Origin of the sequence: Wenzhouxiangella limi (assembly GCF_010499265.1) — a bacterium.
GTDB classification, from domain to species: domain Bacteria; phylum Pseudomonadota; class Gammaproteobacteria; order Xanthomonadales; family Wenzhouxiangellaceae; genus Wenzhouxiangella; species Wenzhouxiangella limi.
Genome location: NZ_JAAGSC010000044.1, coordinates 257999 through 314326 on the forward strand (window position 1 = coordinate 257999; position 56328 = coordinate 314326).

At 64.6% G+C, this 56328-nt stretch carries 55 protein-coding genes and 1 tRNA gene (2 of these 56 only partly in view); 32 read left to right on the plus strand and 24 right to left on the minus strand.

Annotated elements, in window-relative coordinates; genetic code table 11:
- A protein-coding gene (locus G3I74_RS14730) for a hypothetical protein (RefSeq protein ID WP_164212360.1) crosses the window boundary here: on the minus strand, window positions 1-306 show its 5' end (the start). It extends 351 nt beyond the left edge of the window; 306 of the gene's 657 nt are visible here — the first part of the coding sequence; its start codon is at window positions 304-306; its stop codon lies off the left edge, out of view.
- Window positions 303-1529 (minus strand): tyrosine-type recombinase/integrase, encoded by a 1227-nt coding sequence (locus G3I74_RS14735; RefSeq protein ID WP_164212361.1) that lies wholly within the window; start codon window positions 1527-1529, stop codon window positions 303-305. Before G3I74_RS14735 ends, G3I74_RS14730 begins: the two co-directional genes overlap by 4 nt.
- Before the next feature lie 208 nt (window positions 1530-1737).
- Between G3I74_RS14735 and G3I74_RS14740 the strand changes: the two genes are divergently transcribed.
- Window positions 1738-2313: an NnrU family protein gene (locus tag G3I74_RS14740; protein WP_164212362.1), complete on the plus strand. Its 576-nt coding sequence runs from the start codon at window positions 1738-1740 to the stop codon at window positions 2311-2313.
- Window positions 2314-2374: 61 nt separating this feature from the next.
- Window positions 2375-2464: transfer RNA gene (locus G3I74_RS14745), tRNA-Ser, on the plus strand.
- Window positions 2465-2514: 50 nt separating this feature from the next.
- Here the strand turns inward: G3I74_RS14745 and G3I74_RS14750 are convergent.
- The gene (locus G3I74_RS14750; protein ID WP_164212363.1) at window positions 2515-4461 is read right to left on the minus strand and encodes a sensor histidine kinase; all 1947 of its coding nucleotides are present in this window, start codon (window positions 4459-4461) and stop codon (window positions 2515-2517) included.
- A 20-nt stretch (window positions 4462-4481) separates the two neighbouring features.
- Between G3I74_RS14750 and G3I74_RS14755 the strand changes: the two genes are divergently transcribed.
- The 3 genes from G3I74_RS14755 (at window position 4482) to G3I74_RS14765 (ending at window position 7956) form a co-directional block, all read left to right on the plus strand.
- On the plus strand, window positions 4482-5147 hold the full coding sequence (locus G3I74_RS14755; RefSeq protein WP_164212364.1) for a response regulator transcription factor: 666 nt from the start codon (window positions 4482-4484) through the stop codon (window positions 5145-5147).
- A 363-nt stretch (window positions 5148-5510) separates the two neighbouring features.
- A complete protein-coding gene (locus G3I74_RS14760) occupies window positions 5511-7250 on the plus strand; it encodes a NosD domain-containing protein (RefSeq protein ID WP_164212365.1) in 1740 nt (579 codons plus the stop codon).
- 136 nt (window positions 7251-7386) lie between these two features.
- Window positions 7387-7956 (plus strand): lipid-binding SYLF domain-containing protein, encoded by a 570-nt coding sequence (locus G3I74_RS14765; protein WP_164212366.1) that lies wholly within the window; start codon window positions 7387-7389, stop codon window positions 7954-7956.
- 36 nt (window positions 7957-7992) lie between these two features.
- Here G3I74_RS14765 and G3I74_RS14770 read toward each other — a convergent pair whose 3' ends face one another.
- Window positions 7993-9876, minus strand: a complete 1884-nt coding sequence (locus G3I74_RS14770; RefSeq protein WP_164212367.1) for a sensor domain-containing diguanylate cyclase — start codon at window positions 9874-9876, stop codon at window positions 7993-7995.
- Between the two features lie 178 nt (window positions 9877-10054).
- Here G3I74_RS14770 and icd point away from each other — a divergent pair, with 178 nt between their 5' ends.
- The 3 genes from icd to G3I74_RS14785 are packed head-to-tail and all read left to right on the plus strand — an operon-like array spanning window position 10055 to window position 12896.
- Window positions 10055-11308 carry an isocitrate dehydrogenase (NADP(+)) gene (gene icd / locus G3I74_RS14775; RefSeq protein ID WP_164212368.1) on the plus strand — a complete coding sequence of 418 codons (1254 nt, stop codon included), beginning with the start codon at window positions 10055-10057 and terminating at the stop codon, window positions 11306-11308.
- Window positions 11305-12123 carry a ferritin-like domain-containing protein gene (locus G3I74_RS14780; RefSeq protein WP_164212369.1) on the plus strand — a complete coding sequence of 273 codons (819 nt, stop codon included), beginning with the start codon at window positions 11305-11307 and terminating at the stop codon, window positions 12121-12123. Before icd ends, G3I74_RS14780 begins: the two co-directional genes overlap by 4 nt.
- Entirely contained in the window at window positions 12120-12896 is a 777-nt protein-coding gene (locus tag G3I74_RS14785; RefSeq protein WP_164212370.1) for a nitrilase-related carbon-nitrogen hydrolase, read from the plus strand. Before G3I74_RS14780 ends, G3I74_RS14785 begins: the two co-directional genes overlap by 4 nt.
- A 17-nt stretch (window positions 12897-12913) precedes the next feature.
- Here G3I74_RS14785 and lexA read toward each other — a convergent pair whose 3' ends face one another.
- The 7 genes from lexA to phhA all read right to left on the minus strand — a co-directional run bounded on the left by lexA (window position 12914) and on the right by phhA (window position 19191).
- Window positions 12914-13525 (minus strand): transcriptional repressor LexA, encoded by a 612-nt coding sequence (gene lexA / locus G3I74_RS14790; protein WP_164212371.1) that lies wholly within the window; start codon window positions 13523-13525, stop codon window positions 12914-12916.
- A 33-nt stretch (window positions 13526-13558) separates the two neighbouring features.
- On the minus strand, window positions 13559-14074 hold the full coding sequence (locus tag G3I74_RS14795; protein WP_203594791.1) for a Slp family lipoprotein: 516 nt from the start codon (window positions 14072-14074) through the stop codon (window positions 13559-13561).
- Between the two features lie 62 nt (window positions 14075-14136).
- Window positions 14137-16083: a transglutaminase TgpA family protein gene (locus G3I74_RS14800; RefSeq protein ID WP_164212372.1), complete on the minus strand. Its 1947-nt coding sequence runs from the start codon at window positions 16081-16083 to the stop codon at window positions 14137-14139.
- A 31-nt stretch (window positions 16084-16114) separates the two neighbouring features.
- Entirely contained in the window at window positions 16115-17092 is a 978-nt protein-coding gene (locus tag G3I74_RS14805; protein ID WP_164212373.1) for a DUF58 domain-containing protein, read from the minus strand.
- On the minus strand, window positions 17092-18054 hold the full coding sequence (locus G3I74_RS14810; protein WP_164212374.1) for an AAA family ATPase: 963 nt from the start codon (window positions 18052-18054) through the stop codon (window positions 17092-17094). Before G3I74_RS14810 ends, G3I74_RS14805 begins: the two co-directional genes overlap by 1 nt.
- Entirely contained in the window at window positions 18047-18388 is a 342-nt protein-coding gene (locus G3I74_RS14815) for a 4a-hydroxytetrahydrobiopterin dehydratase (protein WP_164212375.1), read from the minus strand. The genes G3I74_RS14810 and G3I74_RS14815 overlap by 8 nt, the downstream gene beginning before the upstream one ends.
- 2 nt (window positions 18389-18390) lie before the next feature.
- Window positions 18391-19191, minus strand: coding sequence for a phenylalanine 4-monooxygenase (gene phhA / locus G3I74_RS14820; protein WP_164212376.1), 801 nt, complete (start codon window positions 19189-19191; stop codon window positions 18391-18393).
- Between the two features lie 330 nt (window positions 19192-19521).
- Between phhA and G3I74_RS14825 the strand changes: the two genes are divergently transcribed.
- A complete protein-coding gene (locus G3I74_RS14825) occupies window positions 19522-20442 on the plus strand; it encodes an SDR family oxidoreductase (protein WP_164212377.1) in 921 nt (306 codons plus the stop codon).
- 12 nt (window positions 20443-20454) lie between these two features.
- On the opposite strand, the gene G3I74_RS14830 is transcribed toward G3I74_RS14825, so the two are convergent.
- The 3 genes from G3I74_RS14830 to G3I74_RS14840 form a co-directional block, all read right to left on the minus strand.
- On the minus strand, window positions 20455-20907 hold the full coding sequence (locus G3I74_RS14830; RefSeq protein ID WP_164212378.1) for a universal stress protein: 453 nt from the start codon (window positions 20905-20907) through the stop codon (window positions 20455-20457).
- A 76-nt stretch (window positions 20908-20983) separates the two neighbouring features.
- Window positions 20984-21538, minus strand: a complete 555-nt coding sequence (locus G3I74_RS14835) for a chalcone isomerase family protein (RefSeq protein WP_164212379.1) — start codon at window positions 21536-21538, stop codon at window positions 20984-20986.
- On the minus strand, window positions 21535-22113 hold the full coding sequence (locus G3I74_RS14840; RefSeq protein ID WP_164212380.1) for a nuclear transport factor 2 family protein: 579 nt from the start codon (window positions 22111-22113) through the stop codon (window positions 21535-21537). The genes G3I74_RS14835 and G3I74_RS14840 overlap by 4 nt, the downstream gene beginning before the upstream one ends.
- Before the next feature lie 126 nt (window positions 22114-22239).
- On the opposite strand from G3I74_RS14840, the gene G3I74_RS14845 reads away from it, so the two are divergent.
- From G3I74_RS14845 to idi, 11 genes are all read left to right on the plus strand, one after another.
- Window positions 22240-23160: an acyl-CoA desaturase gene (locus tag G3I74_RS14845; RefSeq protein WP_164212381.1), complete on the plus strand. Its 921-nt coding sequence runs from the start codon at window positions 22240-22242 to the stop codon at window positions 23158-23160.
- Window positions 23157-24398: an FAD-dependent oxidoreductase gene (locus G3I74_RS14850; protein ID WP_164212382.1), complete on the plus strand. Its 1242-nt coding sequence runs from the start codon at window positions 23157-23159 to the stop codon at window positions 24396-24398. The genes G3I74_RS14845 and G3I74_RS14850 overlap by 4 nt, the downstream gene beginning before the upstream one ends.
- Window positions 24391-25146, plus strand: a complete 756-nt coding sequence (locus G3I74_RS14855; RefSeq protein ID WP_164212383.1) for a DUF1365 domain-containing protein — start codon at window positions 24391-24393, stop codon at window positions 25144-25146. Before G3I74_RS14850 ends, G3I74_RS14855 begins: the two co-directional genes overlap by 8 nt.
- The gene (locus tag G3I74_RS14860) at window positions 25143-26423 is read left to right on the plus strand and encodes an SAM-dependent methyltransferase (protein WP_164212384.1); all 1281 of its coding nucleotides are present in this window, start codon (window positions 25143-25145) and stop codon (window positions 26421-26423) included. The genes G3I74_RS14855 and G3I74_RS14860 overlap by 4 nt, the downstream gene beginning before the upstream one ends.
- A complete protein-coding gene (locus G3I74_RS14865) occupies window positions 26420-26983 on the plus strand; it encodes a DUF2878 family protein (RefSeq protein ID WP_164212385.1) in 564 nt (187 codons plus the stop codon). The genes G3I74_RS14860 and G3I74_RS14865 overlap by 4 nt, the downstream gene beginning before the upstream one ends.
- On the plus strand, window positions 26970-27995 hold the full coding sequence (locus G3I74_RS14870) for an SAM-dependent methyltransferase (protein ID WP_164212386.1): 1026 nt from the start codon (window positions 26970-26972) through the stop codon (window positions 27993-27995). Before G3I74_RS14865 ends, G3I74_RS14870 begins: the two co-directional genes overlap by 14 nt.
- 14 nt (window positions 27996-28009) lie before the next feature.
- A complete protein-coding gene (locus G3I74_RS14875) occupies window positions 28010-29341 on the plus strand; it encodes a sensor histidine kinase (protein ID WP_203594792.1) in 1332 nt (443 codons plus the stop codon).
- A 76-nt stretch (window positions 29342-29417) separates the two neighbouring features.
- Entirely contained in the window at window positions 29418-30386 is a 969-nt protein-coding gene (gene mvaD, locus G3I74_RS14880; RefSeq protein ID WP_164212387.1) for a diphosphomevalonate decarboxylase, read from the plus strand.
- Entirely contained in the window at window positions 30383-31456 is a 1074-nt protein-coding gene (locus G3I74_RS14885) for a mevalonate kinase family protein (protein WP_164212388.1), read from the plus strand. Before mvaD ends, G3I74_RS14885 begins: the two co-directional genes overlap by 4 nt.
- Window positions 31393-33744 (plus strand): hydroxymethylglutaryl-CoA reductase, degradative, encoded by a 2352-nt coding sequence (locus G3I74_RS14890; RefSeq protein WP_275401564.1) that lies wholly within the window; start codon window positions 31393-31395, stop codon window positions 33742-33744. The genes G3I74_RS14885 and G3I74_RS14890 overlap by 64 nt, the downstream gene beginning before the upstream one ends.
- The gene (idi, locus tag G3I74_RS14895; RefSeq protein ID WP_164212390.1) at window positions 33737-34318 is read left to right on the plus strand and encodes an isopentenyl-diphosphate Delta-isomerase; all 582 of its coding nucleotides are present in this window, start codon (window positions 33737-33739) and stop codon (window positions 34316-34318) included. The genes G3I74_RS14890 and idi overlap by 8 nt, the downstream gene beginning before the upstream one ends.
- A gap of 31 nt (window positions 34319-34349) precedes the next feature.
- On the opposite strand, the gene G3I74_RS14900 is transcribed toward idi, so the two are convergent.
- The 3 genes from G3I74_RS14900 to trxA form a co-directional block, all read right to left on the minus strand.
- The gene (locus tag G3I74_RS14900) at window positions 34350-35051 is read right to left on the minus strand and encodes a response regulator transcription factor (RefSeq protein WP_164212391.1); all 702 of its coding nucleotides are present in this window, start codon (window positions 35049-35051) and stop codon (window positions 34350-34352) included.
- 141 nt (window positions 35052-35192) lie between these two features.
- The gene (rho, locus tag G3I74_RS14905) at window positions 35193-36449 is read right to left on the minus strand and encodes a transcription termination factor Rho (RefSeq protein ID WP_164212392.1); all 1257 of its coding nucleotides are present in this window, start codon (window positions 36447-36449) and stop codon (window positions 35193-35195) included.
- A gap of 273 nt (window positions 36450-36722) precedes the next feature.
- Entirely contained in the window at window positions 36723-37049 is a 327-nt protein-coding gene (gene trxA / locus G3I74_RS14910; RefSeq protein ID WP_164212393.1) for a thioredoxin TrxA, read from the minus strand.
- A gap of 132 nt (window positions 37050-37181) precedes the next feature.
- Between trxA and G3I74_RS14915 the strand changes: the two genes are divergently transcribed.
- From G3I74_RS14915 to G3I74_RS14965, 11 genes are all read left to right on the plus strand, one after another.
- Window positions 37182-38459, plus strand: coding sequence for a DEAD/DEAH box helicase (locus G3I74_RS14915; RefSeq protein ID WP_338063121.1), 1278 nt, complete (start codon window positions 37182-37184; stop codon window positions 38457-38459).
- Between the two features lie 53 nt (window positions 38460-38512).
- Entirely contained in the window at window positions 38513-39382 is an 870-nt protein-coding gene (locus tag G3I74_RS14920; protein WP_164212394.1) for a type II secretion system protein N, read from the plus strand.
- A 29-nt stretch (window positions 39383-39411) separates the two neighbouring features.
- On the plus strand, window positions 39412-41334 hold the full coding sequence (gspD, locus tag G3I74_RS14925) for a type II secretion system secretin GspD (protein ID WP_164212395.1): 1923 nt from the start codon (window positions 39412-39414) through the stop codon (window positions 41332-41334).
- Window positions 41324-42799 carry a type II secretion system ATPase GspE gene (gene gspE, locus G3I74_RS14930; RefSeq protein WP_164212396.1) on the plus strand — a complete coding sequence of 492 codons (1476 nt, stop codon included), beginning with the start codon at window positions 41324-41326 and terminating at the stop codon, window positions 42797-42799. The genes gspD and gspE overlap by 11 nt, the downstream gene beginning before the upstream one ends.
- Window positions 42800-42805: 6 nt before the next feature.
- A complete protein-coding gene (gene gspF, locus G3I74_RS14935) occupies window positions 42806-44002 on the plus strand; it encodes a type II secretion system inner membrane protein GspF (RefSeq protein WP_164212397.1) in 1197 nt (398 codons plus the stop codon).
- Window positions 43999-44697 carry a cell division ATP-binding protein FtsE gene (gene ftsE / locus G3I74_RS14940; protein ID WP_164212398.1) on the plus strand — a complete coding sequence of 233 codons (699 nt, stop codon included), beginning with the start codon at window positions 43999-44001 and terminating at the stop codon, window positions 44695-44697. Before gspF ends, ftsE begins: the two co-directional genes overlap by 4 nt.
- Window positions 44690-45634 carry a permease-like cell division protein FtsX gene (gene ftsX, locus G3I74_RS14945; RefSeq protein WP_164212399.1) on the plus strand — a complete coding sequence of 315 codons (945 nt, stop codon included), beginning with the start codon at window positions 44690-44692 and terminating at the stop codon, window positions 45632-45634. Before ftsE ends, ftsX begins: the two co-directional genes overlap by 8 nt.
- A gap of 47 nt (window positions 45635-45681) precedes the next feature.
- Window positions 45682-46749, plus strand: coding sequence for an efflux RND transporter periplasmic adaptor subunit (locus tag G3I74_RS14950; RefSeq protein ID WP_164212400.1), 1068 nt, complete (start codon window positions 45682-45684; stop codon window positions 46747-46749).
- Window positions 46749-49907: an efflux RND transporter permease subunit gene (locus G3I74_RS14955; RefSeq protein ID WP_164212401.1), complete on the plus strand. Its 3159-nt coding sequence runs from the start codon at window positions 46749-46751 to the stop codon at window positions 49905-49907. Before G3I74_RS14950 ends, G3I74_RS14955 begins: the two co-directional genes overlap by 1 nt.
- Before the next feature lie 106 nt (window positions 49908-50013).
- Window positions 50014-51291 carry an ATP-binding protein gene (locus tag G3I74_RS14960; RefSeq protein WP_164212402.1) on the plus strand — a complete coding sequence of 426 codons (1278 nt, stop codon included), beginning with the start codon at window positions 50014-50016 and terminating at the stop codon, window positions 51289-51291.
- A gap of 119 nt (window positions 51292-51410) precedes the next feature.
- Window positions 51411-52574, plus strand: a complete 1164-nt coding sequence (locus G3I74_RS14965) for an ATP-grasp domain-containing protein (protein WP_164212403.1) — start codon at window positions 51411-51413, stop codon at window positions 52572-52574.
- A gap of 165 nt (window positions 52575-52739) precedes the next feature.
- Here G3I74_RS14965 and G3I74_RS14970 read toward each other — a convergent pair whose 3' ends face one another.
- The 3 genes from G3I74_RS14970 to G3I74_RS14980 all read right to left on the minus strand — a co-directional run bounded on the left by G3I74_RS14970 (window position 52740) and on the right by G3I74_RS14980 (window position 54029).
- Window positions 52740-53129 (minus strand): helix-turn-helix domain-containing protein, encoded by a 390-nt coding sequence (locus G3I74_RS14970; protein ID WP_164212404.1) that lies wholly within the window; start codon window positions 53127-53129, stop codon window positions 52740-52742.
- A 12-nt stretch (window positions 53130-53141) separates the two neighbouring features.
- Complete coding sequence (locus G3I74_RS14975; RefSeq protein ID WP_164212405.1) at window positions 53142-53444, minus strand: type II toxin-antitoxin system HigB family toxin; 303 nt, start codon at window positions 53442-53444, stop codon at window positions 53142-53144.
- A gap of 84 nt (window positions 53445-53528) precedes the next feature.
- Window positions 53529-54029 (minus strand): hypothetical protein, encoded by a 501-nt coding sequence (locus G3I74_RS14980; RefSeq protein WP_203594793.1) that lies wholly within the window; start codon window positions 54027-54029, stop codon window positions 53529-53531.
- 121 nt (window positions 54030-54150) lie between these two features.
- On the opposite strand from G3I74_RS14980, the gene G3I74_RS14985 reads away from it, so the two are divergent.
- Window positions 54151-54372, plus strand: coding sequence for a hypothetical protein (locus G3I74_RS14985; RefSeq protein WP_164212407.1), 222 nt, complete (start codon window positions 54151-54153; stop codon window positions 54370-54372).
- Between the two features lie 74 nt (window positions 54373-54446).
- On the opposite strand, the gene G3I74_RS14990 is transcribed toward G3I74_RS14985, so the two are convergent.
- The 4 genes in view from G3I74_RS14990 to G3I74_RS15005 are tightly spaced (at most 26 nt apart) and all read right to left on the minus strand, a layout consistent with a single transcriptional unit that may run on beyond the window.
- Window positions 54447-54782: a helix-turn-helix domain-containing protein gene (locus G3I74_RS14990; protein ID WP_164212408.1), complete on the minus strand. Its 336-nt coding sequence runs from the start codon at window positions 54780-54782 to the stop codon at window positions 54447-54449.
- 14 nt (window positions 54783-54796) lie between these two features.
- Window positions 54797-55090 (minus strand): hypothetical protein, encoded by a 294-nt coding sequence (locus tag G3I74_RS14995; protein ID WP_338063122.1) that lies wholly within the window; start codon window positions 55088-55090, stop codon window positions 54797-54799.
- A 26-nt stretch (window positions 55091-55116) separates the two neighbouring features.
- Complete coding sequence (locus G3I74_RS15000; RefSeq protein ID WP_239056933.1) at window positions 55117-56103, minus strand: HNH endonuclease; 987 nt, start codon at window positions 56101-56103, stop codon at window positions 55117-55119.
- Window positions 56063-56328, minus strand: partial view of a nucleotide pyrophosphohydrolase gene (locus G3I74_RS15005; protein ID WP_164212409.1) — the 3' portion only. 136 nt of this gene lie beyond the right edge of the window; only the last 266 of its 402 coding nucleotides appear in the window; its start codon lies off the right edge, out of view; its stop codon occupies window positions 56063-56065. Before G3I74_RS15005 ends, G3I74_RS15000 begins: the two co-directional genes overlap by 41 nt.

Genomic DNA, 56328 nt, shown 5'->3' on the forward strand with positions numbered 1-56328 from the left:
AAGTTCGATGGTCTGAGCCGCAAATTTGGCCGGGTCGTCACTGGTTGGGTCAAGTTCTGCGCTCAGGCCAGTGATAAGAAATGCACTTTCATCCTGCTGGAGCTTTGCGCAGACCGCGCCCAAGTCCCCGCGCAGTTGCTGCAGCCAAGCCAATAACTGGCGGTGAGTCGGGGCAGTATCCCGAGAGAAGAGGCGCCCATCTTCGTAGCAGTCCAGCCTGAGTTGAATCGAACTTCGAAGGTCGTCAGGCTCGATTTCAGGAAGGGTTGCGTATATCTCTGCCCACAAGTCATGGTTAGCGCTCATGCGAAGCGCTCCAGTTTGACAACCTCGCCAGCTGCTGGACTGCTGAACAAGAAGCGGTGCCAGTCGGCCATCAGGCGCGCCCGCTTGGCCAGCAGTGAACCGCGTCGATAGGCTTTCTCGGTCGCCGATGGGATCGTATGTGCCAACGCCTGCTCACAGACCTCGTGCGCGTAATTGGTCCTCTCGCTGGCCCAGTCTCGAAAAGTGGAGCGCAGACCGTGGATTGTCTCGTCACGACCGCAGACCCTTAAAACCTTGGTCAAAGCGGTCGAGGAAAGCACCTTGCCTCTGGGAGACGGGAATACCAGCCCCCTGCGCGCCGGCAAATCGTCCAGCAACGCCAAGGCGGCATCGCACAGCGGGACTGTATGCTCCTGCTCGGCTTTCATCCGTGAAGCGGGCACGGTCCATGTTCGCGCTTGGAGATCAATCTCGCTCCACTCCGCGCCACGCACCTCGCCCGACCGTGCGGCCGTGAGCATTAAGAACTCGACAGCCTTCGCCGCCACGCCCTTTCGCTTGCGTATCTGCGCGAACATCCCCGGCGCATCATCGATCGGCACTGCTGCGAAGTGCTCAACCGCCTTCAATTTGGTGGGCTTAGGCAGAATCGCGTCAAGGTTGCCCTTCCACGCAGCCGGATTCTGACCTGACCGATAGCCGGAAACGGTTGCCCAGTTAAGTACCGATTCCACGCGCCCACGGACACGGGTGGCGGTCTCGGTCTTCGATGTCCAAATTGGGTTCAACAACTCGACGATGTGTACAAGCTCGATCTTGTCTACCGGCAGATCACCGATGACCGGGTGTGCATAGGTTTCCAACGTCGACCGCCACTGAGCTGCATGCTTAGGGTTCCGGAACTCTTTTACCTTCTGCCGGAGCAACCGATCAGCAGCGTCTGCGAAAGTCAGGCGCTTTGCACGTGCGGCTTGCCGTGCGTCGCGTTGCGCTTGAGCGTGCTCTATCGGGTCGACGCCTTGCCGGACCAGTGCTCGGGCTTCGCGTGCGGCTTGCCGTGCGTCAGCCAGCGGCACATCCGGGTAGCCGCCCAGACCGAGGTGGCGGCGCATGCCGTCTAGGTGGTAGCGCAGCACCCACGACCGTGCTCCGGTGGGTTTCACATACAAGTGCAGGCCGGCAGGGTTGCCGACTGCGTGCGACCCGGGCCGGGTGAGTCTCTTGACCGCCAGCGCGTTTAATTCCTCCGCCTTCTTTGGCATTCTGCTTTCCGTTCTACCTTCCGAAGTGCAATTATACGCTAGGCTGTGCTAGTGCATGCAATTGTTCGCGAACAGGCCGAATCGGCTCGAGTGCCCTATATTGCTGGCCTCGTGCAGGTTTGTGTGCAGGATTGCGCGGGTGTGCTAGTATTCGCGATATCGTAAAAAGTCAGACCCCCTCTCCGCCATTTATCCTGGGAGTTTTGCAATGACGATTCTCATTCTTGGTTTGTTGCTGTTCCTGGGCATCCATTCGATTCGCATCGTCGCTGAGCCAGCGCGCACCGGGATGGTCGAGCGCATGGGTCTGTGGGGCTACAAGGGCGTCTATAGCGTCTTTGCGGTGGTTGGCCTGGTGCTGATCATCGTTGGCTACGGGCAGGCCCGGCTTGACCCGGTAATCCTTTATCAGCCGCCCCAGTTCCTGACCCACCTGAGCATGCTGCTGATGGTGTTTGTCTTCCCGGCGTTTCTGGCCGCCTACTTCCCCGGCCGGATCCACGATGCGCTCAAGCATCCCATGCTGGTGGCGGTGAAGGCCTGGGCGATTGCGCACTTGCTCGTCAACGGCACCCTGGCCGACGTGCTGCTGTTCGGCGGGTTTTTGGTGTGGGCGGTGTTTGACCGGATTTCGGTCAAGCGGCGCGCCGACGGCGGATCGGACCTGGCGCTGCCCCGCTGGGGCCTGAACGACGCGATCGTTGTCGTAGGCGGTCTGGGCATCTACGTCGCTTTTGCCTTCTGGCTGCACCCGATCCTGATCGGCGTCCCGGTTTTCGGCTGATCGCTGCAACAGGCGCACGCACCGCTCGAGCGCCTTTGGTATGATCAGGCCGCTGCTTTCCGGAGGGGTGGCAGAGTGGTTGAATGCACCGGTCTTGAAAACCGGCAAGGGTTAGCGCCCTTCGTGGGTTCAAATCCCACCCCCTCCGCCAATTCATTCAGCAAATACCCGACTTGCCGGCGCAAATGCCGGCCCAACGGATTACGCCGGGCGGGCAACGGGCACTTCGCAACGCAACTCACAGCCCTGATCGGGTGCGCTGCGCAGTTCCAGCCGGCCGCCGACGAGTTGCATGCGCCCGCGCATGTTGATCAGGCCGAGGCCAGGTGTCGCCGAGTCTGGATCGAAACCGTTGCCGTCGTCCTTGATGCGCATGACAACCCTGTCCTCCTCGCCTCGAAGATCCAGCATGATCTCGCTGGCTTGCGCGTGCCTGATTGCATTGCTGAGCGCTTCCTGGGCGACTCGGTACAGGGCAAGTTGCGCTTCATGTTCCAGGTTGTCGCCGCAGTTCTCGACGGAGCAGGAACCGCTGATGTCCGTAGAAGACAATGACCGGTCGATGATGGACTCCAGTGCCTTGGCGAGGCCCAGCCTTTCGAGCATGTGGGGGTGCAGTTCATGCGACAGGCTGCGGACCGTATTCAAGATCTCGACGCACTGGTCGGCCATCTCTTGATCTCTGGCAGCGCGCTGCCCGACATCGGATCGGGGATCGGTCCGGCCAGGGCCAACCAGGTGATTCTTGATGATGAGCAAACCGTGCCCGACGCTGTCGTGCAGCGCCCGGGAGATGATTGCACGTTCCCGTTCCTGGGTGCTGACCAGTTGGCGTGAGAAGGTGCGTTGCGCCTCCAGTGCCTGCTGCTCAAGGCGTCGATTTTTCGCGTTCAGCACGTTGATCCGATCGGCTAGCGCAAACGACAGCAAGGTCGCTTCGAGCAGGGCGCCGACTTCGGCAGCATGGACAGTGAACATCGTGCTGGGCACCAGATCCATGACGCGCAGCTGGTGGATCAGCAGGCCGATGAAGAAACTGATGAAGGCCAGCAGCAGGAAACGAGCTTCAGAAATACCTGATCGCCAGGCAGACAGGGCCAGCATCAGGTAGGTAAACAAGCCGGTGTAGGCAAGCACGGTGGTTGCCAGAATCAATTGTTCGTAGGGCGCACCGGCGATGGCAAGAACCATGAGCAAGACAGCGACAACCGACAGGCTGCCACCGAAACGCCGGACGAGCGGTCGGAATCGGGCCGCGCGGAGAAAGCCGAAGCAGAACGCCAGACCAAAAATCACCGAAAGGCAGGGCGCGATGATGATCATCGTATTCGACAGCCCATCCGAACTCGGCCACAAAAACCGCGCTGCATGGCCGGTGAATGCGGCTAGAAACAAGGCAATACAGGTCACGTATGCCGAGTAGTAGAGGAAGTTCCGATCGCGCAGACCCAGAAACACGAAGAAATTGAACAAGGCCATGATGGCCAGGCTGCCGAAAAACATCCCGTACCAGGCCGAGCGTGCCGCGAGGTCGCCGCGGTACTCAGCCGCGGTTGCCCACAGGATGCGGAAGTTCAGGTACCCGCCGGTGCGCACCCGCAGCAGGGCCGTCACCTTGTCGCCAAAAGGCACAGGGAAGCTGAAGCGAGCATCCGCCAGGGGTCGCACCTTGAAGGGACGGGCGTCGCCGGCGGCGTAGTGTTCCAGCAGCCGGTCGCCGCGATAGAGCCAGACGTCGACTTCATCGAAGGTCGTCATCGGCACCATGAGGACGCAGCCGCCCGGGTCATTGCAGGGTGGCAGCGTCAGTTGCTGCCAGTGGCTGGTATTCATGTCGGTCGCCACGACCGCTCGATCTTCGCTGTCGTCATGGCCGGCCAGGCGTTGCCGCGCCTGTTCTGGCGCCAGGGTCTCGGTGGTCGCCAGCCGATGCCCGCCTTGGGTGAGGTCGAAGGTCTCGCCGTTGCCAAATCGGCCTTCGCAACCGGTCAGCCAGAGGCAAATCAGTAACAGGACGAACCGGCCAGAACCATTGGGGCGATAGCCTTGGCGCGTGCCGGTTCGTGCAGCTTTCTGCTTCATCGAATTTGCTATGGCCTGCACTGCGACTTTGCCATAATTACAGCCGAAAACATGGCCGCAATGCAAACGGACGCAGAAGGCTTCAGATGAACGCCCCGCAAAAGACTCTAATGATCGCCGATGACCACCCGATCTTCCGCCAGGGACTGAGGAAAATCCTGCAGCGGCTTGACTGGCTTGAAGTGGTCGCCGAGGCCGAAAGCGGCGACTCGGCACTGGCGCAAATGCGCTACCTGCAACCGGATATGGCCATGCTGGACCTGGCCATGCCCGGCACGGATGGGCTCAAGGTACTGGAGAAGTGCCGCGAGTTGCACCCGCAGATGCAAGTCATCATTGTCACCAGCTACGATGATCCTGCCTACCTGGAGCGGGCCATGGAGCTGGGCGCCCGCGGCTACGTGGTCAAAGATAGCGCCGGCGAAGTCCTGGTCGAGTGTCTCACGACCGTCGCTGCCGGCAGCGTCTACATCAGCCCTTCCCTGAACAGCTGCGCACCGCAGCCACCGGCCCTGGCGGCCGGGGTCGCCGAGGAGCTTGACCTGCTGACCGATGCGGAACGCCGGGTGCTCAGTGGCGTGGCCGATTTCAAGACCAGCAAGGAAATCGCGCGCGAGCTCGATGTCAGCTACCGCACGGTGCAAAACCACCGCGCCAACATTGCCGAAAAACTGGGACTGACCGGCCGGCACGCGCTCATCCGTTTTGCGCGGACCCACCGCGAGGCACTGGAAGGGGCCGGTCCGACCTGAACTAATGAATCGCCATGATATGAGTATTGATACTCAGGCCATGGGGTTTTGTTCTTATTGCGCGGGCACTCTCATCTTCCTACGCTTGCTTCAAGTCGTGCTGGCGCTTTGGCGGTAACCCGCTCGCGTACCCCAATGAAATGCCAGGGTTGTGAATCTGTGCCAAACAATGACACGGTCACCGTAAAACGTCACATCATTCAGGAGGAGGCTTCTATGCCAACACCGATATCCGTTCAGACCGCGCCAACCAGCGCGGTCCCGCTGCGATCGACGGGGTTGACAGAGGAGCCGGCCTCACCGACGGTTCGGCCTTGGCGCAGATCCTGGCATGTTCTGCTGGCCTTGGTCCCGCTGAGTGTCTTGCTGCTGGCAACGCCAGTTAATGCCGCAGAGTTTGTTGTCAATGATCCGGGCCTGCTTGGTGACTTGAATGAAGGTGATGGGGTGTGCGAAACCGGCAACGGCACATGCACTTTGATCGCAGCTATCGCGGAGACCAGGGCAAGTGCCGGGCCGCATACCATTACCATTGCCGTCCCTGGGCCAATCGGTTTTCCGGGTGGCATTTTGCCCGATGATCTGACGCTGCGATCCTCGGAAGACGTGGATGTCATCCTGCGTGGAGGTGACTTGCGGGTTGGCGAGAGATCGAGCATTGGCGATACGTCACCCTCGTCTGGGTTTCGGATCGAGGGCAATATCTTCATCTGGGGCGAAGACAGTGCGGTTCGCAACAACATCATCGTCAGAAATGATGATCCCGTGGAACAAGGATTCGGTATAGTCGAAGTCATGGACGGATCGCCGTCGAATGCGGAGCAGCGGAGAGCAGACCGCGCCATCTTGGAAAATAATGTGTTTTTCAACACAGGCAAAAACATTTCCGTGATCCAGGTGAAGACCAATGACGCTGTTATCCAAGGTAACGTTATTGGCTTCGATGAAGACGGCAATGTCGCACCCGGTGATTCTGGCATTGCTTACGGTATTTTGGCCCTATCGAGCCAAAGGCTTACCATCTCCGAAAACCTGATTTATGGTTATGGAGTTGGACTTGTCGTGTCTGAGCTCGAGAATTCGATGATCGACAACAATCTTATTGGCAATGTGAAAGGTATCGCTGATGCCGGAGCTACAGGTAGCGGGCCGGTTTTAGGTAATGGCATCGTTTCTGCAAATGGATTTGGTAATAATTTCCGCGGAAATATCAGTAATGGCCATGCTTTGAATGGCATTGCCCTTTTAAGCAGCACAGATGCGGTGCTGGTCGATAATGAATTCAGCGACAACGGCAATGCCGGTATTGTCACCGATGCCGAATCGACTGGATACAGATTTGAGCTGAACCGCCTGGTCAACAACGGCGGGCTGGCGATTGACGTCTTGAATGACGGCATCATCAATAATGCTGTCGATGACGGCCTCCCCAATCCGCCGAGCATTGTCGTGACCGGCGAGAACGGTATCCAGCGGTTTGAAGGGACGTTCTCCGATCCGGAGTTTGTTGATGATTTTGCAACCGTCTGTTTCTCGGCGTCGACCAGCTGTCCCGGCGCTGTCAGCGGTGAGTCCGACTCTGAATTCCCGCTGTTCTGTCAGGATGCGGTGCTTGACACGGCGTCGGGCGAGTTCCTGATTTCTGCCGCGATTGCGCCTGATGAGATCGTGCCTGCGGGCCGCTTTATCACGGCCACGGTCACAACCTCGGCCGGCACCTCGGAGCTGTCGGAATGTGCGGAAGTGCCCGAGCTGGTCGTTGTCGAGCCGTTGGAGTTTTATCCAGTCAATGCCTGGGTGCTCAACCCCAGAAGCGCCAAGTCGCTGCTCGGGGTGTTCCTGGGCTCTGAAGTCAATGATGTCACCACCGTCGAGATTGACTCGCTGCGCCTGGGGGAGGCCTCCGGTTCGGTGGTTTCGATGCCGGACTTCAACGAGGATGGCTACACGGACCTGATGGTGCGTTTCCGCGGCCGCGATACAGGCGCGGAATGCGGCGACACCGTGCTGGTGCTGACCGGTGAGCACGCGTTCGGCGCATTCGAGCGCGAGCTGGACTTGCGCACGGTTGGCTGCTCAGGCAAAGGGAAAGGCAAGGACTAGCCCGGCCCAGTCGGCGAGACCCTGCTCGTGGTCTCGCCGCCCCTTCGTTGGCGGTCCCGGCAGCTGCTACACTTGAGCGCACAGGGCGGCGCGTGTCGTCCTGCCAACCAAATTCCTGCTGCTCGAGGTTCGTCCAATGCAAGCATTCAAGTTGGCTGCGCTGATCCTGCTTTTGGGTTTGTTCGGTTCGGCGACCGTCGTCGCCGACAGTTATGAATCGACCATCCAGGTCTTCCGCGAGGCCGGTCAGAGCGGCCGGTATTTCGGGGATGCTTATGGCTATGCCGTATTTCCCACCATCGGCAAGGGTGGCCTGGGGATCGGTGCGGCGCGCGGAAAGGGGCGCGTTTACGTCGATGGACAACCGGTTGGCGAAACCACCATGACCCAGCTCTCGATCGGATTCCAGGCCGGTGGCCAGGCCTACAGCCAGATCATCTTTTTCGAAGACGAGCGCGCGTTCCAGGATTTCGCTTCGGGCAATTTCGAGTTCGGTGCCAATGCCAGCGCGGTGGCGATCACCGCGGGCGCGTCGGCAACGGCCGGCTCGACCGGGGCCAGCGCCGGCGCCAGCGGTGGTCAGAACGATGCCACGACCGCAAGCCGCGGCTACTATCGCGGCATGGCCATTTTCACGGTCGCCAAGGGCGGGTTGATGTACGAGGCTTCGGTCAGCGGCCAGAACTTCAGCTACCGACCGCTCTGAGGCGGCACTCAGCGCGAGCCCGTCTTTTCGGGCGCCTCAAAGAGAGCGAATCCGTCCGCCCTGGTAGAAGCAGAGTCGGTTCCGGCCGCTGGACTTGGCTTCGTAGAGCGCCTTGTCGGCGGCGTTGAGCAGCATATCGGGGTCATCGAATGCCGGCTCGCGCTCGGCGATACCCATGCTTGCAGTGACCCGGATGGCTGTACCGGCCTGGTTGATCGTGGCCGACTCCAGCCTTCTGCGCAATCGCTCGGCGGCAACGATGAGATCGCGCAGGCCGGAATTGGCGCTGATCAGCAGAAACTCTTCCCCGCCGATGCGGGCCATGGTCTCGTCCTCTCGCGTGGCGCTCTTGAGCATCGACGAAACGGTTTTAAGGACCTGGTCTCCGGCCGCATGGCCATGCTTGTCGTTGATCTGCTTGAAATGATCGATGTCGATCATGATCACGGCAATCGGTTTGTCGTTGCGCTGGCTCTGGCACCAGGCCTGTTTGAGCGCCTGCATGGCCGCGCGCCGGTTCGGCAGGTTGGTGAGGTGGTCAGTCAGCGAGAGCACCTGCTGATGGCGGTGGGCCAGGGCCAGCTCCCGGGCGATCCGGCGCAGCTCGCTGCGGTCCTTGCGCCAGGCCCGGTCCAGGCTCAGAACCCGGCGAACGGGCACGAGGCGGGCACGCAGTTCGGGTGGGGAAATGTCGGCGGGCACGACGTCGTCGGCGCCGGCTTCAAAGCTTTCGATTACCGCTGACTCGTCCGGCGGCGCCACCACGCAGATCAGGTACACCGAGCTTCCCCACTCGGTGGATCGAATCAGGCGGCAGAGGCGATGGTCGCTGGCCGGGAACACGTAGAAATCCGGCCTGGATTCCATCGAGATCCGAAGGGCTTCATTCTGGTCTTTGCAGATCGTGACCGACACACCCAGCTCGTCCAGGCGGCTCTCGAGCCTGGCAACTGCAGGATTGCCGTCGATGAGAATGGCGCGCAGCCTCCTCTGCCGCTCGCTCCCTTCAGGTTCGGTCGCTTCGGTCAGCTCGCTGTCTTCGTCTTCGTAGCTCGGGGTATCGCGCACCGGCAGCTCCAGCAGCTTGGACCATTCTCGCCATTCCTCCAGGCCCCGGTTGAAGACGGCGCCCAGCGACTCTTCCTCGAGCCCGATCTTGGCTGCCAGTGACTTGTTGACGATGCCCTGACGACTGCGGTCGGCCCCGGACTGCAGGGCCATGTCCGCGAGACAGTGGGCCAGGTGCAGCAGGTTGGCGAGCTTGCCCGGCCGCGATTGCGGGTCGAAATCCGACTGCTGCGGATCCTCGTGGTACCGGGCCGGCTCGGCCAGCGCCTGCGGGACGCGGTAGTCCAGCATCAGCGCCTCGGACAGCTCGTTGTGATCGATGCCAAACTGCTTCAGCTCGGCGGCGGCGAGATTTTCCGGATTCGATTCCAGCAGCAGGGAGTACTGCTCGGGATAAATCGTGGACAGGGCGAGAATGCCGATGCGGGCCAGCAGCCCGCAGGCAAAGAGATCCTCCGGGGGTGCCAGCCGGGTTGCGTGGGCGAGTCCTCGCGACAAGACCGCCATGAGCAGACAGTGCGACCAGTAATTGTCATAGTTGAAGGCCGGGCACTCGCCCTCGCTGTTGGTGTCGATCAGCGAAAAGGCGACGGCCAGCTGACCGACCGTCTGCATGCCGACCCGGACGATGGCTTCGGGAATGGCGGCCACGGCACGGTTGCCCATCGCCGCGGAGTTGGCGAGCTTGAGCAGGCGGCCGCTCAGGGCCGGGTCGGCCTGAACCAGTCGTGAAAGCTGCTGGACGGTGGTTCGGTCGTCTTCCCACAGCTCCATGATGGCCAGAGCGACACCGCTCGGGCTGGGTAACCGGTCACCCGCGCTTTCCAGCAGGGCTCTGGCAGAAGACGTCATCGCTTGGATTTCATTGATTTTTTATTGCGGCCGGAAGCCGTTGTGATGCGTGCTGGTGGGCAAGACTTTACCAGTTGACCTGCCGAATCGCAAAATGATTTGTGCGGGGCGCGGCCGGTTGGCGGCGAGCAGCCGGTGATAAAATGCCGGTTTTACACAACAAACGAGGAACGAATCCATGGGGTATGAACACATCAAGCTGCCGGAATCCGGCGACAAGATCCGGGTCGACAATGGCCGGCTGGTGGTCAGCGATCAGCCTATCCTGGGATTCATCGAAGGCGACGGCATCGGCGTGGACATCACCCCGGCGTGCATGAAAGTCTGGAACGCGGCCGTGGAGAAGGCCTACGGCGGCAAGCGCAAGGTGCACTGGGCTGAGCTCTACCTGGGCGAGAAGGCCGGCGGCATCTACGGCGGCGATTATTTCCCGGCCGAGACCCTGGAAGCGGTCAAGGACCTGGTCGTGAGCATCAAGGGCCCGCTGACCACGCCGGTGGGCGAGGGCTTCCGCTCGCTCAACGTCTCCCTGCGCCAGACCCTCGACCTGTACGCCTGCGTGCGGCCGGTCAAGTACTACCAGGGTGTCCCATCGCCGCTGAAAAAGCCTGGGGAAGTCGACGCGGTGATCTTCCGCGAGAACACCGAGGACGTCTATGCCGGGCTGGAGTACGAGTCGGGCTCGGACGAAAATCGCAAGCTGGCGAAGTTCCTGCGCGAGGAAATGGGTGCCGACTTCTTCGAGGATGCCGGTATCGGCATCAAGCCGATTTCGGCCTATGGATCCAAGCGCCTGGTACGAAAAGCCATCCAGTACGCCATTGACAACGACCGCAAGTCCGTCACCCTGGTGCACAAGGGCAACATCATGAAGTTCACCGAGGGCGCGTTCCGCAAGTGGGGCTACGAGCTGGCGGCCGAGGAGTTCGGTGACGTCACCATCACCGAAGACGAGCTGTGGGAAAAATACGACGGCACAGCCCCCGACGGCAAGATCGTCATCAAGGACCGCATCGCCGACATCATGTTCCAGCTCATGCTGCTGCGCCCGGCCGAGTTCGAGGTACTGGCGACCATGAACCTCAACGGCGACTATCTGTCCGATTCGCTGGCCGCCGAAGTGGGCGGCATGGGTATCGCCCCGGGGGCCAACATGGCCGACAACGTGGCGGTGTTTGAAGCCACCCACGGCACCGCGCCCAAGTACGCCGGCAAGGACATGGTCAATCCGTCCTCGCTGATGTTTTCCGGCTGCATGATGTTCGACTACATCGGCTGGCCGGAAGTCACCAGACTGATCGAGCAGGCCTTTGAAAAAGTCGTCGGCGACAAGGTCGTGACCTACGATTTCGCCCGCCAGATCGATGGGGCGACCAAGGTTGCGACCAGCGGTTTTGCCGACGCCCTGGTCGAGGCGATCCAGCAGTCTTGAGCTCCGGGGGTCAATGGGAACAGGCTCGCGCCGCCCTGGCCGAGCCCGATCCGCCGGCCAAGTGCCGCCGCGTGGCCGCGCTGTGGGCGCAGGTCGCCAGCGGCCAATGGGTGCCGACCGATCCCGGCCCGCCCGGCGATCTGCCCTGCGGCCGACCGCAGCGCCCGGAAATGGTCCCGCCGTCGCAGCTGCCGCGGCGCGGCCTGGGCAGCGTGGAGGGCCGTCAGGCGCTGATTCATGCCATCGCCCACATCGAGTTCAACGCCATCAATCTGGGCCTGGACGCAGCGCTGCGTTTCCCCGGCATGCCCGACGGCTTCTATCGCGACTGGCTGTCCGTGGCCGCCGACGAGGCGCGTCATTTCGCCATGCTCAACGCCCGTCTCGGCGAGCTGGGCACCACCTACGGCGACCTGCCGGCCCACAACGGGTTGTGGGAGATGGCTGAAAAGACCGCGCACGATGTGCTCATCCGCATGGCGCTGGTGCCGCGCGTGCTCGAGGCCCGGGGCCTGGACGTCACGCCGGGGATGATCGATCGGCTGGCCGCGGTCGGTGACGAGGAGACCGTGGCGCTGCTGCAAGTCATTCTTGAAGAGGAAGAAGAGCACGTTGCCATCGGCAGCCGCTGGTTTCGAGCCCTGTGTGCCCAGCGGAAGTTGGAGCCGGAGGCCACGTTTCGGCGCTTGCTCGAAGAGTACTTCAATGGACCGCTGCGCGGCCCGTTCAATCTGGATGCCCGCCGGCGCGCCGGCTTCAGCGCCGAAGAAATCGATCAGCTTGCGGCCATGGATCGGGCCGACCAGCCGGCATGAAGCGTCTCAAGGCCGCCCTGGTCCAGGCCGAGCTGCGCTGGCAGGACCCGCAGGCCAACCGCGCCCACCTGTCCGAACTGATGGATCGCAGCCCGGGCGCCGACCTGTATGTCCTGCCCGAGACCTTTACCACCGGTTTTCTCGGCGACGCCGGGCGCGGTGCCGAAGAATTCGACGGACCGACGCTGGCCTGGATGCGGACCGAGTCTCGCAGGCGCTCGGCGGCCGTGGCCGGCAGCGTGGCCCTGACCGATGCCGACGGCTTGCGACGCAACCGCATGGTTTTCATGCCGCCGGACGGTGACCCTGGCTGGTACGACAAGCGCCACCTGTTTTCTTTCGGTGGGGAGGATGAGCGCTACACCGCCGGCGCTGCGCACACAGTGGTGAGCTGGCGGGGATGGCGAATCGATCTGCAGATCTGCTACGACCTGCGCTTTCCGGTCTGGTGCCGCAACGATCGCGACTTCGACCTGCAGCTGTTCGTGGCCAACTGGCCCAGTCCGCGCGTGGAAGCCTGGCGGCTGTTGCTGCAGGCCCGCGCGGTCGAAAACCAGGCCTTCGTGATCGGCGTCAACTGCTGCGGTCGCCTGGGCAACGGCAACGCCTATTCGGGTCGCTCGGTGGCCTTGGACGGCGCCGGAGAACGGTTGCTGGAGCTGGGGTCGCAGGAGACCGTGGACACGGTGACGCTGGATCGCGAGGCGCTGCAGTCGCTTCGAAAAAAACTGCCCTTTCTTCAAGACCGCGATCAGTTCCGGCTCGAGAACTAGGTTTCTTTGCTTGTTGTTCAGTCCAGGCGGGTGCGAATCACGCCCACGCCCAGTCCCTCGATGGCGAAATCGTCTGCGGCGGTGACGCGGATCGGCTCGAGGCGCTGGTTGGCCGGGTCCAGCCAGGTGCCGCGGCCGCGCCGGCGCAGGCGTTTGACCGTGACCTCGTCGCCGAGACGGGCCACCACGATCTGTCCGCTGCGTGCTTCCGGGCTGCGGTGGACCAGCAACAAGTCACGGTCGAAAATCCCGGCCTCGATCATGGAGTCGCCTTCCACCCGCAGGGCATAGTCGGGAGCGGGCCGGAACGCGCTCCCGTCCAGGCGGATTTCATCGTCGTGGTTTTCCACCGCCAGCACCGGCGTGCCGGCGGCGACGCGACCGATTACCGGCAGGCTGAGCGCCGAGGCGCGTGAATCCGCTCCCGCCGGCACGATGCCCCTGGCCTGGTTGGGGCGCAGCTCGATTGCACCGTGCCGTGCCAGCGCCTGCAGATGGCACTGGGCGGCGTTGGGCGAGGCGAAGCCGAAGTGGGCGACGATGTCGGCGCGGGTCGGCGGCAGTCCGCGCTCGCGCAGCTGCTGCTCGATGAATTCAAGAATCTCGCGCTGACGCGCCGTCAGGTTCATCCGGTAACTGTATCAAAAAACAGTCATCAACCGTCAGTACCACCACGGGCCGTAGTACGGCCACCAGGGGCCGTGATACCGATAGCTGTCGGCGTAGACGACGTCAGGCCGTTCGGGCCACAGATAGATGGCCTCGGCCGACAGGCGCGGATAGCGATAGACGTACTCGCCGATGGTGTCATCGACAAAGCCCTGCAGCCGGCCCACCACGGTGATTTCGCGGCCACTGGTAAAAACCTCCGGGTCACGGAATCCGGCGCGACAGGCCAGGAAGCGGCCGTGGGTGACGTCGCCGCCGGTCGGTCGCAGGCTGCGGTCGAGGTCGCGCGCCAGGATCTCGATGCAGGTCTCGCTTTGGCCTGGACGGGTATCGACGATGCTGCCGCCCCAGCGGACTTCGGCGCCGACCGAGCGGTCCGTGGCCTGGTCGGGCTGGAAGTCGGCAAACTCGCCGGCCAGCGGGGCCGGAATACTGGCGCATCCGGCCAGGCCCAGCAGGGCGAAAACCAGCGCTGTGGTTCGGATCAGAACAATGGAAAAAGTGGGCATGGTCGATACCTGGCAATGTGATTGCGGAAACGAAGAGTTTGACCGATCGGCTGTCTTGCGGTTCATGCTTTGCGCGGAGAAAAATGTCGGGCCTGGGCCAGGAATGCCGCTTCATGGCCGGCGCGATCACCGTAATGAATCCGGCAGTACATTTCGGCCAGAGACCGGAAGGCTGCACCCTGTTGCGGCAGCGCGGCCTCGACCCGGGCGGCAAACTCCAGCGGGGTTTCTGCCGGGTGCTTTGCCAGGTTCAGCCGACGCAAACGTCCCAGCATGCCGTGCCAGGCGCGCTCGGCCGGCGTGCGGCGCGCGGGGCGCGCCTGCCGAAGCAGAAAATAGTTGATCGGTGCCGTGACTATCAGCAGGACCAGCAGCATCAGCACCGCAATGCGCTCCGGCGTCAGGTCCGGCAGCCCGAGCCGCTGCAGAAAGTCGCGCTGGCGGTCGTGGTCGAATCCGAGCACCCAGCGGTTCCACAGGTGCTGGATACGGTCATAGCGATTGCGCAGCTGCGCCAGCCAGTCGAAGTTGAACACGGCGCCGGGCCGCTCGATCACGCTGCCCGAGCCCTGCTCGATCCGGTCCGGCGAGACCGCGGCGGTCGGATCGACCCGGGTCCAGCCCGACCCTTGCAGCCAGACCTCGGTCCAGGCGTGGGCGTCGGACTGTCGCACCAGCAGATAGTCGCTGCCGCCCTGCCACAGGCCGCCCTGGTAGCCGGTCACGATCCGCGTCGGAATGCCGGCCGCGCGCATCAGAATGGCGAAAGCCGATGCGTAGTATTCGCAGTAGCCCGAGCGCAGGTCGAACAGAAATTCATCGGCGCCGTGGCGTCCCAGCGGTGCCGCGCTCAGGGTGTAAAAGAATTCTTCCTCGCGGAACCAGCGCAGCACCGCCGCGATCAACTCGCGATCGTCGGGATGGCGCTGGCGCAGTTCGGCGGCCAGTTCCAGGGTTCTGGGATTGCGGCCGTCCGGCAGCCGCAAGGCCAACGAGCGGGCACCGTCGGGCAGGGTGGGCATATCGACAAAGTCGGGGTTGGAGACCAGCTCGTAGCGCGTCAGGGCCGTGATCGGATGGCGGTTGAGGAGCTGGTGGTCGACGGTGACGGTCGCGTTGTCCGGGGCGCGGACCGGGTAGTCCAGGGCAAACAACCAGCGGCGCTCGTGCGGTTCGAGCTGGATCGAGTAGTGCCGCGCGGCTTCGCCTTCGGGCACGAAACGCCGCCGGGGCGCGTCGCCGGAAAACGGGCTGGTCCAGGTACTGCCGTCGAAATTCCACAGAACCGGACCGCGCCAGTAGCGCTCATCGGGCGGCGGAGGCCGACCTTCAAACTCCACCCGAAACGCCGGTGAGTCGTCGAGGAAAAGGTTGCTGATGCTGCCCGGCGACATGTCGTCCGACAGGCCGGTGCGGCCGTCCAGAACCTGGTCGGGCAGTCCCCACAGCGGCTGCGCCAGGCGCGGAAACAGCACGAACAGGGTCAGCGCGACCGGCATGGCCATCAGCAGCAGCACCGCGCCGTTGCGAACGGCGGCGGCCTGGGCAACGGGCGCCGCGCCGGCCGGTCGACCATGGATATCCTGAATGCGAACCAGGGCAATGGTCGCTGTCAGAGACCCGACCACCAGGTAGCCGAGGTAGATCAGCTTCTCGCTGAACAGGAACTGGGTGGCGATCAGGAAAAAGCTGACCGAGGCGACCAGGCGCAGGTCGCGCATGCTGAACATCTCCATCATCTTGGCGGCCAGCATCACGCACAGCAGCGCGGTGGCGGTCCTTCGGCCCCACAGGCCGCCAAAGGCAAGCACGATCAGCGCGATGGCCATGCCGGTGAGCAGCAGTCGCAGCAAGGCCGGCGGTCGAGAACCCCTGTTGCGCGCCACCACCAGCCGCCAGGCGCAGGCGCCGACGATGAAGCCGGCCAGCCACGGTGGCATGGCGGCCAGGTGCGGCAGCGCAGCGATGAGAAAGGCCGCGATCGTCCACGCGACCGCATTGAATGGCAAATGCCTGGGTGCCGGATGCGCCACTGGCGGTCTACTGGAACTCGGCCAGAGCGCGCAGGCACCGCTGCAGGTGCGCATCGTCCCGGCCCGGACCCAGCGTCTCGGGGCCCAGGCGCAGGGTCCACGCGCGCTGCTGCTGGTGAGCGGTCAGGACCCAGGCCGTCAGCACGCCGATGCGTTGCTCAAGGTCCTGGCCCGGCGTTTGCGCGAGGTCCAGCGCCAGATGGCGTGAGCGCGGCCGGCGCAGTTCGCGCGCCAGCAGGGTGTCGTGACGCTGGCTGGCTTTCCAGGCGACCCGATGCAGCGGATCCCCCTCGCGCCACTTGCGCAGGCTGTAGAACTCGTCGCCGTCGGCCTGGGGCTGGTCCAGCTGGCCTTCGCGCCGGCCACCGCCTTCCGGCAGCGGTGGCGGGTTCGTGGCCGGCCGTGGCCAGACCAGAATGGGCCGTTCCGGCCAGAACCAGGACCAGGCTCGAAACAGTCCGACAGGCTGACAGGTCTGGACGCGACACCGACCGGGTTGCAGCCAGCCGCGGTGATGCGTGGGCAGCGGCAGCTGCACCTCGCTGACGCCGTTTGCGGGGATGGAAACGATCTGCTCGTTGTCATCGAGCGCAACTTCCAGGCCCGGTCGGGGCCGGCCTGCGTTGCCGGCCAGGCTGACCAGCAGGAGTGCGCTTTGTCCGGCAAACACCGGTGCTGCGCCGGTGCGCAGAATGCGCAGGCCTTCGAGATTGCGGTAGGCGATGAGCATGGAGTTCGAGCCCAGCCCGGCGACGATGAAAGTGGTCAAAAGGCCGAGATTGTTGTTGAAGTTGAGGCTGCCCATCAGCATGGCGAACATCAGCGCGCCGAGCAGCCAGCCGAAGCGGGTCGGCAGAATGAAGATCTGGCGGTAGCGCAGGGTCAGCGGTGGGCGGGTGGGGCCGCGGCGAACAATCCAGGCGTTGAACCAGCGCCGCGGCAGCCCCTGGGACGGCTGTCCGGACGCGGAACGGGCGCTGTCCATCAGGGCACGGCGGTGTTGGCGACGATTTCTTCGACGATGCTGCGGCTGTCGAGCCCGGATTCCGGTAGCGGCTGCAGGCGATGCCCGGCCAGGAACGGAAAGATCTGCTTGACGTTCTCGGGCAGGCAGAAATCCTGGCGTCGGACCAGTGCGTGGGCGCGCGCGGTGCGAATCAGCGCCAGCGCCGCTCGCGGTGAAAGCCCTGCGCGCAGGCCCGCATGATTCCGCGTGGCGCCGATCAGTGCCTGGATGTAGTCCAGCACCGGTTCGGCCACGTGCAGCGCTTCGGCCTGCGCAACCAGGGCCAGCACCCGCTGGCTGTCGAGCTCAGGCTGCAGCGTTTCGAGAAGCTGGCGCCGGTCGGGTTCGACCAGCAGCCGTCGCTCCTCGGCCGCAGAGGGGTAGCCGATGGAGGTGCGCAGCAAGAAGCGGTCGAGCTGGGAGTCGGGCAGCGGATAGGTGCCGGCCATGTCCAGCGGATTCTGGGTGGCGATGACGAAAAAGGGCCGGGGCAGGGTGTGGGTCTTGCCGTCCACGGTGACCTGGCCTTCGGCCATCGCTTCAAGCAGGGCAGACTGGGTCCGTGGCGTCGCGCGATTGATCTCGTCGGCCAGAACCACGTTGGCAAAGACCGGGCCGGGCCGGAATTCGAAAAGCTCGTCCTGGCGGCGAAACACCGAGACCCCCAGAATGTCGGCCGGCAGCATGTCGTTGGTGAACTGCACCCGCTGCCAGCTGCCGCCGAGAACCAGCGACAACGCCTGGGCCAGGGTGGTCTTGCCGACCCCGGGCAGATCCTCTATAAGCAGATGGCCGCCGGCCAGCAGGGCCGAAAAGGCGAGCTCGACGACCGCGGGTTTGTCGACGATCACGCCGTTGACGGCGGCGATCGCCCGCTCAAGATCGCTGTCTGGTGGAGCCTCGGCGCCTGCGGTCGGCGACAGCTCTGGCCGGCTACTCATCCAGCAGTGCGTTGAGCTTTGCGGCGCAGATGAAGTCGTTCTCGCTCAGGCCGTCGATGGCGTGCGTGCTGAAGTGCACCAGGCAGAAGTTGTAGCCACCCTCGAAATCCGGATGATGGTTTTCCTGGTTGGCCACCCAGGCCATGGCGTTGATGAAGGCCATGGTCTTGTAAAACCCCTTGAACTCGAAGCGACGAAAGATCTGCTTGTGGTGTTCGTCGACCTGCCAGCCGGGGATCTGTGGCAGCAGCTCTTCGATCCGATCCGGTTGCAGTGGCTCGGTGCCACCTTCGCAGGGTACGCATTTTTTTTCGGTCAGGCGTTCATTGGCCATGGTTACGCGGCCTCCTTGTGTTTGGGGGGATAGGTGGGTGTGAACTCGCCGAGCACCCGGGCCTGGCGAATGAGCGCAAGCAGGTCCTCGCGGGCCAGCTTGAACAGGTCATCCATGCGGTCCAGGATGTAGTAGACGGGTTGGAAAATGTCGATTCTGTAGGGTGTGCGCAGCACGTCGATCGGGTCGAACGGGCGTCTCAGCGGTTCCGGGCTTTCCAGCGCATACTCGGTTTCTCCGGGCGATGAGGCAATGCCGCCGCCGCAAATTCGCACCCCCTCCGGGGTCTGCAACAGACCGAACTCGACCGTGAACCAGTACAGGCGGGCCAGAAAGATGCGCTCTTCACGGCTGGCGCGGACGCCGGCTTTGCCGTAGGCCTCGGTGAAGTCGGCGAACGCCTGGTGGGTGAGCATTGTCGCGTGGCCGAAGATCTCGTGGAAGATATCGGGTTCTTTTAGATAGTCCATGTCTTCGCGCGAGCGAATGAAGGAAGCGGCGGGAAACTTCTTCTCCGACAACAGCTGGAAGAAACGGTCGAAATTGATCAGCGCCGGCACCGGTGCCACGGTCCAGCCGGTCCTGGCCTGAAGCACTTCTGAGACCTCCGTCGGCTGCGGGACTCGGTCCCGGTGCAGCCCGAGTATGTCCAGCCCGTCCAGAAACGGCTGACAGACGCGGTTGTCGATGATGCGAATCTGGCGAGCGTACAGGTCAGACCAGACCGCATGCTCCTCTTCGGTGTAGGGGATGATGCCGCGGTCGTCCGGGACCTTGGCTTGGTAGTCTGACGATTTGGCCATGTCCGTTCTCCGTAGTGGCAGGTCCCCGATGGTATCACTGCACGGTCAGGGCCCAGGACATGGCAAATTTCCTACAACGCATAGCAAATTTCCTACAAACCATTGGGATAAATGCCTGATGACCTGCCCGCCATTCTTCGCGCATCATAACCACCAGTTGTTGCTGGTAGGGACCCTCGCCTTGGCGAGGGGCAGCGGACTCCCCCTCCTCCAATCAAAGGGTTGCTGGTCCCTTTTTGAGGGGGCTTTCAGAGGCGGCGCCTGCGGGCGCCGCCTTTTTTTGATGGTAGGCTGACGGCTGAGTAATCAGGAAATCCGAGACAGTCGACGATGAGCAAGATTTCAAGCCTGGTGGTATTCGGAGCAACCGGTACGCAGGGGCATCCAGTGGTCGATGCTGCCCTGAGGGCCGGTCTTTCCGTGCGAGCGGTCAGCCGGGATGTCGTCAAGGCTGAAGAAAGCCTGTCCAGCCGCGCTGAAGTTTGCGAAGCCGACCTGCTCGAGGCGGATTCCGTCCGGCAGGCGATGGCGGGCATGGATGCTGCCTTTTTCTATCTGCCCGTGATGCCGCAGTCTGCCGAAGCCGAGGCCATGCTCGAGCACGTCATCGCCGCAGCGCGGGCTGCCGGTCTGCAGCGGCTGGTCTTTACGACATCGGCCTGGTGCGGGGAAGCGATGCCGCCTGGTCCGTTCGTGAGCGGTTTGCGCGCGGCCTCGGAGCGCGTACTCAACAGCGGCGTCGAGGCGGTCGTGCTGCGACCCACGCTGTACCTGGCTAACCTGGTTTGGCCCCACATCCTGCGTGAAATCCGTGAACTGGGCCAGCTGACTTATCCGCCGCTGGATTCAGGGCGGCGTTTGAACTGGACGGCAACCGAAGACCAGGCAAAGCTCGCCGTGGCCGGGCTCGAGGCCGATGTTGCCGGCGAGGTCTTTGATATCGCAAGCCCCGAGCCCGTGACCGGTCCCGAACTTTGCCGGATGCTGGCGCAGGTTTACCGGCGCGAGGTGCACTACGCCCCCCAGACGGTTGCCGATTTTGCCGAAACGCTGAGCCACATGGCCGCAAGCGCCGAGGTCGGGCGGTCGGTGGCGGCCTTGTACGAGGGAATCGACCGAATGCCCGAGGACGGCCCGCTGATCGACACCGAGGCGCTGGAACAACGCTTCAAGGTGCGGTTGACGCCGGTCAGCGAATGGGTGGAACAGCGCATGGGAGCGCTGCTCGACCTGTACGGCCAAAAGATTTAATCGAATCTGGCGTTAGTGGATCACGATAACCGGGCAGCGGGCCAGACGAACGGTCTTGTCGCTGACGCTGCCCATCAGCAACCCCTGCAGCCGGCCGCGGCCCCGCCGCCCCACCACCAGCATGGGACGGTCGCACTCGGCGGCGTAGCGCAGCAGGGCTTCGGCCGGATCCCCGCTGAGCAGCACCGGTTCGACCGACACGGCACGCTCACCGGCCTGAGCCAGAGCCCGATCGAGCACGGCCGCCGCCAGCTCGTATTCGGGGATGCCGCCCGCTGCTTGCTGCACTTCTTCGTAGTCAATGGTGCGGACTTCTCCGGCGCGACCGTGGCGAGGGCGGGTTGCGTGAACGATCCGAACCGGCAGGCGCAGGGTTTCGGCCAGTTCCAGGGCGAAGTCCAGCGCCCGGCCGGCGCTCTCGGAATCGTCAACGGCAACCAGTACGGAGGTGTGTTGAAAGGGCATCGGCAGGCTCCCGGCAGGGTCGTATCACTGTCGCCATTGTAGCCCCACCGGACCCGGCGGCCGCGCCGGGCGCACTTCAGCTGGCCGCGGCTGTCTCGCGCGCCTGTTCCAGCAGCCGGTCGCGCATGCGGCGGTGGAACGGATCCTCGCCGAACCAGATCATGAAGTACTTTTCGGCGTCTTCGCTGTCGTCGCAGCTTTGCAGCAGGCGCTCGTTCAGGTACAAACCCAGCCCTTCTCCGGGCCGGTAGACCACGTCATAGCGGTCGCCGGAATCGGCGTCCACGTAGGCATCGGCCAGGCAGCGCAGTGCCTCGGGCAGCTGGTCCGCGCGATCAACGCCCAGGTTGCGGGTCAGCGTCGAGCGCGCCGATTCGATCAGGTCCTCGCCTTTGAAGTCGCGCGCCAGCTCCAGCGAAAACTGCTTGGGCACGGTCTCGAGGATTTCAGACGCGCTGCTGCATTGGTCAAGGTACAGATAGGCCGTGCCGACATGAAACAGTCCGGCCACGCGCAGCTCCAGTTCAGCACAGCGCTTGAGATCGCCGGGCTCGGGCGCCGCCCACGCCAGGCCGCACGACGCGACCAGCAGCAAGGCGGCCAGCGATTGGCTCCAGCTCAGGCGGCTCACATTGCGCTCCGCGCTCTGCGCACGGCAAAGCCGACGATCGGCAGATGGGCATACAGGGCATGGCCGCTGTCCCAGAAATCCTGGTGCAGCACGACGCGGCCGGCCTCGTCGAACCTGAGGTGGGTCATGCCAATGGAGTGCGAGTGAATGTTGCGGCCGGCTGCGCGGGTCCTGAACTCCATGGTCCAGCGCACGAAGACGTCGGACCCGTCGCGTACGATCTGATGAACATCGACCGTGCTTTCGCTCAAGTTCGCGCCGGTCTTGGCCATGTAATCGGCAAGATCATCGAGACGGTCGATCGTATGCAACGTGTCGTTGAAAAACAGCGATTCGGCGTAGGTGTCGCGAAACCGATCGGCGATGTCGGGCGCGGTGAGGTCGTGGAAAGTCGACTGGAACCGCTCCAGGCCGGTATCGATGGCCTCCGTTGAACCGGGAAATTTGGCCATGGCTTGCTCATAGCCATCCACATCGATCATGGTTGTTGCGCCTCCTCGGCCGCTGCATCCGGCCAGCCCGATGACCAGCGCCATCAGTAGAACACCGAAAAAAATATGCGTTGACGATTTCATTATGGCAGTTTGCGCCAGCCATCATCACGCGGCAGTGAACGAAACAGGTATTCAATTTCACGGTGCATTCATTGGCCGCGCGGCTACCATTGCGCCGGTCCATTCCCCTGCGCTCCGGAAACTCGCTTGAAACAAACGCTGCTGACCTGGATAGATGCTTCCCGTTATGCCGTGCCCGACGATCGCGACCAGCGTTCGATCGACTGGCTTCGAATCCTGCCCTTTCTTGCCCTGCACCTGGCGTGCCTGGCGGTCATCTGGGTCGGCGTGTCCTGGGTGGCCGTCGCGGCCTTCGTGGTCAGCTACCTGGTGCGGATGTTTGCGATCACGGCGTTCTACCATCGCTACTTCGCCCATCGGGCGTTTCGGACCTCGCGCCCGGCGCAGTTCGTTTTCGCCCTGATCGGGGCGGCCGCTACCCAGCGCGGGCCGCTGTGGTGGGCCTCGCATCACCGCGAGCATCATCGAAGCGCTGACCAGGAATCCGATCCGCACTCGCCGCGGCACGGCTTCCTGTGGAGCCACATGGGATGGTTTTTAAGCCGGCAGCATTTCACCACCGACGAAGCCCGCATTCCTGACCTGGTGAAATACCCGGAGCTGCGCTGGCTGGATCGCTTTGCGCTGGCGGTGCCCGTGGCGTACGCGGTGTTCTGGTTCGCGCTCGGATGGATCCTGAATGTGGTCGCGCCCGGACTCGAGACCAGTGGCTGGCAGCTGCTGGTCTGGGGCTATTTCATTTCCACGGTGGTCCTGATTCATGCAACGCTGACCATCAATTCACTGGCCCACGTCTGGGGCCGGCGACGCTACGCCACCCGCGACGACAGCCGCAACAATTTCTGGCTGGCGCTGCTGACCCTTGGCGAAGGCTGGCACAACAACCACCATCACTATCCGGGTTCGGCGCGCCAGGGTTTTTACTGGTGGGAGATTGATCTGAGTTTCTACGTGCTCAAGGCGATGAGCTGGTTCGGCCTGGTCTGGGATCTCAAGCCGGTGCCGCAAAAGATACGCCAGGCCCGGCGCATTCGGGCAGCAACGTGAGGCTGGTCATCGTCGGGGCCGGCGTGGCCGGCCTCTACGCTGCCTGGCATCTGAGCCGAAAGCATGAGGTCATCGTGCTCGAGGCCGAGGGCCGACTGGGCGGCCACGCCGACACCCAGCGCGTTGTCGAAGGCGATCGCGAGCGCTTCATCGACACCGGTTTCATCGTTTTCAACGAGCACCATTACCCGCTGCTCACGCGCTGGTTCGAGGCAATGAACGTCGCCTGGGAAGACTCGGACATGAGTTTCGCCGTCTCCGACCAGGTCAGTGGGCTGGAGTACAACGCCACCAGCCTGAACCGCCTGTTCTGCCAGCGCCGTAACCTGGCTAGCCCCGCTTTCTGGGGCATGTTCAGCGATATCGTACGCTTCTACCGCCGCGCCCCGGCGCTGCTGGCCAGCCTCGACGAGCGCATCACGCTGGGCCAGTGGCTGGAACACAGCGGGCTGGGATCGATGTTTCGCGAGCAGCACCTGCTCCCCATGGCCTCGGCGCTGTGGTCGGCGCCGATGGGCCGGGTGACCGAGTTTCCGATGAAGCACCTGCTGCAGTTCATGGACAACCACAACATGCTCCAGCTGGCCGGACGACCGACCTGGCGTACGGTCAGCGGCGGCAGCCGGAGCTATGTCGCCAAGGCAGCCGAGTGTGCAGCGAACTTCCAGACCGGGGCCGCGGTCCGGACCATCCACCGCAGTGCCGACCAGGTCCGCATTGTGACCGACACGGACGAACTGCAGGCCGACGGGGTCATCCTGGCCTGTCACTCCGACCAGGCGCTGGCGATGCTCGCCGACGCCAGCACGGCCGAGCGCGACATCCTCGGGGCGATCGGCTACCAGCCCAACGAAACCGTGCTGCATACCGATACCCGCCTGCTGCCGCATCTGCCGGCCGCGCGCGCGGCCTGGAACGTGCGCCGCGATGGCGCCGACGAGACCTGCTGCCGGGTGTCTTACTACATGAACCGCCTGCAGAATATCGACGGTCCGACCGATTACATCGTCTCGCTCAACCAGACCGAACAGATCGATCCCCACCGTATCCTGGTCCGGCGCCAGTACCAGCATCCGGTGTTTACCCCGGAAGCGATCCAGGCCCAGCAGCGCTGGTCGGACATCAACGGCGGCCGTCGGACCTGGTTCTGCGGCGCCTGGTGGGGCTGGGGCTTCCACGAGGACGGTGCCCGCAGCGCCCGCCGGGTCGTCGATGATCTGGAACACCGGCATGGATAACGCCGTGGCGACGGGCCGCGTCTGGCACCGTCGAGCCACACCCAGGTCCCATCGCTTTGTCTACCGGCTTTACTACAGCCTGTTCGACGTCGAACAGATCGACGACCTGTGTGCCCGTTCGCGCTGGTGGTCGCGCGAGAAGGCCAACCTGGTCACTTTTCGCCGCAGCGACTATATCGGGCCGCCGGAGCGATCCGTGGCCGAGGCGGTGCGCGACCGAATTGAGCAGGTCGCGGGTTTGCGCCCGGCCGGCCGGGTGTTCGTGCTGACCCACTTGCGCCAGTGGGGGGTGTGCTTCAACCCGGTCAGCTTCTACCTGTGCCTGGATGACGAGGAGCGGCTGCAGTTCATCGTTGCCGAAGTGCACAACACCCCGTGGGGCCAGCGCCATGCCTACGTGCTGGATGCGCGCGAGCAGCCAGGCCCCGACTACCGCTTCTGCTTTGCCAAGGCGTTCCACGTCTCGCCGTTTCTGCCCATGGAGCTCGACTACGACTGGCGCTTCAGGATCGAACCGGACTCGGTGGCTGTTCACATGCTGGTGATGGACGGCGACACAGAATGCTTCGCGGCCGGAATGAAGTTGAGCCTGGCGCCGCTGGATCGCCGCGCGATGAGGCGCATGCCATTGGCCTACCCGCTGCTAACGCTGAAAGTTCTCGGCGCGATCTACTGGCAGGCCCTGCGGCTGTGGCTTCGACGGATTCCGTTTTTCCCCCATCCTGACAAACAGGCGAAATCGACATGAGTGCCAACGAAAAAGCGGTCCGCCTGGACATGCAACGGCGTCGTCCGCGACGCGGTCTGGATGCTTGGCTCAGAGAACGCGTGGTGGGTCGTCTGAACCATCTGCGCGAGGGCCAGCTGGTGATCCGCGATCGACTGGGCGAGGTGCGGCTGGGCCGGCCGGGGGCCGACAGCGCGACCATCGAGGTGCACGATCAGCGCTTCTGGAGAATGCTGGCCACCGGCGGCGGCCTGGGTGCGGCCGAGGCCTACATGGCCGGGCTCTGGGACAGCCCCGACCTGGTCGGCGTGATCCGTATCCTGGCGCGCAACCGCGATGCGCTGACCGCCATCGATGGCGGCGGCGCGCGCCTGAGCGGGGCGGTGATGAAGCTCTGGCACGGCTTCAACCGCAACAGCCTGCAGGGCAGTCGACGCAACATCGCCGCCCACTACGATCTGGGCAACGACTTCTTCGCCGCCTGGCTGGATGAACGCATGATGTACTCCAGCGCGCTGTACCAGAGTGCCGAAGACAGCCTGGAGACGGCTCAGTTGGCCAAGCTGGACCGGATTTGCCAGCGCCTTGGGTTGGGGCCCGAGCATCACTTGCTCGAAATCGGCACCGGATGGGGCGGGCTGGCCATCCACGCCGCCCAGACCACCGGCTGCAGGGTCACGACAACCACGATCTCGCGCGAACAGTTCGACTACGCGCAAGCGCGCGTGGCCGAAGCCGGCCTCGACGATCGGGTTACCTTGCTGCAGAAGGACTACCGCGACCTCGACGGGCGCTTTGATCGCGTGGTCTCGGTTGAGATGATCGAAGCCGTCGGCCACCAGTATCTCGACACCTACCTGGCCACCATAGAGCAGCGTCTGAAGTCCGACGGGCTGGCCCTGATCCAGGCGATTACCATTGAGGATTTCCGCTACGCAAAATCGCTGACCACGGTCGATTTCATCAAGCGCTACGTCTTCCCCGGCAGCTTCATCCCTTCGGTAAGCGCGATCACGGCGTCCATGGCTCGTTCGACCCGGCTGGGCCTGGTGGAACTGGCCGATTTCGGGGGCAGCTACGCGCTGACGCTCAAGGCCTGGCGCGAGCGCTTCGAGGCCGCCTGGGACCAGCTGGCGGCCATGGGTTTCGATGAAACCTTCCGGCGTCGTTGGCGCTATTACCTGGCCTACTGCGAGGGCGGGTTTCGCGAACGCGCGATCAGCGATGTGCACCTGCTGCTGGCAGCGCCCGGTTTTCGTCCGTCATCCGATTGCGGCCTGACGGGCGGTCGCCTGTGACCAGGGCTTTTCTGGTCAACCAGGGCCTGTTTCAGCTGGCCTGGCCGGCGTGCGTGATCGGTGCGGCAAACGGTGTGTTCTGGACCGGTCTGCTGGTGGTCGGTGCCCTGGTGTTGTGGCAGCTGAACCGGCACAACCGGCACCCGCTGGACCTGCGCATGATCGGCGTCTGTCTCGGTCTGGGGTTCGTGCTCGACACGGCCTGGATCCAGCTGGGCTTGCTGGAGTTCGCGATGCCCTGGCCGTCCTCGCAGTTCGCGCCGATGTGGATCATGCTGCTGTGGGTCTCGGTCGCGCTGGTCATCAACCACTCCATGGCCGCGTTCAAAAACCGCCTGTGGATCCTGGCCATCGCCGGCGGGGTGGGCTCGCCGATGTCTTATTTTGCCGGTTCGCGCTTCGGTGCGGTAGAGTGGCTGGCGCCGGCCTGGCAGGTGATCCTGACCACCGGGCTGAGCTGGGCCATTGTGCTGCCGCTGTTGTTCTGGCTGGCGCGGGATGACCGGGCCAGCCGGCCGGCAGCGCCCCCTGAAGGAATGATTGTGAATGAAACCGATTGATCTGGCCGAATCCGGCCGATTGCCCGACTGGACAGTCCGTATGGGCATCCGGCGACTTCTGCGAAATCGGCTGGCGCAGGAGTTCGACCGCAATCCCATGCAGCGCTCGCAGCGCGCCCAGGCCCTGATCGAGGAGCTGCGCGAGTCGGCCGTGGCGATAGAGACCGAGGCCGCCAACGAGCAGCACTACGAGGTGCCGGCGGCCTTCTACCAGCTGGCCCTGGGCGAGCGCCTGAAGTACTCCAGCGGCTACTGGCCGGACGGGGTCAACGACCCGGATTCGGCCGAAGAAGCCATGCTGGCCGCGACCTGCCGCCACGCCGAGCTGGCCGACGGCCAGCGTATTCTCGAGCTGGGCTGCGGCTGGGGCTCGCTGACGCTGTGGATGGCCGCCGAGTATCCCGAAAGCCAGATTACCGCGGTCTCGAATTCGGCCTCGCAGCGCGCGCATATCGAGGCCCGGGCGCTGGAGCTGGGTCTGCACAACGTCGAGGTCCTGACCCGGGACGTCAACACGCTCAAGCTGGATGAGCGCTTCGATCGCGTGGTCTCGGTGGAGATGTTCGAGCACGTGCGCAACTACCGCGAGCTGATGAAACGCATTGCCGGCTGGCTGCGGCCCGAGGGCAAGCTGTTTGTGCATATTTTTTGCCACCGCTACCTGCTTTATCCCTTCGAGACCGAAGGCGAGGGCAACTGGATGGGGCGATATTTTTTCACCGGTGGCCTGATGCCGGCCGCCGATACCCTGCTGCATTTCCAGGACGACCTGGCGCTGGAGAGCCGCAAGCTTTATTCCGGCCACCACTATGCGCGCACCGCCCGCGCCTGGCTGGACAACATGGACCGACGCCGGGCCGAGGTGGCCGATGTCATGCGCTCAGCCTACGGCGATGAGGCTGAACGCTGGCAGCAGCGCTGGCGCATGTTCTTCATGGCCTGCGAGGAGCTGTTTGCCTTCGATGACGGCAATGCCTGGCTGGTGGCCCACTATCGTTTCCGGCGTCGCTAGAGGACGCTGACGCCTTGGGTGCGCTCAATCGTCTGCTGAAGGGGAACCTGGACACCAAGCTGGTCCGGGTGTTCATCCTGCAGATTCTGGCCATCAGCGTGGCCACCGTGGCCGGCGTCTACGCCGCCGCGCTGGTTGTCGAGAACGTGCTGGTGCGAGAAGCGCTGATTGGCGAGGCCGAGCATTTCTGGGTCCATCACGCGGAAGATCCGGATTTTCCGCTGCCCAACACCAACAACCTGCGAGGGTATCTTGCCCGCGGGTCGGATGACTCCGCGGTGCCGGCCTGGCTGCGCGACCGCGAGCCGGGTTTCGGCCGCATCGAAGAGGCGCCGGGCTCGGAGCCGGTCATCCACGTCAGCCAGCGGGGCGAGGATCGCCTGTTTCTGGTCTTCGACGAAGTCCAGGTCTCGGCTTTGGCGTTTTACTTCGGGATCGCACCGCTGACCGGCGTGCTGCTGCTGATCTACATTCTGACCTGGGTCGGCTACATCATGTCGCGGCGTGCGGTCTCGACGGTGGTCAAGCTGTCCGATGCCGTGCGCAACTATGACTTTCGCGCCGGGCATTTCCAGAAGTTCGATGTCGAGGAGTTTGCCGAAACCGGCGATACCGAAACCCTGGCGCTGGTCAACGCCATCAACCAGTTCATCAGCCGTCTGGAACTGTTCATTCAGCGCGAACGCAATTTCACTCGCAACGCCAGCCACGAGCTGCGCACCCCGCTGGCGGTGATCAAGGCCAATATCAACCTGCTGGCGCGCTTTGATGACCCGGACCGACGCCAGGCCGTGATCGAGCGCATGAGCCGGACCGTGGCCGACATGGAGTCGCTGGTCGAGACACTGCTGCTGCTGGCGCGCGAAAGCGAGTCCAAGCTGTCGTCCTCGTCGCTGGTGCTCAACGACATGTTGAGCGAACTGCTCGATCAGCTGTCCACGGCGCTCGGCAAGGACGATATAGAAACGGGTATCCAGGCCCGCGGCCTGCTCGAGGTCGATGCGCCCGAGCGGGTGCTGGCCATCGTGTTCACCAACCTGTTGCGCAACGCCATGACCTATACCGAGCAGGGGCGGGTGGATGTGTTGATCGATCGGCGCGGGGTGGTCGTGCGCGACACCGGCTGCGGAATGTGCGAAGCCGACCTGGAGCACATGTTCGAGCCCTTCTACCGCGGACACGATCGCAGCAACGAGGGCTACGGTCTCGGTCTGGCCATCGTCCGGCGCCTGTGCAAGCGGTTCGGCTGGGACCTGTCAGCCGAAAGCGAGATGGGTGTGGGCACCGAAATCCGCATCGATTTCCCGCGCGCACGCTTTCGCCCGTTCGGCGAGCGCAAGGACTGAGTTCTATGGCCGGGTTCTTGTCTGCCCGGTGGATTATCATGCCCGGCAAGTCTTCTCCGCTGCCCGTCGTCAGACCTTGAACACCGCAACCGCCCGCGCCGGCGCCAACATCGCCCTGGTCAAGTACTGGGGCAAGCGTGATCCGCGCCTCAACCTGCCTGCAGCAGGCTCGCTGTCGATCACCCTGGCCGATCTGGAGACCGTCACCCGGATCGAAGTCGATCAAGGACTGGACGCCGATCGTTTCGAATTGGACGGCCGAAGCGCTGATCCAAGGCCGGTAGCGGCCGTGCTCGACCTGCTGCGACCGGCCGGCGGGCCGCGCTGTCGCGTGGTCAGCCGCAACAACTTTCCCACCGGCGCGGGTCTGGCCTCGTCGGCTTCCGGCCATGCCGCTCTGGTGGTGGCGGCGGCGGCAATCTTCTGTCCGCAGATGGGATCCGGGGACCTTGCGGCCATCGCCCGCCGAGGCTCCGGCTCGGCGTCGCGTTCGCTGTTTGGCGGCTTTTGCCAGCTGCACGCCGGTGTCGCCGAAGACGGCAGCGATTGCCGGGTCGAGGGGCTCGAGGAGGCAGGATATTGGCCTCTGGAGGTGGTCGTCGCCATCACCGATGCCGGACCCAAGGCGGTGTCCTCGCGCGCGGGGATGAACCGGACCATGGCCACCTCACCGTACTACCCGGCCTGGGTGGCATCGGTGTCGGCCGACCTGGAGCGCGCGCGCCGTGCGGTTGCCGATCGCGACTTCGATGAACTGGCTGAGGTCAGTGAGCACAGCGCCCTCAAGATGCACGCCTCGGCGCTGGCCGCGCAGCCGGGCCTGTTGTACTGGAATGCGGCCACGGTGGCCTGTCTGCGGCGGGTTCGCGAGTTGCGCGACCAGGGTGTCGGGGTCTTCTTCACCGTTGATGCCGGCCCCCAGGTCAAGGCCGTCTGCCTGCCCGGGCAGGCCGATCGGGTGGCTGCTTCGCTGGCCTCGATTGCGGGCGTTGAACAGGTGCTGCGCTCGGGATTGGGTCCGGGTGCGCGTCTGGTCGAATCATGACCACGATCATGGCGTCGGCACCGGGCAAGGCGGTGCTGCTCGGCGAGTACGCCGTGCTTGAGGGCGCGCCCGCGCTGGTCATGGCGGTCGATCGCAGGGCCCGGGTGCGGCTGGCACCCTGTGAGAGTCCGGACAGCTGGATCGAAGTGCCGCAGCTGGGCCTGGCGCCGATCGGCTTCCGCGTGGCCGAAAACGGCGAAATCCTCTGGCGCGGAGCCGATGTGGAGCAAGCTGTTTTTCAGCGCGCCCGCCTCCTGCTTGAATGGCTGGTCCCCCGCCATGCCGCCCGATTACCGGCAGGCGGCGGCCTGCGCATCCGGATCGATACCGGCGAGTTGTACCAGCAGCGGAAAGCGGGCCCGGTGAAGCTGGGTCTCGGCTCGAGTGCGGCGATGACCGTGGCCCTGGCCGGGGCGCTGGAAGCCCTGGGTGCGGTCATGTCGCGGGCTGCAGTCGTGGCGCGCCTGGAACAGCAACTGCTGGCGCCGTACCGGGCCGGGCAGGACGGCAGGGCCAGCGGCATCGACCTGGCGGCCAGCCTCCACGGTGGGGTCTGCCGGTACCAGCTCGACCCGGCGGGCGCCCATGCCGAGCCGGTTGTTTTGCCCGGCGCCCTGAAGCTGGCTTTTGTGTGGACCGGCGAGGCGGCCTCGACCCCGGATTTCCTGGCGCGATACGCGCGCTGGCGCGCTGCCTCGCCGGGCCAGGCGGCCCAGATGAGCCAGTCGCTGGAAAGCGCTTGCCGGGCGGGACTGGATGCCGTGCGCAGCGACGATGCGGCCGGTCTTATGACCTGTATCAATAACTATGGACGGCTGATGGGTAGAATTGGCGACCTGGCGGGTTTGCCCGTGGTCAGCGCCCCGCTCGTCGAGATCGCCCGGACTGCCGCAACACATGGTCTGGCCTGCAAGCCTTGCGGGGCTGGCGGGGGTGATCTGGCGATGCTGGCGGGTACCGAGGAAGCGGCGCTGGAACAGGCCTGCCGGTCGCTGGCCTCGCGCGGTTGGCCCCGGCTGGAACTGGGCCCGGCATCACGGGGGCTGCAGATAGAGACCAGCCCCGCCTGATCCGGAAATCGAAAACAGAGTCTGCACGCATGGAAAAATCCAGGATTCCGCAGTTTTACAAGATGTCGGTGCCCGAGCGGGTGCGAAAGGTTCGCGAACGCGGACTGATCGGCGCTGACGACTATCAGAACCTGCAGTCGGGGCGCCATACGCTGTCGGTGGATCTTGCCGACAAGATGATCGAAAACGTCATCGGCGTGATGGGTCTGCCGGTCGGTCTGGGGCTGAACTTCCTGATCAACGGCAAGGAGTTCGTGGTTCCGCTGGTGGTCGAGGAACCCTCCATCGTTGCAGCGCTGAGTTCGGCGGCCAAACTGGCGCGCGACAGCGGCGGTTTCGAGGTGGACAGCGACGAGCCCCTGCTGATCGGTCAGGTCCAGATCGTCGACGTGGCCAACCCGGCCCGGGCCAAGGCTGCCCTACTGCAGCGCAAGCATGAGATTCTCAATCTCGCCAACAGCCTGCATCCCAAGATGATAGCCCGCGGCGGTGGTGCGCGCGACCTCGAGGTGTTCGTTCATCCTTCCGAGGGTCCCGGCGGCGACATGGTGGTGGTGCACCTGCTGGTCGACACGCGCGATGCCATGGGGGCCAATCTGGTCAACACGATGTGCGAAGGCGTCGCTTCCCTGATCGAGGCGATCAGCGAGGGGCGGGTCTTTCTGCGCATTCTGTCCAACCTGGCCGATCGGGCGCTGGTCCGGGCCCGGGTGAGAATCCCGGTTGCGGCGCTGACCGGCAAGGGTTTTGACGGCGAGCAGGTCCGCGACGGCATCATCGTCGCCAACGACTTTGCCCGGGTCGATCCCTATCGGGCCGCGACCCACAACAAGGGCATCATGAACGGCATCGACGCCGTGGCCTTGGCGACCGGTAACGACTGGCGCGCGATCGAGGCCGGGGCCCACGCTTACGCTGCCCGCGGCGGTCGCTACACCGCGCTGACGCGCTGGCACAAGGCCGACAATGGCGACCTGCTGGGCGAGCTGGAGCTGCCGATCAAGGTCGGCACGGTCGGCGGTCCGCTGCAGACCAATCCAACGGTGGCGCTCAACCTGCGCATGCTCAGCGTCGACAGCGCGCGCGAGCTGGCCGAGGTGATGGGCGCGGTCGGCCTGGCCCAGACCTTCTCGGCGCTGCGCGCCCTGGTCACCGAAGGCATCCAGCAGGGCCACATGACGCTGCACGCGCGCAGCGTGGCCACCGCCGCCGGGACCCCACCGGAGCTGTTCGATACCGTGGTCGAGCGCCTGATCGCCTCCGGAGAAATCAAGATCTGGAAAGCCGAGGAGATTATTCGCAGCGTCCGCCTGCAGGCCGAACCGACCGCAGGTCGGCGCGATGAAGAGGTGCTCGAGGGCGAAACCCTGGGCGCCGGTCACGGCAAGATCATCCTGCTCGGCGAACATTCGGTGGTCTACGGCCGCCGGGCGATCGCGGCGCCGATTCCGCTGGCCATCCAGGCCCGGATCGAGGACACGCGCGAGGGGATCGACCTGATCATCCCGCGCTGGAGCATCGAGCAGCGCCTGGATTTCAGCGCCAAGCGTCCACCGTCGTTTACCCGTTCGCTGGCGCGGGTGCTCGAGGCGCTGGGCCTGAGCGGGCGCGGCATGCGCATCGAGGTCTTTCCCAGCGTCCCGAGGGCGATGGGGCTGGGCGGTTCGGCTGCGCTGGCCGTGGCGGTGCTGCGGGCGCTGGACGCGCATTTCAGCCTTGGCCTGACCGACGAGCGCATCAACGAACTGGCTTTCGAGTGCGAAAAAGTGGCCCACGGCACGCCGTCCGGTCTCGACAATACCCTGGCCACCTACGGCCAGTTCATGCTCTATCGGTCCGGCGAGCAGCTCGAGCGCCAGGTCATCGAGGTCACCGAGCCGCTTCCCATGGTCATCGCCATGAGCGGGGTGGAGAGCCTCACCGCGCGCACCGTGGCCCGGGTGCGCGAGGCCTGGCAGCGCAATCCCGGCCTTTACGAGCGCATTTTCGATGAAATCGACAGTCTCGTCGAGGTCGGCCTGGATGCCCTGGGCAAGCGGGACTACGAGACCCTGGGCGAGACCATGAACATCAATCAGGGCCTGCTCAACGCCATGCAGGTCTCGAACTGGGAGCTCGAGGAGCTGATCCAGATCGCGCGCACTCATGGCGCGGTCGGGGCCAAGCTGACCGGCGGCGGGGGCGGCGGTTCGGTGATCGCTTTGTGTCCGGACAGCAGCGCGCGGGTGGCGCGTGCGATCCGCGAGGCCGGCTACCACGCCATCGAGGTGGAAGTCGGTGGTGCCTGATCGCGCCGGGCCGGCCCGGATTGTGTCTTCGGACGCCGAAGCGCTCATCCGCGTCGATGAAAACGACAATCAGCTGGGGATTCTGAGCAAGCGCGAGTGCCACGACGGCGACGGCGTGCTGCACCGCGCTTTTTCGCTCTTTCTGTTCGACCAGAAGGGAAGGTTGCTGATGCAGCAGCGCTCGGCCGAAAAGCGCCTCTGGCCGCTGTACTGGGCCAACAGCTGCTGCTCGCATCCGCGCGCCGGTGAAACCATGGCCGAGGCCACCGAGCGCCGCCTGCTCGACGAGCTCGGTGTCCGTACGCCGCTGCACTTTATCTACAAGTTTCGGTACCAGGCCGGCTACGAGGATCTGGGATCCGAGCACGAATTATGCTGGGTCTACGTCGGCCGGGTCGAGGAGTTTCAGCTCAGCCCCAACCCCAGCGAACTGGCCGCCTGGCGCTTTGTCGAGCCGGATGATGTCGACCGCCTCATGAACGACCCGAACAAGCTGCTGTCGCCCTGGTTCCGGATGGAATGGGAAGCCCTGCGCGGAAAGTATCAGGCGGCGGTCGCCGAGGCCCTGAGCTGAAAGGCCTCGACGAGCGCTGCGGGTGGCCGGTTCAGGCGTCTTCCGGTGCGGCCAGCTTGAAGCCCATGCCCTGTACGGTGTGCAGGAGCTTGTTCTTGTAGGGACGATCAATTCCCTTGCGCAGGTTGTACATGTGCGAGCGCAGGGTGTCGGAGTCGGGCAGCATGTCGCCCCACAGCTCGTTCTCCAGCTGTTCGCGGCTGACCAGGCGGGGTGATTCGCGCATCAACACCTTGAGGATGCGGATGGAGGTTGGCGACAGGTTGACCCGCTCTCCCTCACGCTCGACGCGCATCGTGCGCGGATCAAACACCAGGTCGCCCACGCGCATGGCGCCGTCCGACATCTCGCCGCGCGCGCGCCGCACGAGCGCCCGGACGCGAACTTCCAGTTCTTCCATTTCAAACGGCTTGACCAGGTAATCGTCGGCGCCGGCATTGAACCCGGCGACCTTGTCGTCGAGCTGGTCGCGGGCGGTCAGCATCAGGATCGGCGTGCCGTCGCCGCGTTCGCGCAGACGCTCGCACACCCGGATGCCGTCAATCTTGGGCAGCATCAGGTCGAGAATGATGATGTCGTAGGGGTTCTCGTCGAGCAGGTTCAGCGCAATGGCGCCGTCTGCAGCGAAATCCATGGCAAAGCCGCTGGCTTCGAGATAGTCGCCAATGCTGGCCGCGAGATCGTTGTGGTCTTCCACCAGCAGGATGGTGGCATTGCCTTCTGAATCAGTCATTTGTCGCTCCTTCACACTTGTCGATTTGACAATTGTGAAGGCGGGCTGTGAAAGGACGATGAACGGTATACGGGTTACGGGTTACGGTGGACGGAAGAAGCATGGTTGATCACACCCGTAACCCGTAACCCGTAACCCGTCCTACCGCTTCATGTAATTGAAGAATTCTTCGTTGGTCTTGGTGACCTTGAGCTTGTCGAGCATGAATTCGATGGCCTGGGCTTCGTCCATGGGCTGGAGGATGCGGCGCAGAATCCAGGTCTTTTGCAGCTGATCGTTGCCGACCATGAGTTCTTCGCGGCGGGTGCCGGAGCGGTTGATGTCGATGGCCGGGTAGGTGCGCTTCTCGGCGATGCGCCGGCTCAAGTGGATTTCCATGTTGCCGGTGCCCTTGAACTCTTCGTAGATCACCTCGTCCATCTTCGAGCCGGTATCAACCAGCGCGGTGGCGATGATGGTCAGGCTCGCCCCGTCCTCGATGTTGCGCGCGGCCCCGAAGAAGCGTTTGGGCCGCTGCAGGGCGTTGGCGTCAACCCCGCCGGTCAGGACCTTGCCCGACGAGGGCGCGACCGTGTTGAAGGCGCGCGCCAGGCGGGTGATGGAGTCGAGCAGGATGATGACGTCTTTTTTGTGTTCGACCAGTCGTTTGGCCCGCTCGATACACATGTCGGCGACCTGGACGTGGCGCGTTGCCGGCTCATCGAAAGTCGACGAGATCACCTCGGCGTCGACCCCGCGCTGCATCTCGGTGACCTCCTCGGGGCGCTCGTCGATCAGCAGGATGATCATGTGCGTTTCCGGGTTGTTGGCCCGGATCGCCGTGGCGATGGACTGCAGCATCATGGTCTTGCCGGCCTTGGGTGGACTGACCACCAGGCCGCGCTGGCCCTTGCCGATCGGAGCGATCAGGTCGATGATGCGCCCGGTGATGTCTTCGGTCGAGCCGTTGCCCCGTTCAAGATGGAGCTGAACGCGCGGAAATTCCGGCGTCAGGTTTTCGAACAGGATCTTGTTCTTGGCCTTCTCCGGACGGTCGTAATTCAGTTCCTCGACCTTGAGCAGGGCGAAGTAGCGTTCCGACTGTTTGGGTGGGCGGATCTTGCCGGAAATATAGTCCCCGGTTCGCAGGTTGAAGCGGCGGATCTGCGAGGGCGAGACATAGATGTCGTCCGGGCCGGCCATGTAGGAGGCCTCCGACGAGCGCAGAAAGCCGAAGCCGTCCTGCAGGATTTCCAGCACGCCGTCGCCGTAGATCGCGTCCTTCTTGTTGGCCTTGGCCTTGAGGATGGCGAAGATGACGTCCTGCTTGCGCGAACGTCCCATGTTTTCGATGCCGAGCTCCTCGGCCATTTCGATGAGCTCTTTGACGTTCTTTGTTTTCAGTTCTGTCAGATTCATGGGGATGCTGTCTGGCGGTGGAGCCGGGACGCGTTGGCGAGCAGGGCCGCTCGCCGCCGGTCACGCCCGGGTTCGAATCATCAATGCGTCAAGTCTGCATGGGGGCTTGCCCGAGGAGCAGGCAGGGGCCAAGTCGTCATTGCTTAAAGGGAGTCGCGACCGGGAGCGGCCAGCGACCGCGTAACGTTAGCACCAAAGGCTGAGCAAGTCCAGTGCTGATTACCGGGGTCCGTCAGGCCCGCCGACGGCGGCGAGTCTGACGGATCGCCCGGTTCAGATGGTCTCGTCGACGAAGGCCTTGAGCGCGGACTTGGTCAGTGCCCCCACCTTGGTTCCCTGATGTTCGCCGTTTTCGAAAATCATCAGGGTGGGAATGCCGCGAATCTTGAAGCGGCTGGTGACCTGCTGGTTCTCGTCGATGTTGACCTTGGCGATGCGCAGCTTGTCGCCGTACTCGTCGGCCAGTTCGTGCAGGATGGGGTCGATCATCTTGCACGGGCCGCACCATTCGGCCCAGTAATCGACCAGCACAGGACCGTCGGCCTTGAGTACGGCCTCGTCGAATTCGCTGTCGGATACGTGAATGATGTTATCGCTCACAGTTGAGGGCTCCTTGAAAATGAAATCTGAGAAATGAATCGTCTGCGGGATACCAGATGACCGCCTATACTAACCTGATTGTCGGTTGCGGTTCTTCCGCAGCACCGAATCTTCGAGTAGACAGGAATTCTTGTGAACGATACCCCCAGCACTGAGCAGGTGTTGACCGATATCCGGTTCGATACCTTTGATCTAGACGAGCGCATCATGCGCGGCCTGGCCGATGCCGGCTTCGAGGCCTGCACCCCCATCCAGGCCCGAACCCTGCCGTTGGCGCTGAGCGGCCGCGACGTGGCCGGCCAGGCGCGCACCGGCACCGGCAAGACCGCCGCGTTTCTGCTGGCGATCTTTCGCCAGTTGCTCAGCCCGGGCAGCAAGGGTCCCGGTCCCAACCCGCGCGCGATCTGCATCGCGCCGACCCGCGAGCTGGCTATCCAGATTCACCGCGATGCCGAACTGCTCGGCAAGCATACCGGGCTGCGCACGCTGCTGGCCTACGGCGGCGTGGACTACACCAAGCAGCGCGACGAAATCGCCGACGGGGTGGATATCCTGATCGGCACCCCGGGGCGGCTGATCGACTACCTCAAGCAGGACATCTACAACCTGCGCCACATCGAGGTGGCCGTTCTCGACGAGGCCGACCGCATGTTCGATCTCGGCTTCATCACCGACATCCGCTTCCTGTTCAGGCGTATGCCGCCGGTCGACCAGCGCCAGACGCTGATGTTTTCGGCCACGTTCCCGCTCAAGGTCACGGAGCTGGCCTACGAGCACATGAACGACGCCGAAACGATCCGGGTCGAAGAAGAGCAGATGACCACCGACCGGGTCACCCAGGTGGTTTACTACCCGGCCAACCGCGAAAAGCTGCCGCTGCTGGTCGAGCTGCTGCGGGCCATGAAAGAAGGCCACGTGATGGTCTTTGCCAATACCCGGCATGCTGTCGACCGCGTCGCCGAGACGCTCAAGGCCAACGGCTTCAACGCCGCGATGCTGGCCGGCAGCGTCCCCCAGGTCAAGCGCCAGAAACTGCTCAAACGTTTCCGCGAAGGCGACATCGACGTGCTGGTCGCCACCGACGTGGCCGCTCGCGGGCTGCATATTCCCGACGTCAGTCACGTCATCAACTACGACTTGCCGCAGGATGCCGCAGACTACGTCCACCGCATCGGGCGTACGGCACGGCTGGGCGCGAGCGGCGATGCCATCAGCTTTGCCTGCGAGGACTACGCTTTCCATCTGCCGGAAATCGAGCAATACATCGATATCGAGCTGCCCGTGCTGCAGCACGATCCGGATAAGCTGCCGAAACTGGAGCGTCCGCCACGGCGCCCGAAAAAATCCGGCGGACGCTCGGGCGGAGGCGGTCGCGGTGGTGGTCGCGGTCGCCGCAGCGGCGGTCGCTGAAAGCCGCTCTCGTGCTACGCTCGGCGCAGTCATCGCCCGGGGTGTTTTCTGTCGTGACTGCCCGCAATTTCCCGCAATGGTCGGGTCGCCTGGCGATCTTCGTGAGCCTGGTCCTGGGGCTGTTCATTGCCTGGCAGCTGGTTCAGCTGCTGTGGCTGGTGCTGGTGGGGCCCGAGGTCGGCTCCGCGCCTGTTCCGCCGGTGCCGCAGGTCCAGCCGGCCGCGGCCGGTCGGGAAGGCTTTCGCTGGGAATTGTTTGGCGAGCCGGCCACCGCGCGCGCGCTGCCGGTGGTCGCGGCGACTGCCCGTACCGATTTGCAGCTGCGGGGCCTGATGTCGGGCGGTGAGGGCGCTTTCGCCATCGTTGCCGATGAAAGCGGCCAAGAGGCGGTTTACCGCCTGGGCGACGAGTTGCCCGACGGCAGCCGGCTGGGCGCCATCGAACCGCTGCAGATCGTGCTGGAGCGAGACGGCCGGCGCGAGGCGCTGACGCTGGAGCGGGAACTGCCCGGGCGCGCGCCGCGTTCCGGGGCTTCCCGGTCGTCGGGCGAGCGCGCGTCGCAGGCGCCCAGTCTACCGGGCATTCGCGGTTTTCAGGCGCCGAGCGGGATCAGTGCCGCTTCGCTGCAGACACCGGATTCACCGGCGGCCGGCCTGGCCGACCAGATTTCGGTCATGCCGGTGTCCGGCGGCGGTTTTCGCGTGCGGCCCGGGCGCGACGCCACGCTTTTTGCCGAACTGGGACTGCAGGTCAACGACGTTGTGACCGCGGTCAACGGTCAGCCGCTGACCTCGCGCGAAGACGCCCAGGCCCTGTTTGCCGATGTGATGCGCCGCGGCGAAGTCTCCATTACCATCAGCCGTCAGGGGCGGGAAATGACCCTGCGGCCGGACCTGGCGCAAATCCTGTCCCGGATCGAATGATCCCAGCGAAGACGGAGCCCGTTAATTTCATGCCGAGACTGCTGACCCGCCCGTTGATGTACCTCATGCTGGCGTTTGCGCTGGGCGCGCCGCTGGCCGCGCTGGCCGACGAGGACGACGGCCACGTCCTCAACTTCAACGATGCCGATATTCGCTCGCTGATTCAGGCCGTGGCCGAAATGACCGGCCGCAATATCATCATCGACCCGCAGGTCTCCGGGCGGGTGACCGTCGCCTCCACCCAGCCGCTGGCCGGCGACGAGATCTGGGCGGTTTTTCAGTCCATCTTGCAGGTGCATGGCTATACCGCCGTCAGCGATGACAACGTCACCCGCATTCTGCCCGACGCCAACGCCCGCCAGGACGGGCGGGTGCCGGTCGACGGGATGGAGCTGAGCGGCGACGAACCGGTCACTCGCATCCTGGCGCTGGAGCACGTGCGCGCCGCCGAGGCCTCCCAGCTGCTCCGCTCGCTGCTGCCGCAATCGGCCTACATGGCCCACCATGAGCCTTCCAATGTACTGATCATCGCTGATCGTGCTGCCAATATCCGCCGAATTGAGACGATCGTGCGCAGGCTCGATGCGGCCAACGATCAGGAAGTCGAGGTCATCGCGCTCAGCCATGCCGATGCCGCGGAGGTCGTGCGCATGCTCAACCGGCTCTATGCCGACGGCGGCGCCGAGACCGCCCTGGCCGACGAGCGCACCAACACCGTCATCCTGGCCGGCGATCCGAGCCGGCGGCTGCGCCTGCGCACCCTGATCAGCCATCTCGACACGCCGCTGGAAACCGAGGGCAGCACCCAGGTGATCTACCTGCGCTATGCGACCGCCGACACGCTGGTGCCCGTGCTTGAAGGAATCCTCGATCTGGATCCGGAAGAAGGCCAGCAGGCGCGCATCCAGGCCCATAACGACACCAACGCGCTGGTCGTCAGCGCCTCTCCTTCGGTCTTCCGGTCGATTGAATCGGTGGTCAAACAGCTCGATATCCGCCGCGCCCAGGTGCTGGTCGAGGCGATCATCGCCGAGGTCGCCGTCGATACCTCGCGCGAGCTGGGCGTGCAGTGGCAGGCCTTCGCCTCAGGCGACAGCGGCCTGTTCGGCGGCACCAACTTCCAGTCCGGCGGCAACAACATCCTCAACCTGAGCGCCGCGGCCGGTCAGGCCGGGGAAGACGGCAACCTGTTCCTGCCCGGCCGCGGCCTGAACCTGGGCTACGTGAGCGGTCGGTCCAGCCTGCTGGGCATCGAGTTGCTCGAGATTGGCGCGCTGGCGCGCGCGCTCAGCCAGGACGCCAACACCAACGTCCTGTCCACGCCCTCCATCGTGACCATGGACAACCACGAGGCCAGCATCAACGTTGGCCAGGAAGTGCCGTTTCTGTCGGGCAGTTTCTCGACCCAGGGCATCGCCACCGGCGAAGGCCAGGTCAACCCGTTCCAGACCATCAACCGCGAAGAGATCGGGGTCAAGCTCAACGTCACCCCGCACATCAACGAAGGCGACACCATTCTGTTGCAGATCGAGCAGGAGGTCTCCACGCTGGCGCCTTCCGGCGGGGCGGTGGACCTGATCACCAACAAGCGCACGCTCTCGACCCGGGTCATGGTCCCCGACGGGGCCATGCTGGTGCTGGGCGGCCTGACCAGCGACGATCTGCAGGAGCAGATGGAAAGCGTGCCCGGGCTGGGCCGGATTCCGCTGATCGGCGAGTTGTTTCGCTATCGCTCAACCAGCACCGTCAAGCGCGACCTGATGGTGTTCATCCGCCCGCGTATCCTTCACGATCAGGCGCTGATCGATGATCTGACCGCCTCGAAGTACACCGGCATCCGCGACCGCCAGCTCGACCAGCGCGAACGCTCGCGCGGCCTGACGCGGCCCGACGATATGCCGCTGTTGCCCGAACTGGCCGATTTCCTCCACTCGCCGCCGGATGAGCGCTGAATTCCGTCCCGGCTACGGTTTTGCCCGTCGCCGCGGGGTGGCGGTGGCCGGCCACGACGCCGAAGGCATCCGCCTGGCGGTGCGCGAGCCGGTCGACGTCGCCGCTGTGCAGGAAGTCCGGCGGCGACTGGACCGGAAGGTGGTCCTCGAGCGCCTGGAAAGCGCCGAATTTGACCGCCTGGTCAGTCGTCTGTACGAGGCCGACGACGGCTCGGCGGCCCAGGTGGCCGAAGACCTGGGCGAGGAAATGGACCTGGCCCGCCTGGCCGAAGACCTGCCCGAACCGGCCGACCTGCTCGAAAGCGAAGACGACGCCCCGATCATCCGACTGATCAACGGTATCCTCACCCAGGCCCTGCGCGAGGGCGCCTCCGACATCCACTTGGAGCCGTTCGAAGAGCGCCTGTCGGTGCGTTTTCGGGTCGACGGGGTGCTGCGGGAGGTGATGTCGCCGGCCCGGGCCCTGGCCGGCCTGATCACCTCGCGCATCAAGGTCATGTCGCGCCTCGACATCGCCGAAAAGCGCGTGCCCCAGGACGGACGGATCAGTCTGCGCATCGCCGGGCGGCCGGTGGACGTGCGCGTCTCGACGCTGCCGTCCAGCCACGGCGAACGGGTGGTTTTGCGCCTGCTCGACAAGCAGGCCGGGCGCCTGGACCTGGCCGAGCTGGGCATGGATCCCGACACCGAGGCCCGCGTGGCAAGCATGATCGCGCGCCCGCACGGCATCCTGCTGGTCACCGGCCCGACCGGCTCGGGCAAGTCGACCACGCTGTACGCCGCGCTGATGCGCTTGAACGACCGCAGCCGCAACATCATGACGGTCGAAGACCCGATCGAGTACGACCTCGACGGCATCGGCCAGACCCAGGTCAATCCCAAGGTCGACCTGACCTTTGCCCGCGGCCTGCGCGCCATCCTGCGCCAGGATCCGGACGTGGTCATGGTCGGCGAGATCCGCGACCTGGAGACCGCGCGCATCGCCGTCCAGGCCAGCCTGACCGGCCACCTGGTGCTCTCGACCCTGCACACCAACACCGCCGTCGGCGCCATCACGCGCCTGGTCGACATGGGCATCGAGCCGTTCCTGCTCGCCTCCAGCCTGATCGGCGTGCTCGCCCAGCGCCTGGTCCGGGTGCTCGATCCCGAACAGCGCGAGGCCTATGCGATCAGCGCCGAGGAACTGACCCGGTTGGGCCTGCCCGGCAAGCCCGACAGCACGCTATATCGGCCGCGGGCCGATCTCGAGGCCGGCACCTCCGGTTATCGCGGCCGCACCGGCATCTACGAGCTGGTCGCGGTCGACGAGGCCATGCGCGCGCTGATCCACGACGGCGCCGCCGAGGCCCGGCTGGAGGCGCTGGCGCGCCAGTTCCATCCCGCCATCCTCGACGACGGCTGGCGCAAGGCCACCGCCGGCACCACCTCGCTGGAAGAAGTGCTGCGCGTGACCCGCGCGGCCTGATCAGCCATGGGCGCGTTCGAATACCAGGCGCTGGCCGGCGACAAGTCCACCCGCGGCGTGCTCCAGGCCGACACCGCCCGGGCCGCGCGCTCGCAGCTGCGCGAGCGCGGCCTGATTCCACTGGAGGTGCGGGCGGTGCGCGCGGAGTCCGCCGCGCGCCTGCAGCTGGGCGGGCAGGGCCGCGAGCGCGTCCTCCTGCTGCGCCAGCTCGCGACCCTGCTGAAAGCCGGCCTGACCCTGGAAGAAGTCCTGAGCGTACTGATCGAGCAGAGCGAGGGCGGCCTGATCCGGCGCCAGCTTGGCGCCATTCGCGCCCGGGTGATGGAGGGTCAGAGCCTGTCGGTCGCGATGGCCGAACACCCGCGCCTGTTCCCGCCCGTGTTCACCGCCTCGATCGCGGCCGGCGAGCGCGCCGGCCAGCTCGAGGCGGTGCTGGCCCGGCTGGCCGATCACGCCGAGCAGCGCGAGGCCATGAACCGCGGCCTGGGCCTGGCGCTGATCTACCCGATCCTGTTGAGCGTGATCGCGATCGCGGTGGTGTGGGGGCTGATCGGCTTCGTCGTGCCGCGCGTGGTCGGGGTGTTCGAGCAGGCCGCACAGGAATTGCCCCTGCTGACCCGAAGCCTGCTGGGTCTGTCGGAAGCCATTGCCAGTTGGGGCTGGCTGGCGCTGATCGTGCTGCTGGCGCTGATCGTCGCTGCCGTGCTGCTGCTGCGGCGCCCCGGGCCGCGCCTGGTGATCGATCGCTGGCTGCTCCGGGTGCCGGTGCTTGGCCGCCTGATCCGGGCGCGCCAGACCGCCAGTTTCACCCGCACTCTGGCGATCCTGGTCTCGAGCGCCGTGCCGCTGGTCGAGGCGCTCAAGGTCTCGGCCGCGGTGGTCGGCAATCGTGTGGTCCAGGCCGACGTCGAACGCGCCGCCGCCCAGGTCCGCGAGGGTGTTTCCCTGTCGGCAGCCCTGCAGGACTCGGCGTGGCTGCCGCCGGTGGCCCGGCGCCTGATCAGCGGCGGCGAGCGCAGCGGTGAGCTCGCGCCCATGCTCGAGCACGCCGCGGCCATGCAGGAGCGCGAGCTCAACTCGGCCACCACCGTGCTGCTGGCGGTGCTGCAGCCGCTTTTGATCCTGCTGGTCGGGCTGATGGTGCTCTACATCGTTCTGGCCATCATGCTGCCCATACTGAGCATGAGTCAGCTGCTGGCGTGATTTCCTTCCAGAACGTCAGCAAGCGCTACCCCGGCGGCGTGCACGCGCTCAACGACATCAGCTTCGAACTGGGGCGCGGCGAAATGGCTTTTCTGACCGGGCGGTCGGGGGCCGGCAAGTCGACCCTGCTCAAGCTGATCGCGCTGCTCGAGCGCCCCAGCCGCGGCCAGGTGCTGTTCGAGGGTCGCAACGTGGGCAAGCTCGCCCGGCGCCAGATTCCCTATCTGCGCCGGCGTATCGGCGTGATTTTTCAGGATCACCGCATGCTCTCCGACAAGCGCGTGTTCGACAACGTTGCCTTGCCGCTGATGATTGCCGGGGTGTCGTTCGGCGATATCAAGCGCCGGGTGCGCGCGGCGCTCGACAAGGTCGGCCTGCTGGACAAGGAGAAGATGTATCCGCCGATGCTCTCCGGCGGCGAGCAGCAGCGCGTCGGCATCGCCCGGGCCATCATCGCCCGCCCGCCGGTGCTGCTGGCCGACGAGCCCACCGGCAACCTCGATCCGGCGCTGTCGGCCGAGCTCATGGACACGTTTTTGCAGCTCAACCAGTCCGGGGTCACGGTGCTGATCGCCAGCCACGACCTGGAGCTGATCAAGCGGCTCGGCCAGCGCGTGCTGGTCCTAGACGACGGCCGCATCGTCGACGACGTCGGCCGGCGCGGCGGGCCGGGGAGCGGCGATTCGGATGGCTAGGGCGCGGCGCACCCTGCGCGAGACCGGGACCACCGGCGTGCGCGCCTGGACCAGGCGACATGCCTTCAGCCTGCTGTCTTCGCTCGGCAGCCTGGCGCGCTATCCGCTGGCCTCGCTGATGACGGTGGCGGTGGTCGCTTTCGCTATCGCCATGCCGCTGGCGCTGCACCTTGCGCTGGACAATATCGAGCGTGCGGCCAAGCAGTGGGAGCGACTCGATACCTTGTCGGTATTTCTGGAGATCGGAATCGATCAGCCGGGGGTCGACCGACTCACCTCACGCCTGAGTACCTGGCCGGCCGTGCTGGCGGTCGATCCGATCAGCCCGCAGCAGGGCCTCGATGAACTGTCACGGCAGCTTGGCCTCGAGCCTGTCGACGACCTGCTGGCAGACAACCCGCTGCCCTGGGTGCTGGAGGTGACGCTGGCCGCAGGCACCGACCGCGCCGCGCTGATCCAGCGCCTGCAGGCCAATGAGCGCGTCGACAGCGTACTGGTCGATTTACGCTGGCTGGAGCGGCTGGACGCCATGACCGACGTGCTTGGGCAGCTGGCCTGGCTGCTGGCCGTGCTGCTGGCGGCCGGCGTGGCCGTGGTGATCGGCAATACCATTCGCCTGGACGTGCAGAACCGGCGCGAGGAAATCGAGGTCATGGCGCTGGTCGGGGCGACCGCCGCTTTCATCCGTCGGCCGTTTCTCTACTCCGGACTCTGGTACGGCCTGCTCGGGGGGCTGCTGGCCTGGGCGATGATTGCCGCCGGCCTGATGGCGCTGGCCGAGCCGGTCGCCCGCCTGGGCCAGACCTATGGCGAGCCGGTCCGCTTGCTGGGACCCGCGCCGGCTATCGTTGTCGCTGCGGTCGGCGGCAGCGCGCTGTTCGGCCTGCTGGGTGCCTGGCTGGCGGTCAGCCAGCATTTGCGACGGATTGATCCCTAAGCGCTACTCTCTTTACCTTCCGACACTTCATTTCCCAGGCTTTCATCATGGCGTATCGCTGCACCGTTTTCGCAATCGTGCTGCTGGTCCAGCTGGTCGCGGCCACGGCCCTGGCTCAGACTCCGGTCAGCGTTGCCCGTCCGGCGCTCTCAGGCAGCACCGAGACCCTGCGCCTGACCGGCAATCTGACCGCGCGGCGCACCGCCAGCCTGTCGCCGCAGGTGGCCGGACGGATCCAGCGCCTGGCGGTCGATGCCGGCGACGTGGTCGAAGCTGGCGCGGTCATCGCCGAACTCGACGATCGCCTGGCCGGCCTCGAGGTCCAGCGCGCGCAAGCGCTGCGCAGCGAAGCGGCGACGGCCCTGGCCGAGGCCCGGCGCCTGGCCGAAGAAGGCCAGCGCCTGACCAGCAGCCGCTTTCTGCCCGACACCGAAGTGCGCGCCCGCGAGGCGGCGGTGGCGGCGGCCGAAGCCACGCTGCAGCGCGCCGAGGCCGAGCTGGCGATCGAGCGCGAGCGCGCGTCGCGCCATGTCTTGACAGCCCCTTTTGGCGGCATCGTCAGCGCCCGGATGGCCCAGCCGGGCGAGTGGATCGAGCCCGGCAGCGCGGTGGTCGAGCTGGTCGAAGTCGAAAACCTGTGGCTGGACGTGCGCGTACCGCAAGGCTACTGGGCGGCGCTGGCGCGCGACCGGATCCGCGTGCGCGCCCGGGCCGATGCCGTCCCCGACCGACTGCTCGATACCGAGATCATCGCCCGCGTGCCGGTCAGCGATCCGGCCGCAAGAACCTTTCTGCTGCGCCTGCTGGTTCACGACGAAAGCGGCGATCTGACCCCCGGCATGTCGGCCCGGGTCGAGCTGGACCTGCTGACCGGCGAGCCGCGCACGCGCATCCCGCGCGACGCGCTGCTGCGCGACCCCGACGGCAGCACCCGGATCTGGCTATTGCCGAACGACAGCGATCAGGTGCGCCAGCAAAAGGTCAGCGTGCGCCGCATGCTGGGTGATCAGGCCGAGCTGGACGAGACCCTGGCCGATGATGTGCGCGTGGTGGTGCGCGGCAACGAGGGCCTGAGCGAGGGCGAGACCGTGCGCGTGGTCGAGGAGACGCGCTGATGTTCGAGGGCATCATCCGCCACGGCGTGATCGTCACCGTGGTCGTGCTGATCGTTGCCGTGCTCGGCGTGCTGGCCGCGCTGCGCATCCCGGTGCAGATGATTCCCGACCTGGAAGTGCGCGTGGTCCAGGTCGAGACCCGCTGGCCGGGGGCCACGCCGCAGGACGTGGAAAAAGAGATCCTGATCGAGCAGGAGCAGTACCTGCGCTCGATTCCGGGGCTTGAGCGGATGATCTCCTCGGCCAGCTACGGCCAGGCCAGCATCGACCTGGAGTTTCCGTTTGGCACCGATATCAACGAGGCCCTGATCCGGGTCAACAACGCCCTGAGCCAGGTGCCGTCGTATCCTGAAAACGTTGACGAGCCGCGCCTGGAGGCCAGCTCGTTTTCGCAGAACTCGTTCATGTTCTTCCGCGTGGTGCCGCTGGAGGGCAACCCGCGCGAGCTGGACATGCGCCTGATGTTCGATTTCCTCGACGACAACGTCCGGCCGCGCATGGAGCGCGTCGAGGGCGTCTCCCAGGCCAACATCCGCGGCGGCGCCGAGCGCCAGATCCGCATCCTCATCGACCCGTCGGCGCTGGCCGAGCGCGGCGTCACCCTGACCGAGGTGCGCGACGCGCTCAGGGTGCGCAACCGCGACGTCTCGGCCGGCGACATCGACCTGGGCAAGCGCCGCTACCTGCTGCGCACCATCGGGCGTTTCGACAGCCTCGATGAAATGGAAAACCTGATCGTGGCCCGACGCGGCGACAGCCTGGTCCAGCTCAAGGACGTGGCCGCGGTCGAGGAGGCCCACTACGAGCAGCGCGGACTGTCGTTTTCCAACGGCAGGCCGTCGCTGAGTATCGCCATCGACCGCACGCCGGGCTCCAACGTCATCGACATCAAGCGCGCGCTGCTGCCGGTGGTCGACGACATCAACGCGCGCGTACTCAACCCCGCCGGGATGGAAATGGCGCTGATCAGCGACGACGTGCGCTACGTCCAGGCCTCGGTGGCCAACGTCTGGCAAAACCTCATCCTCGGCGCGCTGCTGGCCACGCTGGTGATGTTTCTGTTTCTGCGCTCCTTCGGTGCCACCCTGGTCGGGGTGATCGGCATCCCGATCTGCACCATCGCCGCCTTTCTGGGCCTGCTGGCGGCGGGGCGGACGATCAACGTGATCTCGCTGGCCGGCGTGGCCTTCGCCGTCGGCATGACCCTGGACAACAGCATCGTCGTGCTCGAGGCGATCGAACGCCGGCGCCGCGAAGGAGTGGCGCGCGCCAGGGCCGCGCTGGAGGGCGTGCGCCAGGTCTGGCCGGCCGTGCTCGCCTCCACCCTGACCACGGTGCTGGTATTCGCGCCCATCCTGTTCATCCAGCAGGAGGCCGGGCAGCTGTATTCCGACATCGCGATCGCGATCTCGGCCTCGATCCTGGCCAGCATGCTGGTCGCCATCACCGTGGTGCCCACGCTGAGCGCGCGGCTGCGCTTCGGTTATGCCGGCCAGACGAGCAGCGCCAGCCCGGACAGCGGCCTGCGCGACCGGCTGCTGGGCATGGTCGGCTGGCTGATCGACAGCGCGCCGCGCCGCTGGGCCACCCTGGGCGGGGTGATCGTGCTGGTGCTGGGCATCATCTTCACCCTGACCCCGCCGGCCGAATACCTGCCCGAGGGCGAGGAGCCCAAGACCTTCGCGCGCATGTTCGCCCCGCCCGGCTACAACCTGGCAGAAATGCGCGCCATCGGCGAGCAGGTTGAGGCCTACCTGCTGCCCTACATCGGCGATGACCCCGAGCGCTTCGAGCGCGGCGAGGCGCCGGTGCCGGCGCTGGCCTACATGAGCATGTCGATCAGCCCGGACAACATCTGGCTTCTGGCCGAGACCGTGGACCCGCGCCAGATCGATGCGCTGATGGAAGTGCTGACCGACTACTACCGCGGCTTTCCCGGCATGCGCGCTTTCGCCAGCCGCGGCTCGATCATCTCCAGCAACGACGGCGGCACGCGCAGCGTCAACCTCGACATCACCGGGCGCGACCTGGCCGACATCTACCGCGTCGCGCAGCTGGCCTACGACCGCGCCGAGTCGCTGTTCGACAACCCGCGGCTGGGCTCGTCGCCGTCCTCGCTGTCGCTGGACCAGCCCCTGGTCGAAATCCGGCCCGACTGGTTCCGGGCCGCCGAAATGGGCTTGAGCGCGGCTGAGATCGGCTTTACCGTGGCCGCGCTGACCGACGGCGCCTTCGTCGACGAGTACTTCCGCGGCGACGACAAGATCGACGTCTTCCTGTTCAGCCAGGCCGGCAGCGAGCAGCGCCTGGACCGGATCGAGGACCTGCCGGTCTACGTGCCCGACACTGGCGTGGTGCCGCTGGGCAGCCTGGCCGAGATCGTCGAGACCGTCGACACCGACGCCATCCGGCGCCTGAACGGCCGCCGCACGGTGACGCTGAACATTATCCCGCCGCGCGCGGTGCCGCTGGAATCCGCGCTCGGCATCGTCGAGCGCGAGGTGGTCGACTGGCTGAGCCGCGAGGGCCACCTGGGCGACGACATCAGCCTGGATATCTCCGGGGCCAGCGACCAGCTGATGGAAACCCGTGCGGCTTTAAGCGGCAACTACGTGGTTGCCATCGTGCTGTGCCTGCTGGTCATGGTCGCCATCTTCCGCCACTGGGGCTGGCCGTTCGTGATCCTGACCGCCGTGCCGCTGGGCATTGCCGGCGGCATCGGTGGCCTGGCCCTGCTCAACTGGATCGGCGGGATGCTGCCGCTGCTGGGCCTGCAGGCGGTCAGCCAGCCGTTCGACATGATCACCATGCTCGGCTTTTTGATCCTGCTCGGCGTGGTCGTCAACAATCCCATCCTGCTGGTTGATCGCACCCTGGCCAACCTGAGACGCGGCATGACCGACGAGGTCGAGGCGGTCACCGAAGCCGTCGCCACCCGCATCCGCCCGATCATGATGTCGATGATCACCACCCTGTTCGGCCTGGCCCCGCTGGTGTTCCTGCCCGGCGAAGGCACCGAGCTCTACCGCGGTGTCGGCGTAATCGTGCTCACCGGCCTGCTGTTTGCCACCCTGGTCACGCTGACCTTCCTGCCGGCGCTACTGGTAACCGTGCTCAAGCTGGTGGGCGGCAATAGCCTGAGAAACGGTAGTGCATAATACTGCGAAATGGTAGCGTTTGTGTAGGTGAAATGGTATCGTAAGGTCTGTCAAGCAATCAAGCAGGCCCTCAAGCACTTTCCTGTCGAACCGAGACTGATCGTCCTTGAACACGCATTACCTCAAACGAATCGTCGACCGGGAGCTAGACGAGCTGTTGCCCCAGCTGCCCGCCATTTCGCTGGAGGGCCCCAAAGGCGTCGGCAAGACCGAAACGGCCAGGCGTCGCGCCAACACGATTAACGAACTCGACGATCCAGCACAGCGCGCGATCGCCGAGGCCGATCCTTTGCGGCTGCTTTCCGGCCAGCCACCGATTCTGATCGACGAGTGGCAGCGAGTGCCCGCCAGCTGGGACATCGTTCGCCGCGCCGTCGATGCCGCTTGCCCACCGTCAAGATTCTTGCTGACCAGCTCGGCCAGCCCCGCCACCGCGCCGTCCCATTCCGGCGCGGGTCGCATCGTCACCGTCCGGATGCGACCGCTGTCGCTTGCCGAGCGCAAGCTGACGCAGCCGACGGTCAGCATGGGTGAACTGTTGCTCGGCAAGAGGCCCGGCCTGGATGGGTCGTGCCAAACGGGACTGGAGGACTATGTCGCAGAGATCGTTCAGTCCGGTCTGCCCGGTCTTCGCGGCTACTCCGGCCGCGCCTTGCGCGCTCAGCTCGACGGTTACCTGCATCGCATCATCGAGCGAGATTTCAAGGAGCAGGGCCTGACCGTACGCCGACCAGAGACGCTCAGACGCTGGTTGATCGCCTACGCCGCTGCCACGGCCACCTCTGCCAGCTTCGAGGCCATTCGCGATGCTGCAACGAGCGGTGAGGGGGACAAGCCGGCAAAAACCACGACGCAGCCCTGGCATGATGCCCTGGCGAGGCTCTGGGTTCTCGATCCCGTCCCCGCGTGGCTGCCGACGCAGAACGAACTCAATCGCCTGGCCCAGGCCCCGAAACATCACCTGGCCGACCCGGCACTCGCCGTTCGCCTGCTGGGCCTGGATGCCGACGGACTGCTCGAGGGCAGCGAAACCGGGCCACGAGTGGCCCGTGGCGGATCACTGCTTGGAAGATTGTTCGAATCGCTGGTCACGCTCAGCCTGCGGGTCTATGCCCAGGCCAACGAGGCCCAGGTCCGACACCTGCGCCTGCACGGCGGCCAGCGCGAAATCGACTTGATCATCGAGCGCCCCGATCGTCGTGTGCTGGCGCTGGAAGTCAAGCTCAGCCGGACGGTAGGTGACGACGATGTCAGGCAACTGCTGTGGCTCAGGGACCAGATCGGAGACCAGTTGCTCGACGCGCTTGTGGTCCACACCGGCCCCCAGGCCTATCGGCGCCGGGACGGTATCGGCGTGGTTCCGGCCGCATTGCTCACGGCATGAATCGTCCGACTGGTCTGGGCGTCACGGTCTGCAGCCTGCTGCTGCAGGCCAATTGGATCGAAGGGCAGGGGAGGTAGAATCCTGGCTTCGGCTCCAGGCGCTCGCCAGAATTTCCGATCATGTTCATCCTCGACGAACCCTACGTATCGCCGCAGCTGCGGCGGGCGGCCACCCGGCTCGGTGCGCCCGTTCTCGACAACGCCTGTGCCCGGCGCGCGCTGCCCGGCGTGCAGCTCGTGGGCGACGACGACTTCGCCCGCCGTTACTTCGAGCAGGATCATCCGCGGCTCTACACCAACTCCGAGAACGCGCTCGGCTGGATCCGGGATCATCTGGCCGGAAGCGAGCTCCCGGCGCAGATCGAGGTGCTGAAGGACAAGGTCCGCTTCCGTGAACGCCTGGCCGATCTCGATCCGGCGTACCGTTTCGAGGAAGTCCGGCTGGACGCTCTCGACGCCGTCGACCCCACGAGCTTCGGCGGGCCCTTCGTCGCCAAGCCGGCGGTGGGTTTCTTCAGTCTCGGGGTGCAGATCGTGGAGGATCCCGGGGATTGGCCGGCCGCGGCCAAGCGTCTGCGTGCGGCGGCAGAGCGGTTTCGTGGCCTGTATCCCGACGCCGTGCTAGATCTAGATCGTTTCGTGCTCGAGCAGGTGATCGAGGGCGACGAGTTCGCGGTCGATGCCTATTACGACGACCAGGGCGCGGTTACGATCGTGAACGTGCTCGAACATCCTTTTGCGCACGGGGCCGATGTGAGTGATCGCGTGTACCGCGTGCGCCCGGCGGTGATCGAACGTACCCACGACGTGTTCGTGCAACACCTGAACGAGCTGGGGCGTCGCGCCGGCCTGCGCAAGGTGCCGATTCACGTGGAGTTTCGCATCGCCGAGGACGGCACGGTGCGCCCGATCGAGGCCAATCCGATGCGCTTCGGTGGCTGGTGCGCCGCCGACATCGCCTCGCACGGATGGGGCTTTTGTCCCTACACGGCGTTCCTGCAAGACAAGCGCCCCGACTGGCGTCGTCTGTGCGAAGAGCAATCGGGTTGGACCACCGCCCTGGTGGTGGCCGATCTGCCCGCCGACCTCGACCGCACGCGCGTGACCGCGATCGACTACGACGCCTTCACCGCGCGCTTCTCCCGTCCACTGGAGCTACGCCGCGTCGAGGATCCGCGCCACCCGGTCTTCGCCTTCCTCTTCGTGCGCGTGCGCGACGACGAGCTGGACCAGCTCGACGAGATTCTGCACGCTGACCTTACGAAGTACGTTCGGCTGGATTGATCGTTCGTGCTTGCGGGATAGGTGTTCGGGCTCTGCGTCCGAGTTTCGCAACCGAGCAAGCTGCAGGCGTAGTCAAAGCTACGGTGAGGAGTTGTGACCGAGCGAAACTTTGAAGACGCGGGGGCTGACGGCGCCGCAGTAGAAGGGATGGTGAATAAGGCGGGGTTAAGCGGATTCTACGCGTTCATTCCGTTTATCCTCGGCCTCCCGAATCAGGACGTCGGCAGGAATATCGAACTGCCGGTGCAAGCGCCGGATCATGGCGACCGAAAGACTGCGTTTTCCGTTAAGCACTTCATAGACCCTGTTGCTTCGACCGATCGCAGGCACGAGGTCGTCAACGGTCAGGCCCTGCTGCTCCATTCGAAACTTGATGGCCTCGACCGGGTCGGGATAATCCATCGGATAATGGCGAGCCTCGTAGGCTTGCACCAGTGTAACCAGCACATCAAGGCGATCACCTTCGGGCGTATCTGCTTTCGAGCCCATCAAGCCTTCGATCTCGCGCAGGGTCGCGCGGTAGTCGGCTTCGCTCTTGATCGGTTTGATATCCATGCCTATGTCCTCTCAAATCGTTTGGGCGTCTATGGCGTCGTATTGGGCGTGGGTTCCGATAAAACGGATATAGACCACCCGGTACGCGTAGTTGATCCAGACCACCAACCGATACTTGTTGCCGGCGATGTTGAAAACCACACGGCCGTCCTGCAGGATGCTTGCGCTGGAAAACTTCGCTTTCACGTCGGCAGGCGACGACCAGTCCGCGTTGCAGACCTCTCGGTACCAGGCCATCACCGCCTTTTCGGCATCCCGGTACTCGGGAGAATCCTCCCAGAACGCCTTGAGTGTCGATAACGCGATAACCCGCATTGATGGATTATAGTCCCAATTTGGGACCCATGCAATGGGTCGCAAGTTGTGACGCAAGCCTTTTCCACGATTTCGAAGTTGGGGTTAACTTGCCGAATCATGGTCGCTCAAGCGCAACTTCAGCTCTTCTGCGGCAGCGGCACACTCGCGAGCGCGTCCGCCTCGGATTGCATCGACCAGCACCAGTAACTCATATAGCGCCGGATCCGCGCGAGCGGCGCCGGGCGCCAGCTTGTAAAGCGGCGCAAAGGCCATGCCACGAACGCTGCCTTCGGGGTCAGGCCAGACCGGCGGGGGATCGCCCGAATCGGGGAAATGGGCGTCCAGCGGCGGCGCAGCGTGGGCGGTCGGCATGCCACGGGTCAACTCACCCCTTTCAGGAAAGAAAACGTATTTCAGCCCGTGCAGGATGAACTCCTGCAAAGCCGGACGGTTTGGCACGATGGATCCGTTACTGCGCACTGCCAGTCCAGCAGCGAGCGCGCGCTGGACCGCGGAATGCAACTGCGAGACGCTTATCCCCAGTTCCTCGGCGAGGCCGGCATAGGTCCACGACCGGTCGGACATCGCAATAAGCTTAAGCATGACCATCAGATCTTGGGGCTTGAGCTGCATGATTTTTCTATATTCTAGAATCTAGAAAAAAGAATGCCCTAGCCACGGGGCTGTGTCAAGCGGGGAGCAGGCGGGCTGGACCACCGCCCTCGTGGTGGCCGATCTGCCCGCCGATCTCGACCGCACGCGCGTGAGCGCGATCGACTACGCCGCCTTCACCGCGCGCTTCTCCGGTCCGCTGGAGCTGCGCCGCATCGAGGATCCGCGCCACCCGGTCTTCGCCTTCCTCTTCGTGCGCGTGCGCGACGACGAGCTCGACCAGCTCGACGAGATTCTGCACGCCGACCTCACGAAGTACGTCCGGCTGGATTGATCGTCGGTGCTTGCGACCGGTAGGGGCCAGGGGCGATCCAATACGGGATCAGATCACTTGCCCGTGTCCCAAGGTCAAGCCGCTTTCTCGCTGAGCGCCTGCAAACGACTGAAGGTATCCGGATACTTGCGGACCATGAGTATCAGCGCCGCTGCCTGAGGGTTTGGACGGGCGCGACCCTGTTCCCAGTTTTCAAGGGTGCGGGCGGAAATGCGCATACGCCGAGCGAAGACCGCTCGTGAAACACAGAGCTGCTCTCTGGTTTGTCGAATGGTTTCGGCATCGATTGACAGGGGTGGGAGTTCATCGACTTCGTGGGTTCGCAGCGTGGCTATGCCTTCGCGCTCCTGACGCATCGCATCGACGCCGGCCATCAACTCGTCGAATAGTTCGCGTTTTTTCTTCGTCATCATCGCCTCCGGAATTAAAGTTCAGCCTGAATGGCTTGCTTCAGTGCTTTTTTCTGATAGGCGGTGAGGTCCGTGGCCTCATCCTTGTCGTAGATGGTGAACATCCAAATCTGGTGATCTTCGTTCAAGTAGTAGTAAATCACGCGCAGACCGCCGCGCTTGCCTTTGCCCCTTCGTGGATCCATCCATCGTATTTTTCGGAACCCGCCGGTCCCTGGCATTAGTTCGCCGCCCTCTGGATTGGATGCCAGCGCCTGCTGCAGGTCAGAATACGTTATCTGCGTATATTTCAACAGATAGATACTCACCAGCGGCTCATTGGAAAGCGCGCCGGTCAGGGTCGGAAAACCTGTTCATTGTGCCAGCCGAGATAGCTGGTATCGGGTTTCTCGGCCGGGTCGTTCGGCTCGACCTTCAGCTTTTCGCCATGAAAGCGGTAGTAGTCCCGGCCATTTTCAAACTCCTCCCTGATCCGTCGGCTGACTTCAATCCGATGCTCAGCAGTCACCGTTAGATAGCCCGCGTCAAACAATCGATGTAGATCGGAGCGCAGTAACAGGCCGTTTTCGGTGCGATTGGGGCCGGATTCGGCATAGGGTTTGATGTGGGCGGCCTCAAGCGCCGGCAGAGTGCGTTCGCCGGAGATGGCGCATTTTCTTTGATAGGCGTCGGTCACCAGTGACCGGAAGGCGCCTTGGCCGAGGCGGCCGCGGATGATTCGCAGGGGTCGTTGTGGGTCATCGGAGGGGTTAAGCAGCTCGTCGGTTTCTGCTACGCCATGCATCCGCTCGCGCACGGCATCGAGCAGCTTGGCTCCTTCCAGCGAATCGCTTTCGTAGCCCTTGCCTCGAACGATATTCTTTGACCAGTCTGCTGGGGTGGGTATCCAGCGCTCTTTGGGAAAGAAAAACGGCTGGGCCAGAATGCAGCAGCCGATTTCGTCGGCTGGATGAATTTCGGGCCGCAGCGAGCGGAGGATATTCAGGAGCTGGGGCAGGCTTTCGACGCCGTTTTTCTGACCGAAGGCATCCCAGGCCAGCATCAGCGGCAGGCGAGTAAAGCGAACGAAAAAACCGCCGCCGACGATGAAATTGTTCGGGCTTTTAAGCTTAAAAAGGAACAGCCCGGCTTCGGGCAGGGCCTTGAACCCTGATCCACCCGGCATCCAGAAATTGACTTCGTCGGGCTTTTGCGCGGCCAGATAGTGAAACCATCTGGAATCCGTGACCCCGATATAGAGTTTTCCGGTCAAGTTGGTGCCCCCAGTGCGCCCTACCGGATTATGGCTTTTTTGGTCGACTTTCGCCAGTTGGGCTTCCAACCGATTGATATGCAGTGTATTTTGCCGCGCTGCCGCGAGCCTGGTCGGCAGGGTACTTGGCGGCGTTGAGCGCCATTTTTCGCGCCACCGCCGGCCCAATCTCTAAGCCCAAGCGATCGGCGAGGGCGGCCAGGTAGATCTGCACATCGGCGATTTCGTGGGCCACTTCTTCGAACTGCTCAGGCGAGAGTTCGGCGCTCTGCTCGCCCGTCAGCCACTGAAAGT

What these genes read in the sequence shown, in the direction of transcription:
- gspF (WP_164212397.1), top strand. Translation starts at nt 42,806, where the DNA reads ATGGGCGCGTTCGAATACCAGGCGCTGGCCGGCGACAAGTCCACCCGC.
- G3I74_RS14795 (WP_203594791.1), bottom strand. Translation starts at nt 14,074, where the DNA reads ATGCCCACTTTTTCCATTGTTCTGATCCGAACCACAGCGCTGGTTTTC.
- G3I74_RS14990 (WP_164212408.1), bottom strand. Translation starts at nt 54,782, where the DNA reads ATGACGAAGAAAAAACGCGAACTATTCGACGAGTTGATGGCCGGCGTC.
- G3I74_RS14825 (WP_164212377.1), top strand. Translation starts at nt 19,522, where the DNA reads ATGAGCAAGATTTCAAGCCTGGTGGTATTCGGAGCAACCGGTACGCAG.
- G3I74_RS14870 (WP_164212386.1), top strand. Translation starts at nt 26,970, where the DNA reads ATGAAACCGATTGATCTGGCCGAATCCGGCCGATTGCCCGACTGGACA.
- G3I74_RS14770 (WP_164212367.1), bottom strand. Translation starts at nt 9,876, where the DNA reads ATGACGTCTTCTGCCAGAGCCCTGCTGGAAAGCGCGGGTGACCGGTTA.
- G3I74_RS14740 (WP_164212362.1), top strand. Translation starts at nt 1,738, where the DNA reads ATGACGATTCTCATTCTTGGTTTGTTGCTGTTCCTGGGCATCCATTCG.
- G3I74_RS14755 (WP_164212364.1), top strand. Translation starts at nt 4,482, where the DNA reads ATGAACGCCCCGCAAAAGACTCTAATGATCGCCGATGACCACCCGATC.
- G3I74_RS14885 (WP_164212388.1), top strand. Translation starts at nt 30,383, where the DNA reads ATGACCACGATCATGGCGTCGGCACCGGGCAAGGCGGTGCTGCTCGGC.
- G3I74_RS14860 (WP_164212384.1), top strand. Translation starts at nt 25,143, where the DNA reads ATGAGTGCCAACGAAAAAGCGGTCCGCCTGGACATGCAACGGCGTCGT.
- icd (WP_164212368.1), top strand. Translation starts at nt 10,055, where the DNA reads ATGGGGTATGAACACATCAAGCTGCCGGAATCCGGCGACAAGATCCGG.
- phhA (WP_164212376.1), bottom strand. Translation starts at nt 19,191, where the DNA reads ATGGCCAAATCGTCAGACTACCAAGCCAAGGTCCCGGACGACCGCGGC.
- ftsX (WP_164212399.1), top strand. Translation starts at nt 44,690, where the DNA reads ATGGCTAGGGCGCGGCGCACCCTGCGCGAGACCGGGACCACCGGCGTG.
- G3I74_RS14840 (WP_164212380.1), bottom strand. Translation starts at nt 22,113, where the DNA reads ATGAAATCGTCAACGCATATTTTTTTCGGTGTTCTACTGATGGCGCTG.
- G3I74_RS14765 (WP_164212366.1), top strand. Translation starts at nt 7,387, where the DNA reads ATGCAAGCATTCAAGTTGGCTGCGCTGATCCTGCTTTTGGGTTTGTTC.
- G3I74_RS14970 (WP_164212404.1), bottom strand. Translation starts at nt 53,129, where the DNA reads ATGGATATCAAACCGATCAAGAGCGAAGCCGACTACCGCGCGACCCTG.
- G3I74_RS14955 (WP_164212401.1), top strand. Translation starts at nt 46,749, where the DNA reads ATGTTCGAGGGCATCATCCGCCACGGCGTGATCGTCACCGTGGTCGTG.
- G3I74_RS14855 (WP_164212383.1), top strand. Translation starts at nt 24,391, where the DNA reads ATGGATAACGCCGTGGCGACGGGCCGCGTCTGGCACCGTCGAGCCACA.
- G3I74_RS14975 (WP_164212405.1), bottom strand. Translation starts at nt 53,444, where the DNA reads ATGCGGGTTATCGCGTTATCGACACTCAAGGCGTTCTGGGAGGATTCT.
- G3I74_RS14950 (WP_164212400.1), top strand. Translation starts at nt 45,682, where the DNA reads ATGGCGTATCGCTGCACCGTTTTCGCAATCGTGCTGCTGGTCCAGCTG.
- G3I74_RS14805 (WP_164212373.1), bottom strand. Translation starts at nt 17,092, where the DNA reads ATGGACAGCGCCCGTTCCGCGTCCGGACAGCCGTCCCAGGGGCTGCCG.
- G3I74_RS14815 (WP_164212375.1), bottom strand. Translation starts at nt 18,388, where the DNA reads ATGGCCAATGAACGCCTGACCGAAAAAAAATGCGTACCCTGCGAAGGT.
- G3I74_RS14830 (WP_164212378.1), bottom strand. Translation starts at nt 20,907, where the DNA reads ATGCCCTTTCAACACACCTCCGTACTGGTTGCCGTTGACGATTCCGAG.
- G3I74_RS14735 (WP_164212361.1), bottom strand. Translation starts at nt 1,529, where the DNA reads ATGCCAAAGAAGGCGGAGGAATTAAACGCGCTGGCGGTCAAGAGACTC.
- rho (WP_164212392.1), bottom strand. Translation starts at nt 36,449, where the DNA reads ATGAATCTGACAGAACTGAAAACAAAGAACGTCAAAGAGCTCATCGAA.
- G3I74_RS14900 (WP_164212391.1), bottom strand. Translation starts at nt 35,051, where the DNA reads ATGACTGATTCAGAAGGCAATGCCACCATCCTGCTGGTGGAAGACCAC.
- gspE (WP_164212396.1), top strand. Translation starts at nt 41,324, where the DNA reads ATGAGCGCTGAATTCCGTCCCGGCTACGGTTTTGCCCGTCGCCGCGGG.
- lexA (WP_164212371.1), bottom strand. Translation starts at nt 13,525, where the DNA reads ATGAACCTGACGGCGCGTCAGCGCGAGATTCTTGAATTCATCGAGCAG.
- G3I74_RS14980 (WP_203594793.1), bottom strand. Translation starts at nt 54,029, where the DNA reads ATGCTTAAGCTTATTGCGATGTCCGACCGGTCGTGGACCTATGCCGGC.
- gspD (WP_164212395.1), top strand. Translation starts at nt 39,412, where the DNA reads ATGCCGAGACTGCTGACCCGCCCGTTGATGTACCTCATGCTGGCGTTT.
- G3I74_RS14965 (WP_164212403.1), top strand. Translation starts at nt 51,411, where the DNA reads ATGTTCATCCTCGACGAACCCTACGTATCGCCGCAGCTGCGGCGGGCG.
- G3I74_RS14810 (WP_164212374.1), bottom strand. Translation starts at nt 18,054, where the DNA reads ATGAGTAGCCGGCCAGAGCTGTCGCCGACCGCAGGCGCCGAGGCTCCA.
- G3I74_RS14785 (WP_164212370.1), top strand. Translation starts at nt 12,120, where the DNA reads ATGAAGCGTCTCAAGGCCGCCCTGGTCCAGGCCGAGCTGCGCTGGCAG.